Origin of the sequence: Melaminivora sp. (genome assembly GCF_032059615.1) — a bacterium.
Lineage (GTDB): Bacteria > Pseudomonadota > Gammaproteobacteria > Burkholderiales > Burkholderiaceae_C > Melaminivora.
Window position 1 is genome coordinate 1 of record NZ_DAMCAM010000010.1, and the last position, 55,643, is coordinate 55,643.

The window sequence follows — 55,643 nt, forward strand, 5'->3', positions numbered from 1 at the left end:
GCAGGTCGGCGGTGACGCGCTCGCCCAGCCAGCTCATGGCGTAGTAGCGCCCGGCGGAGAACACGCCCACGGCCACCGCCACGCCGAACAGCAGCGCGAAGTGCGCGCGCAGTGCCCCGGCGTCGCCGCCGCCAGGCAGGCCCTGGTCGATCAGCTGGCGCAGCGCCAGCGGAAAGGCCAGCGTGGACAGCGCCGCCAGCAGCAGCAGCGCCAGCGCGGCGGCGATGGGCCAGCGGTAGGGCCGCAGGAAGGGCAGCAGCGCACGCAGGGCGCGCGGCTGGCCGCGCGTGCCGGGCGCGGCAGCAGTGGGGGTGGGGGTGGAGACGGGCGCGCCCGGCGGGCGGGTTGACGTGTGGGCCATGCAGGTGCGGACGTTACCGGCAAAAACACAAGCCCGCGCGCCCGGGCGGCTTCAGTGCCCCGGCGGCTGCCGGTGCGACAGAAAGAAGCGCAGCATCTCCGCGCTCGCATCCACCCCGCCGGCCGTGAAGCTGCCGGCCGCGCTGCCCCCCGACCAGGCATGACCGGCCCCGTGCAGCTGCCAGTATTCGACCGGGGCGCCGCCGCCACTTGCGGCCACGATGGTGCGCGTGAAGCGCTGGCCGCCCGGGGCGCGGCCCTCGGTGGTCTGCGCCGGGTGGCCGCCGGGCGCGGCTCCCGCCACGGCCGCGCCGTTGGCGGGGTGAACGGTGGAGTCCGCGTCGCCATGCAAAACGATGAGCGGGCGCGGCGCCGGCGCGCCCGCCCCGGCCGCGGGCGCCGCGCCGCTGCGCATGGCGGCCAGGGCCGATGGCAGGTCGGTGGCCGCGCCGGCCACCAGGCCGGAATGCACGCCCACGGCGGCAAACAGTTCGGGGTAGGCCCGCCCCAGGATGTCGGCCATGGCCCCACCCGCCGACAGCCCGGCGACATAGACGCGCGCCGGGTCGGCGCCGTACTCGGCCAGGATCTTTTGCGTCAGGCTGGCCAGCAGCGCCGGCTCGCCACGGCCGCGCTGCTGGTGCTGCGGCTTGAACCAGTTCCAGCACCGCTGCGGGTTGGCGTGCGGGTTCTGCTCGGGGTAGAGCACCAGCATGCCCGCCTCGCGCGCCAGCGCGTTCATGCGCGTGCCGGCGGCAAAATCGTCCGCATCCTGGGTGCAGCCGTGCAGCATCAGGACCAGCGGGCGCGGCCCGGCCTGCCCCGGCTGGCCGGGCGGTACATACAGCCGGTAGGCGAGCTGGCGGCCCTGGTGGGAATAGCTGGCGCGCAGCCATTGCTCGGCGCCCGACGAGGGCGCGGGCTCGGCTGGGGCGGCGTCGGCCGGCGCCTGCCCTGCAGGTTGCCGAGGTTCGTCGATCACGCGGGACTCGACGTCCAGGACCCGGCCCGCGCCGGGGCGCTGCGGCGGCGGCGCGGAGCGGCCGGGCGCCGGGGCGCCCTCGCCGCCGCGCAGGGCGCGCTGTATCAGCTCGGTGGCCGCCATCAGGTTGCCGCCCTGCGTCAGGCGCGCAGCCTCGCCGAGCATGTCGTGGAAGGGATGGTTCATGGATGGTTTCTTGCAGCGCCTGATGCGCCAGTTCTGGAAGGAGATCGGGGGGCAGGGAGGGCCCCCGGCAACCCGCTGCGCCGAAGCGCGGACTTGCCATGTTCCCGTGGCGGGCCGCCCCCGGATGAGGTCGGCCGTCGCCAGGTGCTGTAGTCCCGGCGCCCTCATCATGGGGCACGCAAGGCCCCGGCGCAGCGCCGCGCGCCTTCGTCCCTTCATGGTGCCCCGATACCCTTTCCCTACGCCCAACCCCTGGTTTTTATGTAAGCAAAAACCACTATCATCCGCCGGTCATTCCCGATGGGCAGCCCTCGCCCCCTGCCCGCCCCTCAAAAAACACGCCCCCTTCAGCACCCATGACCCTCGACCAGGCGCACATCGCCATCATCGGCCTGGGCTATGTCGGCCTGCCCCTGGCCGTCGAGTTCGGCCAGCACCGCCCCGTGCTGGGCTTCGACATCAACCCGCGGCGCATCGCCGAGCTGCAGGCCGGCCAGGACCACACGCTGGAATGCACGCCCGAGCAGCTGCAGGCCGCCCGGCACTTGCGCTACAGCTGCGACACGCAGGAGCTGAAAGACTGCCAGGTCTTCATCGTCACCGTGCCCACGCCCGTGGACGGCGCCAACCGGCCGGACCTGACACCCCTGGTCAAGGCCAGCCAGACCGTGGGCGCGGCACTGAAACCCGGCGACGTGGTCATCTATGAATCCACCGTCTTCCCCGGCGCGACCGAGGAAGTGTGCGTGCCCGAGCTGGAACGCGCGAGCGGCCTCACGTTCAACCAGGACTTCTACTGCGGCTACAGCCCCGAGCGCATCAACCCCGGCGACAAGGAACACCGCCTGCCCACCATCAAGAAGGTGACCAGCGGCAGCACCCCCGAGGTGGCCGACGCGGTGGATGCGCTCTACGCGCAGATCATCACTGCCGGCACGCACAAGGCCAGCAGCATCAAGGTCGCCGAGGCCGCCAAGGTCATCGAGAACACCCAGCGCGACATCAACATCGCGCTGATGAACGAGCTGAGCCTGATCTTTGCCCGCTTAGGCATCGACACGCTGGAGGTGCTGCACGCCGCCGGCACCAAGTGGAACTTTCTGCCCTTCCGCCCCGGGCTGGTGGGCGGGCACTGCATCGGCGTGGACCCGTACTACCTGACCCACAAGGCGCAGGAAGTGGGCTACCACCCCGAAGTCATCCTGGCCGGCCGGCGCGTGAACGACAACATGGCCTGCCACGTGGCCGACGAAACCATCAAATGCATGCTGCGCAAGGGCCTGCCCGTGCTGCACAGCAAGGTGCTGGTGCTGGGCCTCACGTTCAAGGAAAACTGCCCCGACCTGCGCAACACCAAGGTGGTGGACATCGTGCGGGCGCTGCAGCGCTACAACGCCCAGGTGGACGTGTACGACCCCTGGATCGACGTGCAGGAGGCGCAGCAGGAATACGGCCTGCAGTGCCTGCCCGACATGCCCGCCCCCGGGCAGTACGCCGCCATCGTGCTGGCCGTGGGCCACCAGCAGTTCGTGGCGCTGGGCGCAGAAGGCATCAAGGCGCTGGGCCGCAGCGGCGCCGTGCTGTTCGACGTGAAATCCATCCTGCCCCTGGGCGCCGCCGACCTACGCCTGTAGGCAGGCCTGTCACCGGCGCACGGCGGGCTAACCGCCGGGCGCCGTCGCCAATGTGAATCAAATCGCCCTCTAGCCCTTGCTGGACAAGCGCCGGCAGCTACCAAAATGCAAGCAAACTCCGCCCCCGAAGCACCCCTGCCGCCCGCCTACCAGGCCGTGCAAAACCAGCTCAAGGCCCAGCCGCGCACCTGGCTGGTCACCGGCGTGGCCGGCTTCATCGGCAGCAACCTGCTGGAAACCCTGCTGCAGCTGGACCAGCGCGTCGTGGGACTGGACAACTTCGCCACCGGCCACCAGCGCAACCTGGACGAGGTGCAGACCCTGGTCACCCCCGCGCAGTGGGCGCGGTTCCACTTCATCGAAGGCGACATCCGCAACCTGGACGACTGCCGCCGCGCCCTGGTCTTCCCTGCCTCCCCGTCCCCTCACCCTCTCCCCCTGGGAGAGGGCCGGGGTGAGGGCCCGCCCGCCGAACCAACCCCCGTCGACTACGTCCTGCACCAAGCCGCCCTCGGCAGCGTCCCGCGCAGCATTGAAGACCCCATCACCACCAACGCCGCCAACATCACCGGTTTTCTGAACATGCTGGTGGCTGCGCGCGACGCGCAGGTCAAGAGCTTCACCTACGCCGCCAGCAGCAGCACCTACGGCGACCACCCCGGCCTGCCCAAGGTCGAGGACACCATCGGCAAGCCGCTGAGCCCCTACGCCGTCACCAAGTACGTCAACGAGCTGTATGCCGACGTGTTAGCCCGCTGCTACGGCTTCAACACCATCGGGCTGCGCTACTTCAACGTCTTCGGCCCGCGCCAGGACCCCAACGGCGCCTACGCCGCCGTCATCCCCAAATGGACGGCCGCCCTCATCCAGGGGCAAGACGTCTTCATCAATGGCGATGGCGAAACCAGCCGCGACTTCTGCTACGTAGCCAACGCCGTGCAGGCCAACCTGCTGGCCGCCGCCACGCAAGACGCCGAGGCGCGCAACCAGGTCTACAACGTGGCCGTCTCCGGGCGCACCACCCTCAACAGCCTGTTTGCCGCACTGCAGACCGCCCTGGCCACCCAGGGCGTGCACTACGCCAAAGCCCCCGTGTATCGCGACTTTCGCGCCGGCGATGTGCGCCACAGCCAGGCCGACATCGGCAAGGCCCAGCGCCTGCTGGGCTACGCGCCAGGGTTTGACCTGCATGCTGGCATCGCGCAAGCCATGCCTTGGTACATCAAAACGCTGGATGCCAAGCAACCAACAGCCCATCCTGAAACCGCAAAATTTCTATGACAAAAATGCCTCTATCGCTTGTCGCAACTGGGCAGGAAGCTATTGAAAAAGTAGCGGCAGATACAACCCCGCCCATCTACGTCACCCAGCCCGCCTTGCCCCCGCTGCAAGAGTTCATGCCGTACCTGGAAAAAATCTGGGCCAACAAAATCCTGACGAACGGTGGCCCGTTTCACCAGCAGCTGGAAAAAGCGCTGTGCGACTACCTGGGCGTGCAGCACCTGGCGCTGTTTTCCAACGGCACGCTGGGTTTGGTCACCGCCCTGCAGGCGTTGCGCGTGACCGGCGAAGTCATCACAACGCCCTACTCATTCGTGGCCACCGCCCACTCGCTGCTGTGGAACGGCATCAAGCCTGTGTTTGTGGACGTGCACCCCGACACGCTCAACTTGGACCCTGCCCGCATCGAGGCCGCCATCACCCCGCAAACCACGGCCATCATGCCAGTGCACTGCTATGGCCACCCGTGTGACGTGCAGGCCATCCAGAAGATTGCCGATAACTACAACCTCAAGGTCATCTACGACGCCGCCCACGCCTTTGGCGTGCAAGACGCGGGCGGCAGTGTGCTGCGCCATGGCGACCTGTCAGTGCTGAGCTTTCATGCCACCAAGGTCTTCAACACCTTCGAAGGCGGCGCCATCATCTGCCCCGATGCCAAGACCAAGCAACGCATCGACCACCTGAAGAACTTCGGCTTTGTCGATGAAACCACCGTGGTGGCCCCCGGCATCAACGGCAAGATGAGCGAAGTCAACGCCGCCTTTGGCATGCTGCAGCTGCAGCATGTGGACGGGGCAATGGCCAAGCGCCAAAGCATCGCCGCCGCCTACCGCGACGCGCTGCAGGGCGTGCCCGGCATTCGATGCCTGCAAAGTGCCGGCGAACAAGTGGCCAATTACTCGTACTTCCCCATTCTGGTCGAAGCCGATTACCCGCTGAGCCGCGACGCGCTGTACCAAAAGCTCAAAGACAACAACATCTTTGCCCGCCGGTATTTCTATCCGCTGATCACGGATTTTCCGATGTACCGGGGCATGCCATCGGCGCACCGCGAAAACCTGCCGGTGGCCACGGCTGCGGCGCAGAAGGTGCTTTGCTTGCCTATTTATCCGGCACTGACCCTGCAAGAACTTCAACGCATTACGCAATTGATCACTGAATAAAAAATGACTAAGAAAATTCTTTTTCTGGGCGCAGCCCCTACCCAGATGCCGCCGCTTCGCTATGCACGAGAGCAAGGTCATCACGTCATCACCTGCGACTATCTGCCAGAAAACCCCGGCCATGCACTGGCCCACGAGTCTTACAACGTCAGCACCACAGATAAAGATGCTGTGCTGGACTTGGCTCTACGCCTGAAAATCGATGCCATCGTTGCTTATGCATCAGACCCTGCTGCGCCAACCGCTGCTTACGTGGCAGAAAAAATGGGGTTACCCGGAAACCCCTATCAATCCGTTTTGACGCTGGCCCGCAAAGACTTATTTAGAGCATTTTTGAAAGAGCATGATTTTAACGTTCCTCGCTCGCAGTCTTTTTACGACCGCGAAAAAGCCCGCGCTTGGTTAGCTGAAATTGGAGTGCCCGCCTACATTAAGCCCGTGGACTCATCTGGCAGCAAAGGGGTCACCCGCTTGGCTGATCCCGCCAAATTTGACGAGGCTTTCGACCATGCGTTGACCTATTCACGCGAAAAAATGATCGTGGTCGAAGCACAAATAGTTCGTGCCCGCTACCAAGTAGCAGGTGATGGCTTTGTGGTGGACGGTCAACTGGTATTCCGATGCTGGGCCGACGAGCACTTCGACAAACTCTGTAACGGCTTGGTGCCCATTGGGCAGACCTTCCCCACCTCACATCCTGCGGCATGGCTGGAAATTGCCCATGCGGAAAGTCAGCGTTTGCTCACGCTGCTGGGCATGCAAACCGGTGCTTTGAACTTCGATTTTGTTTTTACCGAAGACGGCGATTTTTACTTTCTGGAGCTTGGCCCACGCAATGGCGGATGCCTTATTCCCGAAGTCATCTACTATGCGACCGATATTGACCTTATCAAATACACCGTTGATGCTGCCTTAGGTCTTAACTGCAGTGACCTCGCCATGAAACCCGCACGGGGCTACTGGTCGAGCTACATGGTCCATTCACTCGAAACGGGTACATTCAAAGAGCTATGGCTCTCAGACCGCATCAAGCCGAAAATCATCGAGCAAGACCTTTGGGTCAAACCCGGAGACAAGGTGGAAAAGTATTTAGGCTCAAACCACACCTTGGGTACCATGATTCTGAAGTATGAATCCATGGACGAGATGCTGGAGATGGTGGATAACATGGAAAACGATATTCGAGTGATTTGCAATGAATCTTCCTAAGAAAATTGTTGACCTTATTCATGGAGAGCAAGTTCGACAAAATGGAAATTTTGTTCCTGAGGGTGAGGGGTATTTGGAAAAGCTTGCGGATAAGGCCGAACTTTTATCTCACGATTCACTTGGGCAATGCTTAGGCTTTGTATTTTTTTATTGCAACGATCCCGCTAAATATTCGAGCTATATAACCTTGCTTATGGTCGCCCAGGCTTCAAGAAAATCAGGCATAGGTGCTGCACTCGTGCGATATGTGCTCACGTTGACCGCGCAGCGAGGTTTCAAGGTCTGCCGCCTGGAAGTTCGAAAAGAGAACGCAGCAGCAATAAAGCTCTACGAAACCATGGGTTTTTGCCAGCTTGAAGACCGGGGCGATAAATATTTAATGGAAGCTCAGGCGAGTTAATTTTGTCTCTCAAGAAAAACATCCTCGCCAGCTACGCCACCCAGATTTATGTCACGCTGGTAGGCATCCTCATCCTGCCCCTGTATTTGAAATACATGGGCGCAGAGGCTTATGGGTTGGTGGGTTTTTTCACCATGCTGCAGGCCTGGTTCAACCTGCTGGACATGGGGCTCACGCCCACCGTGGCGCGTGAGACGGCGCGCTTCCATGGCGGCGCGACCGATGCGTTGAGCTACCGACGCCTACTGCGCGCACTGCAACTCATCTTCTTTGCCTTTGCCTTGCTGGGCGGCGGCGCCATATTCGTGTTTTCGGGCGTGATTGCCGACCGCTGGCTCAACGTACAGACCTTGCCGCTGGCGCAGGTGCAATTGGCACTGCAGCTCATGGCCGTGGGTGTGGCACTGCGCTGGATGTCGGGCCTATATCGGGGCTGCATCTCGGGCTCGGAGCGTCTGGTCTGGCTCGGCGGGTTCAATGCATTTGTGGCAACGCTGCGCTTTGTCGGTGTATTGCCCGTATTGATCTGGATTGGCCATTCACCGACCGTATTCTTCACATATCAGCTATTGGTCGCAGTGGTGGAGCTGGCAGGATTGGCAACCAAGTCTTATCGGCTCTTTCCGGTCGTGCCCGGGGGGCAGTTGCTGGGCTGGTCGCCGGCCACGCTCTTCGCTCCCATCAAGCCGGTGCTCAAGTTCTCACTGAGCATCGCCTTTACCTCGTCCGTCTGGGCGCTGGTGACGCAGACTGACAAGCTGGTGTTGTCCAAAATCCTGCCACTGGCCGATTACGGCTACTTCACCGTCGCCGTGCTGGCGGCCAGCGGCATCATGCTTGTCAGCGGCCCTGTCAGCAGCGCACTTATGCCGCGCATGGCACGCCTGCAGGCCGACAGCCAACACGACGCCTTGATTGCGGTGTACCGCCAAGCCACGCAACTCGTCACCGTAACGGCCATACCCGCAGCACTGGTGTTGATTTTCTTTGCCCCCCAAGTGCTCTGGGCCTGGACAGGTGATGCCGCCTTGGTACAAGGTGCCGCACCCGCCTTACGCTTGTATGCCATCGGGTATGCCCTTCTAGCTGTAGGCGCGTTTCCTTATTACCTCCAATATGCCAAAGGCAATCTCCGCCTGCACCTGATTGGCAATGCATTATTTGCACTGCTGTTAATTCCGTCCGTTATCTGGGCAGCCACGCACAACGGCATGACCGGCGCTGGGTGGGCGTGGCTGGTTTCCAACGCCATTTATTTCTTTCTCTGGACGCCTCTGGTGCATCGCCGATTTGCGCCTGCGGTGCATATTGCTTGGCTATGGACCGATATTTTCCGACCCGCCTGTTTTCCAATGGTTGTTGCTGCGGTGGTCGCGTACCTTATGCCCTGGAGTGCTAGCCGGATCGGCTTGGCGCTGGAACTGGTAGCGGCTGGCGCCCTTTTGCTGCTGCTAGCGTATCCGCTAGCAGGGCGTATTCAAGTTTTCAATCGAGGAGTTCGTTTTGCCAGGTGAAGGGATGATAGCTGAGGAAGCGCTGCCTAAGTTGGGAGAAAAACCACCGAAGGTGTCTGTTTGTGTGGTTACTTATAACCAAGAAAAGTACATTACCCAGTGTCTACAAAGCATTGTTGACCAACAAACGGATTTCGAATTTGAAATCATTGTTGGCGACGATTGCTCCACCGACGGAACCAAAAAAATAATCCAACGGTTCGCAAAAGAATACCCTAATTTAATAAGACCGATTTTCAATTCAGAAAATTTAGGTGCTTTTCAAAATTACTTTTCCGTTCACCGTGCTGCCCGCGGGACATATGTCGCCCATGTGGACGGTGACGATTGGACGCGTCCTGAAAAGCTTCAGATTCAAAGCGATTATTTGGATGCACATGGCCAAGCCTCTTTGGCAGCTCATAGGATGCGAGTATGGGAAAAAGAAATGGAAGTGCGCTCCACGGCCGTTAACCCAGGCGTAATAAGTATTGATTATCTTCTGCGCCGACACCCGATATTTATGAATTCTTCAATAATGTATCGCCGTCTTCTCTTCCTTGACCTTTTTGAGAAAGGAAAGCCGATGATAGACTACTATCTTTATATCTACGCAGCCACCAAAGGCGCTATTGGCTTCTTAAACGACATACTGGGCGATTACAGATCCAACATAGGGATATCAAGCAAAAGAGATTTGATGCCATATATTCAAGAAGCAATAGATCTAGCAGAATGTGAGTTTGGAAATTCTCAAGCTGTTCGAAGAGCGCGTGCGAAAGCTTATCTTTCCTATGCAGTTGCAAATTTGCTTCAGGGAAACAATGCAAAATTTTATGAGCTTAACAAAGCGGCTTCAAGTGCAGATTTTTGGTGGATGCGCCCCAGGATTATTAGATTATTTGGCACCAATCCCCAAGCACTAAAGCGCATGGTGCATATGTATAAAAAGGCGAAATGGTGATTATGGTTAAGCAGCCACTAGCATCAAGCCTCTCGTGCTTCGTATTTTGCTCATTCCTGATATTTGGCCCTAAGATTGGCTATGCAGACTTGTCGTTGCTTGTACCAACTTTGGTGTTTTTATTGCTAGGTTTTTCAAGTCACCATCCAGCGCGTGTCGATGGTGATTTGTTGAAAATTGGCGGCTTTGTTTTTCTTCTGTTGACATATCAGTTGGTTATCCAGTCATTCACTGCTCAATTTGATGTTGAATCCTCACTGCGATTGGCGCGAGCCGGGGTGACCTGCTTACTGCTGGCATCCGCGATTGGCTCAAGGGTATTCTCTTCCGACGCTATCGTTGGCTCGACTTATTGCGCTTTGGCTGTCAATTCAACGTTGATAATTTTCGCTGCGTTGTTTGAGCCGATAAATATGTTGATGTCAGAGATAAGTGGGAACGATCGGATTCGACACCTCCGCGCTTCGGGGCTTCTCTCGGGTTTTGACATGGCCGGGTTGATTGCGCTGATCGGGCTTCTAATGACGATATGCGACGTCCCAAGAATTCCCTCTCGCCTGACGCGGGGCGTGATGATGACACTATTTGTCGTGAGCATCTACTTTACCTCGCGAGTTACGATGGCTATCGCTGCCGTTATAATCTCGATATATATATTGCGCCTTGCTTTATCTAGAAAAGTTGGAATTCTCAGCAAGATCCCTATGGTTGCGTCGTTTGTTGCGATTGGATTGTATGTATTGTATGACGCCCTGCTTCCTCTCTTGGAGGTTACCTTCAATCTTGGATTTTTTGATGTTTCGGATTCTGATCGACTAGATATATTAAGCAGACATGCTCAACAGGATGAAACGAGATTTCTTTGGTCTGATATGATATTCTTTCCCGATAATTTGACGGAAATCGTTTTTGGAACCGGCGCGGAGCAAGTGTTTAGTGATGTTGGATATGTAAAGGATGTTTATAGATATGGAATAATTGGGGTGATTTTTTCAATATTCATCTACGTGAAAATTTATTCTAAAGGACGTCAATACGTTAAAAAAAAATCGGAAAATAATTTCGCCGGCCTACTGTTAATAATATATGTGTTAATTTTTTCTTTGACTTGGAAGAATAATTATTTCTTTACCAGGAATATATTTCCACTAGTTCTCTTGCTGGGCTTCTCTCGGAAGATGGTAAGCTCTTTCGGCAAAACATAAAAAGTTGTTAAGCGTTATTTTCCGACATTTAATCGTTGGATCATGAGTTCGCTGATGCCGTTTGATTTTTCGTCCAACTTCGCCAATTTGTGAGGCACCACAAATTATTATTGATTAATTGTGGCGAAGCTATTTATGCAAAAAATTCGTGTTTTGCTCCTCTGTAGATATGGCGGCCTGGGCGCATCGTCGCGGCTAAGGACTTTACAATACGGACCATGGCTAGCGCGTGAAGGAATCGATATTGAAATAAGACCGCTGTTTTCCAGCGAAATGCTGTTTGCGAAGTATAAAAATCGCAGGTATTCGCTATCTTCACTGCTCTGTGCATATGCGTCCAGATTACATATACTCTTGACAAAGGGAAGCTTTGATCTTTTGTGGATAGAGAAGGAAGCGCTACCTTGGTGGCCGCGCTGGGTCGAATCGGCTTTGCTGGCCGGTGTGCCCTACGTGCTGGACTACGACGACGCGGTTTTTCACAACTACGACCGGCATTGGTTGGCAGCGGTGCGGTTCACGTACGGGAGGCGGCTGGATGGCCTGATGGCGAGGGCGGCGCTGGTCGTTGGTGGCAATGACTATCTAGTCCAGCGCGCACGCGACGCTGAGGCGCCGTGGGCCGAAGTGCTGCCCACTGTGATCGATCTCGATCGTTACCCTGCGCCAGCGGTCGAGTCGGTGCGGGCTGCGGAACGCTTGGCGCGCATTGTCTGGATTGGATCGCCCAGCACCGTGCACTATCTGCGGTTGCTGCAGGAGCCCTTGCAGCGGCTTGCACAGCGCGTGCCTTTTGTGTTGCGTGTAATTGGTGGAGACTTTGCGCTACCCGGGGTGCAGGTGGAGTGCCTGCCCTGGTCGGGAGATACTGAGGTGGCGTATATCACCGCCGCGGATGTGGGTGTCATGCCATTGCTGGATTCGCCGTGGGAGCGCGGCAAATGCGGCTACAAGCTGATTCAGTACATGGCTTGTGGATTGCCGGTGGTGGCGTCTGATGTAGGCGTTAATCCGGAGATCGTTCGTCACAAAGAAAACGGGTATCTGGCAAGCACCCCGGACGATTGGGTGGCTGCATTGGAAGCACTGTTGCAGTCCCCGTCACTGCGCGCGCAGTTGGGTGCACAGGGGCGACGCCGTGTTGAAGAGGCGTATTGCATTCAAAAAACGGGACCCTTGATGGCACAGTTGCTGCGCACCGCCGCAGGAAAGATATAAAAATGTGCGGATTTGCTGGTTTCTTCGGCAGCGCTTGGCCTGCCGATGCGGCGCCTGTGCACCTCAAGCCCATGACGGATGCCATTGCCCACCGTGGCCCCGACTCCGCAGGACAGTGGCTAGATGCTGACGCGGCTATTGCTCTAGGACACCGGCGCCTGTCCATCGTCGAGCTGTCTGCCGCCGGCGCACAGCCCATGCAGGCAGCCTCGGGCCGTTATGTGCTGGCCTTCAACGGCGAGGTCTACAACCACCTGGATTTGCGCGCCGAGCTGGAGCAGGCTGGGCGAGCCCCCGCATGGCGTGGGCATTCCGACACCGAGACGCTGCTGGCCGGCTTTGACGCCTGGGGCATTCGCTCCACGGCCCTGCGCGCGGTGGGCATGTTTGCCTTTGCCGTGTGGTGCCGGCAAACCCGCACGCTCACCCTGGCGCGCGATCGCTTGGGAGAAAAGCCGCTGTACTACGGCTGGCAGGGCCAAGGCAGGGACAGCTGCTTTCTGTTCGGCTCCGATCTGGCGGCCCTCAAGGCACACCCGGCCTTCGCGGCGGACATCAACCGCGATGCATTGGCGCTGTACATGCGCCACAACGCGATTGCGGCGCCGCACTCCATCTACCAGGGCATTCACAAGCTGGCGCCGGGCTGCTTGCTGACCGTATCCCTGGCCGCGCGCGAGCCAAAAATAGAGCCTTATTGGTCGCTGGCCCAGGTGGCGCAACGAGGGGTTGCTACCCCTTTTGCTGGCACGGACGCCGAGGCGGTGGATGCGCTGGAGGCATTGCTCAAGGACGCAGTGCGCCAGCAGATGGTGGCCGACGTGCCCCTGGGCGCTTTCCTGTCGGGCGGCATTGATTCGTCCACCGTGGTGGCGCTGATGCAGGCGCAGAGTTCGCGCCCGGTCAAGACCTTCACCATTGGCTTTGATGAAGCCGGCTACAACGAGGCCGTGCACGCCAAGGCCGTGGCGCAGCACCTGGGCACGGACCATACCGAGCTGTACGTCAGCCCCCGCCAGGCGCTGGAGGTGATTCCCCGGCTGCCGGCGCTGTACAGCGAGCCTTTTGCTGACTCGTCGCAGATTCCCACGTTTCTGGTCAGCCAGCTGGCTCGCCAGCAGGTGACGGTGTCCCTGTCGGGCGATGCGGGAGATGAATTGTTCGGCGGTTACAACCGCTATGTACTCACGCGCAGCCTGTGGCACCGCCTCGGGCGCCTGCCCTTGCCGCTGCGCAGGGCCGCCGCCGCAGGCATTGGCAGGCTGTCGCCCACGGCCTGGAGCGCCCTGCTGCAGCCGGCGCAGCGTTTTCTGCCGGCGTCGCTGCGACAGGCCAACCTGGGCGACAAGCTGCACAAGGGCGCGGGTGTGCTGGGCGCGCGCACGGTGGATGAGTTGTATCTGGGCCTGGTCACCCACTGGCAGCCTGAGGCAGTCGTGCTGGGCGCGCAGGAGCCTTTGACGCCGCTTCGCGGCAACTCGCCGCCCCTGGCGGGGCTGGATGCGGTTCAGCGCATGATGGCGCTGGACACCCTCACCTACCTGCCCGACGACATTCTGGTGAAGGTGGACCGCGCCGCCATGGGCGTGTCGCTGGAGACGCGCGTACCCTTTTTGGACCACCGCGTGGTGGAGTTTGCCTGGCAGCTGCCGCAGCATTTGAAGCTGCGCGGTGGCGTGGGCAAATGGGCGCTGCGCGAGGTGCTGTACCGCCACGTGCCCAAGGCGCTGATCGAACGCCCCAAGATGGGCTTTGGCGTGCCCATCGACAGCTGGCTGCGCGGCCCGCTGCGCGACTGGGCAGAGGATTTGCTAGGCGAATCGCGCCTGCGGAATGAGGGCTTCTTCAACCCTGCGCCCATTCGCCAGAAGTGGGCCGAGCATTTGAGCGGTCAGCGCAACTGGCAGCACCATTTGTGGGATGTATTGATGTTTCAGGCGTGGTTGCAGGAGCAGCGAGAACCAAAAGTCTAATTTGATGCTCTATTTCATACAATTTCGCATCAATTTTGATTCTCCCGGAGGTAGAAATGAGAACCACAGTCACGATAGATGATGTGTTGTATGAGGAAGCACTGGAACTCGCCGACCGAGATATGGACAAGGCCGATCTGTTCCGCGAGGCTGTCAAGACGTTCGTGCGCGTTCAGGCTGCCAAGCGTTTGGCGGCGCTGGGCGGCAGCGCCCCAGACATGGCGGACATTGCGCGCCGCCGACCGGAAGAGCCTTGATGACGGTAGTGTTGGTGGACACCTCGGTTTGGGTGAGCCACTTCAGGTATGCCAACGCGGCGCTGATGGAACTGCTGATGCGCGACCGAGTAGCGACGCACCCACTCGTGGCGGGAGAGATCGCCTGCGGCACACCGCCCGAGCGCCAGCGGACGCTGGCCAATTTGCAACGCTTGCAGCAGGCGCAGCAGGCCACCACGCATGAGGTGATGGCGTTTATCGACCGCGAGCAGCTGTTCGGGCACGGGTGCGGATGGATCGACCTTGCCCTGTTGGCTTCCACCCTGCTGACGCCCGCCGTACGGCTGTGGACCCTGGACCGGCGATTGGGCGCATTGGCAGCACGTTTTGGCGTCGTGTATGAGCCCCCTGTCGGCTGAAAACGGCTGCGCGCCCCGCATGATTTATCTGGTGATCGCCGGCTACGCTCCTTCCCTGGTGGGTTTCCGCGGCCCTTTGATTGCTGCCTTGCAGGCCCATGGTGTCAAGGTGCATGTGGCAGCACCGGGGTTGGCTACAGACGATGCGCTGCGCATACGGCTGGAAAGACAGGGCTTGGTGGCACACAATCTGCCGCTGGAGCGCACGGGCACCAGTCCACTGGCCGATTTGCGCGCCCTTTGGGCTTTGCTGCGGCTGATGGGCCATGTCCGGCCGCACGCTGTGCTGGCCTATACCATCAAGCCGGTCATCTATGGCTCTCTGGCGGCGTGGCTGACTGGCGTACCTCGGCGGTTTGCGCTCATCACGGGGCTGGGCTATTCGTTCCAGCAGCAAGGCCGGGGCGGGCGCTTGCAGGCACTGGTGCAGCGGCTGTATGCCCTTGCCCTGCGGCGAGTGGACTGTGTGTTTTTTCAGAACCCGGATGACGAGGCGCTGTTCCGCCAGCGGCGCTTGGTGCAGCCCTGTGGCCGTACTTGTGTGGTCAATGGCTCGGGGGTGGACATGGCGCAGTTTGCGGTGGTGCCGCAGTCATCGGCCCCCTGCTTTCTGCTGATCGCCCGGCTGCTGGGCGACAAGGGGGTTCGTGAATATGCGCAGGCGGCACAGCGCGTGCGGGCGCAGCATCCTGACGTGCGTTGCCTTCTGGTGGGCTGGATCGACACCAACCCTGACGCCATCGCGCAACATGAGCTGGATGCCTGGGTGGCCAACGGCACGCTGGAGTTTCTCGGCCGCCTGTCGGACGTGCGCCCGGCCATCGCGGAATGCAGCGTGTATGTGCTGCCCAGCTACCGGGAAGGCACGCCGCGCACCGTGCTGGAGGCCATGGCCATGGGCCGCGCTGTCATCACCACGGACGCACCCGGGTGCCGCGAGACGGTGGTGGATGGCGACAATGGCTTCTTGGTACCGGTGCAGTCGGTTGATGCACTGGAGCAGGCAATGCTGCGGTTTTTAGATGACCCAGCGCTGGCCGGGCGGATGGGCCGGCGCTCGCGGCAAGTCGCCGAGGAGAAGTACGACGTGCATAAGGTCAATGCGGTGATGTTGCGGGAGATGGGAATTTCGTGAGTTACGCCACATTTTTCAAACGCCTGTTCGACGTACTGGCCTCAGCCACCGGGCTGCTGCTGCTGTCACCCGCCCTGCTGGTGCTCATGGTGCTTGTGCGCCGCAAGCTGGGCCGCCCGGCCTTCTTCCGTCAGGTGCGCCCCGGCCTGCACAGCAGGCCTTTCGAGATGGTCAAGTTCCGCACCATGACCGATGCGCGCGGCCCAAACGGGCAGTTGCTGCCCGACGCCGAGCGCCTGACGCCCTTCGGCCGCTTTCTGCGCGCCAGCAGCCTGGACGAGCTGCCCGAGCTGTGGAACGTGCTCAAGGGCGACATGAGCCTGGTAGGCCCGCGCCCGCTGCTGATGGAGTATTTGCCGCTGTACTCGCCCGAGCAGGCGCGGCGCCACGAGGTGCGCCCTGGCGTGACGGGCTGGGCGCAGGTCAACGGGCGCAACGCCATCGGGTGGGACGAGAAGTTCCGCCTGGACGTGTGGTACGTGGAGAACCAGTCTCTGTGGCTGGACCTGCGCATCCTGTGGCTGACGGTGAAGAAGGTGCTGCTGCGCGACGGCATCAGCGCGGCGGGGGAGGCGACCATGGGGCGGTTTACCGGCAGCCAGACAAAAAACATTACTCAAAAGCAGCTCTAGCCCATATACGACGAGGGCAGGCAGCTATCTTTTTAGAAGCAGAAGGAATCCATGCACACCGATGACCTGTACGCCGTCTACGGCGCCAGTGGCTACGGCCGTGAAGTAATGCCGCTAGCGCGCCAGCAACTGGCGCAAGCGGGCGTGCCGGCCGAGCGCCTGGTGTTTGTGGACGACGCACCCGAAGCGCCCCTGGTCAACGGCCAGCGGGTGATGACCTATGCGCAGCTTCTTGCCGAGCCGGCAGCCCGCCGCCATGTGGTGCTGGCCATTGCTAACGGCACCGTGCGCGAAAGTCTGGCCAAGCGCTGTGCACGTGACGGCGTACAGACCTGGACAGTGTCTGCTTCCAACGTAGTACGCATGGACGAGGTGCAATTGGGCGAAGGCGCGGTACTCAGCCCCTTCGTCACGCTGACCAGCAACATCCGCATTGGCCGGCACTTCCACGCCAATCTGTACAGCTATGTGGCGCACGACTGCGTGGTAGGCGACTTCGTTACTTTCGCGCCGGGCGTGCAGTGCAACGGCAATGTGGTGATTGAGGACCATGCTTACATCGGTACTGGCGCCGTGCTCAAGCAGGGCCGGCCGGGTCAGCCGCTGGTGATCGGCCGCGGCGCAGTGGTGGGCATGGGCGCAGTGGTGACCAAGAGCGTGCCCGCCGGGGTGACAGTCGTAGGCAACCCGGCGAGGGCGATGGCTTGACGTGTTTTCTTGACACATCCTTTTTTGCAGTTCTTTTTCATGCTCAACACTTCTTTTTCTCCCTGGCCTGCTTTTACTGATGAAGAGGCTGCCGCCGTACAAGGCGTGCTGCTGTCCAACAAGGTCAACTACTGGACCGGCACCGAATGCCGCGAGTTCGAGGCTGAGTTTGCCGCCTGGGCCGGCACGCGCCATGCGGTGGCGCTGGCCAACGGCACGCTGGCGCTGGACGTGGCGCTGAAGGCCCTGGGCATTGGCCCGGGCGACGAGGTGGTGGTGACGCCGCGCACCTTTTTGGCGTCGGCCTCGTGCGTGGTAACGGCCGGGGCCACGCCGGTGTTTGCCGACGTGGACCCGGGCAGCGGCAACCTGACGGCCGAGACCATCGCCGCCGTGCTCACGCCGCGCACGCGCGCCGTCATCGTGGTGCACCTGGCGGGTTGGCCGTGCGACATGGGGCCCATCATGGCGCTGGCCGAGGCGCACGGCCTGAAGGTGATCGAGGACTGCGCCCAGGCGCACGGTGCACGCTACCAAGGCCGCAGCGTGGGCAGCATCGGGCACGTAGGCGCCTGGAGCTTTTGTCAGGACAAGATCATGACCACCGGGGGTGAGGGCGGCATGGTGACCACCAATGATGAGTCGCTGTGGCGCGCCATGTGGGCCTACAAGGACCATGGCAAGAGCTACGCCGCGGTGTACGAGCGCGAGCACCCGCCGGGCTTTCGCTGGCTGTGCGATTCGTTCGGCACCAATTGGCGCATGCTGGAGATGCAGGCCGCCATCGGCCGCATCCAGCTGCGGCGCATGGCCGACTGGTCGGCCCGGCGCGCGGCGCATGCGCAGGTCTTGCGCGACGCGCTGGCGCCGTTTGCCGGGCCGGGCGGCGCGCTGCGCCTGCCCGACGTGCCCGAGGGCAGCGAGCACGCCCACTACAAGTTTTATGCCTATGTGCGGCCCGAGCGGCTGGCGTCGGGCTGGGGGCGCGACCGCATCATCCACGAGGTGAACGCGCTGGGCGTGCCGTGCTTTCAGGGCAGCTGCTCCGAGGTGTACCTGGAGCGCGCGTTCGACGGCACGCCCTGGCGCCCGGCACGGCGCCTGCCGGTGGCGCGCGAGCTGGGCGACACCAGCCTGATGCTGCTGGTGCACCCGACGCTGACGGACGAAGAAATCGCCCGGACGGGTCAGGCGCTGGCGCAGGTGCTGGCGCAGGCGCAGGCCCAGGCAGCCGCATGCAGCACGGCCTGACCCGCCGGCCCGGCCGGGCGCCGGCCGGCCTTGCGCGGCCCCAACCGCTCCATTCGCCCCGCCCTGCCCGCACGCGGCCGCGCGGCCTGTGGTGGAAGACGCTTTTTGTGCTGGCGCTGCTCGTCACCCTGGTGCTGTTGCTCACGCCGGGCGATGCGCTGCTGGCGGTCAAGGTGTGGGTGGCGTCCTGGCTGCCCTACGCGCGCGAGATCGAGCAGGCCAGCTGGACGGACCATGGCGACAAGGCGGTGCATTTTTCGCTGTTCACTGTGCTGGGTGCCCTGGCCAGCTGGATCTGGGGCGGCACGCCCCGGCTGGCTTGGGTGCTGCTGGGGCTGGCCGGGCTGGGCATGGCAACCGAGGGGCTGCAGCACTTCATCCCCGGGCGCGGGGCCAGCCTGGGCGACCTGACGGCCGACTGGCTGGGTCTGGCGCTGGGCTGGGGTTTGCTCGGCGTGCTGGCCCGCAAAAGGGGGCCAAACTAGAAGAAGTGCCGCGTGGACGGGTGGCTATACTCGCGGCCAATTGCATGCGCGTTTTGCGCATGCGTTTTTTTACCGGGCCACCCATTAACCAGAGGAGAAGTCTATGAAGAAATTGGCGTTATTGGCGCTGGGCGTGGGGACGGCGTTTGCCGCCAGCGCCCAGGGCACCGTGGGTACGGTGCAGGATGTGAAAGGCTCCATCACGGTAGCCAGCCAGAAGGCCGTCAAGCGCGCCACCAGCGGCATGGCGGTGGCTGATGGCGCGTCCATCCTGGTGGCCAGCGACGGCGCCGGCACCCTGGTGCTGAACAACGGTTGCGTGGTCGCCTTGAAGGGCAGCCAGCACGTGACCGTGAACGCGGCGCTCAAGTGCACTGAGCAGCAGGCTTCGGTCAAGGACCTGTTCCAGGCCTACAAGGTGGCGCAGGCCCCGGTGGGCGGCGGTCTGGTCGCGCCCGGCGGCGCTGCTGGCTCCGCTGGCGCCGCCGCTGGTGCCGGCGCTGCTGGTGCCGGCGCTGCTGGTGCCGGCGCCGCTGGTGCGGGTTTGGCCGCCGGTGGTGGGATGATCGCCGGCGTCACTGCGGGCACCCTTGCAGCTGTTGGGGCAGTCGCTGCCGTTACCGTGGCCGCAGTGGCCGCCAACGAGAGCGAAACCAAACCCATCTCGGGCCAGTAAGCGCTAAGCGCTGCAGCCCGCCCGGGGCGCGCCTGTGCGCACCGGGCGGGCTTTCTTTTGTCTGGACCCAGGGGGTTTTGCTTGACTGCTCGTTCGCACTCGCGTTCACGTTCACGTTCAGCACGTTCGCGCCCGCCCTCGGTGGCGGGGTGGGGAGGCTGGCTGATTTTCTTGCTGATGGGCGCCCTGCTCTTTCTGGCGCCGCTGGTGCGCGGGGGCAACCGGGCGGTGGCCATGGCCGGGCTGCTGGCCCTGGCGCTGGTGGTGCTGGCGGCGCTGGCCGCCTTGGCCTTGCAGGGGCGGCGGGGGGCGGGCGCCGCGCCGGCGCTGGCGGATGGACTGGCGCCCGTGACCCGCTGGCAGTGGTTGGCGCTGGCGGTGCTGGTTGCCAGCCCCCTGTGGCTGGGCGTGCTGCAGCTGGTGCCCATCAGCGCGGCATGGTGGGGCTCGCTGGCGGGGCGGCAAGCGTATCTGGATGCGCTGCCCGCCCTGGGCCTGGCGGTACCGGGGGCGCTGCCGCTGTCGCTCAACCCGGCAGCCACCTGGGCCTCGGTCTGGGTGGGGGTGCCGATGGTGGCGGCCTTGCTGGCCGCGCTGCGGCTGCCGCGCGTGCTGCTGGACCGGCTGCTGCTGGTGCTGCTAGGCGCGGGGCTGATGCAGGTGCTGCTGGGGGTGGCGCAGTTCGCCAGCGGCCCTCGGTCGGCGCTTTACTTTGGCCTGCCCGGTTCGGGTTTCATCGGCAGTTTTGCCAACCGCAACCACCTGGCGGACTTTCTGGCCATGCTGCTGCCGGTGTGGCTGTATGTGTGGATGAAGCGCCAGCAACGCGGGAGCGAGCGCCACCACGGCGACGGGCGGCTGGCCGCCGTGGCGCGCGGGCCGGGCATGCTGCTGCTGGGCTTCAGCTTCGTGGTGGTGCTGCTGTCCACCCAGTCGCGCGGGGGCGTTTTGGCGGCTGCGCTGGTGCTGCTGCTGTGTGGGCTGCTCTACTTTTTTACGCTGCGCGGCCAGCTCAAGGCCTGGCAGCAGTGGCTGCTGGGCGGGGCGCTGGTGGCGTTCGTGGCGCTTGCGGCGGCGTCGGTGGACTTGCAGGCCATCCTCTCGCGCGTCGAGGCGCAGCGTCTGCAGGAGGACGCCGACCTGCGCCGCACCCTGGCGCAGGCCACCTGGACAGCCGCGGGCGCCTTCTGGCCCTGGGGCAGCGGGCTGGGCACGTTCGAGTCGGTCTTTCCGCGGTTTGCGCCGGCAGTCGCGCTGCAGGGTTTCGTCAACCACGCGCACAACGACTATGCCCAGCTGGCCATGGAGGCGGGCGCGGCCGGGGTGCTGCTGGCGCTGCTGGTGCTGGCGTTGGTGCTGTGGCAGCTGGTGGCCTTGGTGCGGGCCGCCCGCCGGGCGCTGCGCCTGACGGGCGAGCTGGCACTGCGTGTGTTCGCCGGCCTGGGGTGCCTGGCGCTACTGCTGCACAGCTGGGTGGAATACAACCTGCACATTCCGGCGCTGGCGATCACGGCCAGCTTCTTGCTGGGGGTGTTCTTGCGGCCGCTGCCGGCGGGCGGCGCGCCGGCGGGGGCGGCGCCGCGCGTCAGGCGCTGAGCAGTTCGGCGCCCGCGCCCTCCCGCGCCGCCAGCGCGGCCTGGCGGGCGCGGTGGGCGTGGTCCACCAGGTCGCCTCCGGGGCGGTAGCCCTCGACCAGCTGCAGGAGCGATGCGCGCACCAGGGCGTGCGAATGGGTCTGCATCTGCTGCTCCAGCAGCCTGAGGGCGGGCTCCAGCTCGCCCCAGGGCAAAAAGCGTTCGCTGGCTTTCAGGATGCGCGGGTGGCCGGTGGGGCTGGTGTTGTCGTCGATTAGCAGCTCTTCGTAGAGCTTTTCGCCGGGGCGCAGGCCGGTGATCTGGATGTCGATAGTGCCCCAGGGCGCTTCGGCGCTGCGCACGCGCTGGCCCGTCAGCTCCACCATGCGGCAGGCCAGGTCATGGATGCGCACGCTCTCGCCCATGTCGAGCACGAACACATCGCCCCCCTGCGCCATGGCCCCGGCCTGCACCACCAGCTGCGCCGCCTCGGGGATGGTCATGAAGTAGCGCGTGATGTCCGGGTGCGTGAGGGTGATGGGCCCGCCCGCCTCGATCTGGCGGCGAAACAGCGGCACCACCGAGCCCGACGAGCCCAGCACGTTGCCAAAGCGCACCATGGTGAAGCAGGTGCGCGGGCCCTGCCCGGCGGCGGCCAGGGCCTGCAGCACCATCTCGGCCAGGCGCTTGCTGGCGCCCATGACGTTGGTCGGGCGCACGGCCTTGTCGGTGCTGACCAGCACGAAGTGCCCCACCCCGTGCCGCGCGGCGGCGCGCGCGCAGGTCAGCGTGCCCCAGACGTTGTTGCGCAGGCCGTCGGCCACGTTGAACTCCACCAGTGGCACATGCTTGTAGGCCGCGGCGTGGTAGAGGATGTGCGGCTGCCACGCCGAGAGGATTTCATCGACCCGGGGGGCGTCCTGCACCGAGCCGAGCAGGGGCACGACCTCGGTGGTGGGCGCGCCCTCGGCGGCCAGCCGGTCGGCCTGGGCCTGCAGCTCGCGGTGGATCTCGTACAGAGCGTATTCGCTGGACTCCAGCAGCAGCAGCCGGGCGGGCCGCCACTGCAGCACCTGCCGGCACAGCTCGCTGCCGATGGAGCCGCCCGCGCCCGTCACCAGCACGGTCTTGCCGCCCAGGTGGCCGGCCATCAGGGCGTGGTCGGGCTGCACCGGGTCGCGGCCCAGCAGGTCTTCGATGTCGAGCTCCTGCAGGTCGCCCACGCTTACGCCGCGGCTGACCAGGTCGGCCAGGCCCGGCAGTGTGCGCACGTGCACGGGCAGCGGGCGCAGCTGCTCGACGATTTGCTTGCGCCGTGCCGTGGTGGCCGACGGGATGGCCAGCAGCACTTGGCGCACGCGGTGCCTGTCCACCAGCGGGGCCAGGTCGTCAGGGCCGTGCACGGGGATGCCGTCGAGCCTGCGGCCCTGCAGCGCCGGGTTGTCGTCGATGTAGGCCACCAGGCGCTGGTCGCCAATGCGCAGCACGCCCGCCGCCAGCTGCCGCCCGGCGGCGCCGGCGCCATAGACCATGACGCCGGGCGCGCGCGACTTGCGCAGCAGCTCGCGGTACAGGTCGCCCAGCCACAGGCGCACGCCCACGCGGCTCAGGCCCAGGGCGATGAACATCAAAAGGGGTTGCAGGATGCCCACCGAGCGCGGCACGCCCGGCACGCCGACGATGGTGAACACCAGCATGTACAGCAGGCCATAGGTGGCGGTGGCCTGGCCCAGCGCCAGCATGGCGTTCCAGCCGGCGTAGCGGAAGACGGCCGCATACAGCCCGAAATGCACGAACACTGGCAGCCCCAGCAGCACCGCGCCGCCCACGGCCCAGGGGTGGATGAGCGACAAGGGCAGCCATTCCTCCAGCCGCAGGCACCAGGCCAGCCAGACGGTGAGGGCGCACAGGGCGGTGTCCACCGCGACGGCCAGCAGGCGTTTGCCCATGCGGGGCAGGTGCAGCAGGCCCTGGGCCACCGAGGTGCGCGACACAGGCCGCATCATTTACCTTTTCCAATGAAAACGAATATGCCGATTGACAAAAAGAAAATACAACGGCAGAGAAACATTTTTGGCGGCCGATTCTACCGACCAGGGTCACAGGTTTTTCAGGCAATGCGGTGGGCGTGCGCTCCTACAATACCCGCCGGCATTGGCGCCTTGGCAATTTTTTTTGATGGATACGGTTCCATGCGATTCCCAGACCTGAACCAGCGCGCGAATGCGTGCCACCCCCGGCTCCACGCCTGGCGCAGGCGCGCTGCCGCCCTGGCGGGCGTGGCGTGCGCCGCCTGGGTGCTGTGGGCCACGCCTGCCGCTGCCATGGCGCAGCAGCCCCTGGGCCCGCAGCCCGGCACGGCGGCCGTGGCCGCCCAGCCCGGCACCGAGGGCGTGCAGGCCCTGCCCACCACCCTGCCGGGCGGCGGCACGCCTGGCGTGGCGGGCACGGCGGCGGCGCAGCCCCTGCCCACGGGGGGCTATGCCGCCCCTGCCCGCGCCGGCGCGGCGCCGGCTGCCCCCGGCGGCCGCCTGCAGCCGGCCCCCGCCACCATCGATGCCGACTACAAGATCGGCCCCAACGACCTGCTGGAGGTGGACGTCTTCGGCGTCACCGAACTCAAGCGCACGGTGCGCGTCAATTCCACGGGCCACATCTCCATGCCCCTGATCGGCCTGGTGCAGGTGGCGGGCCTGACCCCCTCCGACGCCGAGGCGCTGATCGCCCTGCAGTACAGCAAGAACTATCTGCAGGACCCGCAGGTGTCCATCTTCATCAAGGAATTCACCACGCAGCGCATCACGGTCGATGGCGCGGTGGTGCGCCCGGGCATCTACCCGCTGGTCGGGCAGATCACCCTGCTGCGCGCGCTGGCCATGGCCGGTGGCGGCGGGCAGCTGGCCAAGCTCGACGAGGTCATGCTGTTTCGCGTGACGCCCGAGGGCGACAGCCAGACGGAAAAGCACGACGTGATGAAGATCCGCGCGGGCGAGGCGCCCGACCCGACGCTGCGCGGCGACGACGTGGTGGTGGTCAACCGCGACAGCCAGCGCACGGCGCTGCGCGACTCGCTGTTCCGCGACATCATCGACACGATCAACCCCTTCTCGGCCTCGTACCGCAACGCGGTGGCGCCCTGAGCGCGCAGTGCCGGCCGCCTTCCTGCCCCTTCCTTTCTTTCCTGTTCTTCGCCTTCGACCCGGTGCCCTGCGGGCGCCGCGCCGGGGCCTTTTGACCGCTGACTTTTCATGTCCAACGACCAACTGCCGCCCCATCGCTACCTGCCGCCGCCCAGCAATGGCGGCCAGCCGCCCAACTATGCCCTGGGCGCCACGGCGCAGTACCAGCTGGGCCAGGCCATGCAGCTGCCGCAGCAGCAGGCCGCGCAGGAGGACGATGACGACGTCATCGACCTCAAGGACCTGTGGCGCATGGTCGTCAAGCACAAGTGGCTGCTGGTGTCCATGACCATCGCGGGTTTGCTGGCGGCGCTGCTGGTGAGCTTCATCCGCACGCCGCTGTACCAGGCGGTGACCACGCTGCAGGTGGACAAGCGCGCGGCGTCGGTGGTCAAGTTCGGGCAGGAGATGGATGCCCGCTCGGAGGTGGACGACCGCACGGCCATGGGCACGCAGCTGCAGCTGCTCAACAGCCGGGTGCTGGCCGAGCGGGTGATCGACGAATTGCGGCTGGACCGCGTGGGCTCGCCGTTCGCGGGCAAGGGCCGGCAGTCGGCCCTGGACGGGGCCGGTGACGGACAGGCAGGGGACGGGGACGAACACCCCGACTTGGCCGAGGCCGAGGCGCCGCCCGAGGGTCTGCAGCTGTGGCTGGGCCGCATCAAGGACAGCTGGACCAAGCTGCGCGAGCCGGCGCTGGCCGACGCGCAGAAGGTGGACCGCGAGGACGTGGTCAAGGCCTTCGGCAGGGCGGTCAAGTCCGAGGAGGTGCGCAACTCGCGCATGCTGAAAATCTCGGTGGACAACGCCGACCCGCAGCTGGCCGCGCGCATCGCCAACACCATGGCGCAGTCGTTCATCGCGCTGAACCTTGAGCGGCGCATGGAGGCATCGTCGTACGCCAAGACCTTCCTGGAGCAGCAGCTGGCGCAGACCAAGGCGAAGCTGGAAGAGTCCGAGCGGCGCCTGAACCAGTACGCGCGCGCACGCAACATCCTGACGCTGGACGAGAAAACCAACGTGGTGAACCAGACGTTCACCGAGTTTTCCACCGCGCTGGGCAAGGCCGAGCAGGAGCGCATCAAGTTCGAGTCGGAGTTCCAGGCCATCCAGACGGCGCCCGATACGTCCCGCCAGGTGCTGGAGAACCGCACCATCCAGGAATACAAGACCCAGCGCGCCAAGCTGGACGCGGAGTACCAGCAGAACGCCAAGATCTACAAAGACGACTTCCCGCGCATGGTGCAGATGCGCGCGCAGATCAAGGATCTGGACGACAAGATACGCACCGAGGTGACGAGCATCCTGCGCTCGGTGGAGAACCAGCTGGCCATGGCGCGCAAGCAGGAATCGCTGATCCAGGCGCGGCTGGCGCAGACGCGCGCCGAGATCGTGCAGGGCCAGGACCAGCGCGTGGACTACAACCTGCTCAAGCGCGAGGTGGACACCAACCGCGAGCTGTATGACGGCCTGCTGCAGCAGGTCAAGGAAGTGGGCGTGGCCGGCGGCGTGGAGACCAACAACATCCAAGTGGTGGACAAGGCCGAGACGCCGCTCTTCCCCTACAAGCCCAACATTGCGCTGAACGCGGCCATCGGCCTGCTGGCGGGCATGGTGCTGGGGCTGGGGCTGGTGTTCCTGATGGAGTCGCTGGACGATTCGATCAAGTTCGCCGACGAGGTCGAGAAGACCCTGGGCGTGCCGCTCTTGGGGGTGATCCCGAAGATCAAGGAAAAGACCAACCTGGCGAGCATCGGCCTGCTGACGCACACCGACCCGCGGGGGCACCTGGCCGAGGCGTACCGCTCGGTGCGCACGGCGCTGCAGTTTTCCACCGCCGAGGGCGCGCCGCGCCGCCTGGTGCTGACCAGCACGACCAAGAATGAGGGCAAATCGACCACGGCGCTGGCGCTGGCCATCAACTTTGCACAGCTGGGCGGGCGCGTGGCACTGGTGGACTCGGACATGCGCAACCCCACGGTGCACAAGCTGCTGGGCCTGCCGAACACGCACGGACTGTCGAGCTACCTGGCGGGGCACGAGGCCGACGACGCGCTGCTGCGCGACGTGGACATCCCCAACCTGTCGGTCATCACCGCCGGGCCCATTCCGCCCAGCCCCGTGGACCTGCTGATGGGCCCGCGCCTGGGCCAGCTGATGGACCGGCTGCACGACGAGGGCTACGAGTACATCATCATCGACGGCCCGCCGGTGCTGGGCCTGGCCGACGCCATCGTGCTGGGCAACCAGGTGCCGTCGATGCTGTACGTGGCGCAGGCCAGCCACACGCGCAAGAGCCATATGCGCGATGCCTTCCGGCGCCTGCGCATGGCGGGCATCGTGCCGCGCGGCGTGGTGCTGACCAAGACCACGGCGCAGAACACGGCTTACTACACCTACGAGAGCTACTACGGCTACGGGGCCGACCCGGCCGGGCCGGCGCCTGCGGCGCCCGCGCCCGCCGGCCGCTCGGAGCCGGCGCTGCAGCACGGCTGAAACCGGCACAGGGCGGCAGCACGGCCATGATCGATGTGGCGGGAAGCCCCGCAGACGAACGCCTGGGCGAGCTGGCGCAGCTGCTGCTGGATTTTGGCCGCGCGCCCGGCAGGTACGCCGTGCGCCGGGGCGAGCCGCAGGCGCTGCACGCGCAGATCGACACGCTGGCACAGTGGGCGCTGGCGCGGCTGCCGCAGGAGCTGGCGGACGCGCTGGACGCGCCGCAGCGCGCCGAGCTGGTGCAGGCGGCGGTGCTGTTCCTACAGCGCTGCTGCTTTGCGCCGGACAGCACGCATTACCAGGTGCTGGGCTTCACGCCCGAGATGTTCGCGCCCGCGCTCTTGCGCCAGCGCTACCGGGCGCTGATCCGCCTGACGCACCCGGACATGGGCGTGGCCGGGCTGCCGGCCAATGCGGCCGGGATGGTCAACCGGGCGCATGAGGTGCTGGGCAGCGCGCCGCTGCGCGAGCAGTACGACGAGCAGCTGGCCCGCCAGGCCAGCGCAGCAGCCGCGGCGGCCCAGGCCAGCGCGGCGGCAGCGGCAGCGCAGACGCAGCGGGCGGGGCCAGCGCCTGGGCCGGCCGGCGCGCCGCCCTGGCCCGCGGCGGGCGTGCGCCGGCCGGTACCGCTGGCTCGGGTGGCGGCGCCCCGGGGCCTGGGCGAGCGCTGGGCCAGCCTGGCAGCGCAGTACCCGGGGCTGGTCAAGGTGGCGCTGCTGTTCGGCACCGTGGCCCTGGTGGCGGCGGCGCTCATGGCCTGGATGGCGAGCGAATCGTCCGCCAGCCGCAGCGGCATGTTGGTGGCCGCGCGGCCGGCGGAAGGCGAGCAGCCGGCGCAGGCGGCGGCCCGCGAGGCGCCGGGGAATGTGGGGCGGGGCGATGCCGCGCCGGCGGGTGTTGCGACAAATGTCGCGGCGAACGCCACAGCGAACGCGCGGCCGGCCGGGGCCGAGACCCCGCGCTCTGCGCCGACACCGGGCACGCCACCGGTGCCCGCGGCGCCGTCCGTGCCGGCCGCCTTGGCCACGCCTGCCCTGTCTGCGCCTGCCATGCCGACGGCACCGGCGGCGCCGAGGGAGCGGGTGGCGGGTGCGCAGGCCCTGGCGGCAGTGCAGGCGGCGCCGGTAGCCACCCCGGCCGTGGCCACCGCCACGCCTGCGGGCGCCGCGCCCCCGTCCCTCCCACCCGCAGCAGCGGCGCAGGCACCCGCGGTGGCCGCCCCGGCGCCAGCGGCCCCGACCGCCGCCGCGCAGGCCGCGTCGCTGCACAACACACCCGTGCCCGCCGTCGCCGCTGCGCCCCGCCCCGCCCTGGCAACGCCCGCCATGGCCATGGCGCAGGAGGCGGGTGCCAGCGCCGTCACGGCCCCGGGCCCGGCAGCGGCTCCGCCCGCAGTGCCGCTCGCCCCCGCGGCGCCGGCCTGGAGCGTGGACGCGGCCGCCGCCCGGCAGTACCTGGAGGACATCATCGGCACCATGCGCCAGCCGGCGGAGACGCGGCGCATGCACACCTATCTGTCGGGCATGAAGGTCAAGGGCACGCTGCTGCACCCGGTGGTGGCGCTGCACGCGCGCATGCAGGACGTGCAGGTGCAGCGCACCGGATGGAGCGAGAACGCGCAGCCGGGCGCCCTGCTCGTGCGGGCGCTGCTGGTGTTCCAGCCGCGCCAGGGCGATGGGTCGGCCGAGGTGTACCGGCTGACGGCCGAGTTCCAGGGTTCGCGCGAGGGGACGCTGCTGGAGCGGCTGGATTTGCGGCCCGAGCTGTGAGAGGGCCGGGTAGCGGGTATTATTTTTGTAGCTGCATCTCTTTCCCTGGCAAGGGGTTGCGGCGTTTTTTTGCAGGCTGGACGGATGAGGGGCGCGACGGCCCTCACCCCTGCCCTCTCCCAGGGGGAGAGGGAGGAAGACAGGGGAAGAGCAGGACGGCTGATTTTTTTGTTGGGTGACGGCTGCGTGATGGCAACAAGCTCCATGGACTCTGCTTCTTTCCCCTCCCCGCGGCGTGGGGGCGTCGTGCCGTTTGTGCTGTGGCTTCTGCCGCTGCTGGCCCTTGCCACTGCGCTGTGGTGGTGGGCCTGGCCGCAGCAGATGCAGCGCGCCTGCTGGACGGGCGAATGGCCCTTCGAGGAGGGCTGCCCGGGCACGCCCCGGGGGTCGGACCCGGCCAACCCCTCGCAGGTGCTGACCGAATATTTGCAGCGCAACGTGGGCGACAGCCGGGCGCTGGCCTGGCTCACGCGCGCGCTGTGGAAGGAGGAAGACCCCCGCTTGGCGGAGCTGCTGCCGCATGCGCTGGCACTGGCGCCGCAGGAGCCGGCGGTGCTGGCCATCGAGGCCGAGGCGCGCCTGAAGGAGCAGGACTGGCCGGCGGCCGTCCCGGTGCTGATTGCGCTGCTCGAACGCGGCCAGACGCAGGTGCGGCCGGCGCTGGTGGCGCTGATGGCGGCACCCGGGACGCAGGACCTGGTGCTGGCCCGCGTCACGCGGCAGGCGCAGTGGCTGGACCCGCTGCTAGCGCAGCTGCCGGCCACGGTGAACGCGGCGGCGCTGCAACCTTTCATCACCACGGGGGCGGAGCTGGGCCTGCTCAAGCCGGCCACGGTGCTGGCGCTGGTGGACCGGCTCAAGCGCGACCGCGCCTGGATCGAGGCCTATGCCCTGTGGGTGGCCTGGCGCGGCGAGGTGGGCGCGGGGCTGTACAACGGCGGCTTCGAGCGCCCGTCGCTGCGCCGGGGTTTCGACTGGGAATGGACGACGCAGCCGGCCGCGCGGCAGGGCTACCGGGTCGAGCGGGTGTCGGCGTCGCCGCGCCCGGGCTGGATGCTGGAGCTGCAGCTGACCGGCCGCGCCGCCCTGCCCCAGCCGCTGCTGGCGCAGACCCTGCTGCTGCCCGCGCCGCGCTACCGGCTGCGGGGGCAGGTCATGACGGACCGGCTGTCCACCAGGGACGGCCTGGTGTGGGCGCTGCGCTGCGCCGACGGCGGCGAGCGCTGGGCGCAGACGGCGCCGCTGCGCGATACGCAAAAGCAGTGGCAGCCGTTCGAGCTGGAGTTCGAGCCGTCGCCCGAGTGCGGCGCGGCCGTGCGGCTGCAGCTGGAGACGGCCGCCGCGTGGGAGGCGCGCGCCGGCATGGCGGGCACGGTGTTTTTCAGCGGCCTGTCGGTGGCCGAGGCAGCCGCGCCGGCGGCGACGGAGGGCCAACCATGATCGATCTGCACACCCACATCCTGCCGGGCATCGACGATGGCGCCCGGTCGCTCGACATTTCGCTGGAGATGGCACGCATCGCGGTGAGCGACGGCACGACCACCCTGGCCTGCACGCCGCACATCTACCCGGGGCTGTACATGAACGACAGCGCCGGCATCCACGCCGCGCGCGATGCGCTGCAGCGGGCGCTGGACGAGGCGCAGATTGCGCTGAAACTGGTGGTGGGGGCGGACGCGCATCTGGTGCCCGAGCTGCTGTCGGGGTTGAAGTCGGGGCGGGTGCCGACGCTCAACGGCTCGCGCTACTTCTTGCTGGAGCCCTCGCACCACGTGGCGCCGCCGCAGTTCGAGGACTCGGTCTTCCAGATCATGGCGGCGGGCTATACGCCCGTGGTCACCCATCCGGAGCGGCTGGTGTGGATCGAGGAGAACTACGCCACCTTCGTGCGCCTGGCGCAGCGCGGCGCGTGGATGCAGCTGACGGCCGGCGCCGTGGTGGGCAAGTTCGGCAAGCGCGCGCGCTACTGGAGCGAGCGCCTGCTGGGCGACGGGCTGGTGCACCTGGTGGCCAGCGACGCGCACACGGTCTCGATGCGCAGCCCGCGCATGTCGGACGCACTGCCGCTGCTGGAGTCGCACGTGGGGGGGAAGGAGGCGGCACGGCTGCTCAACGACCGGCCTCAGGCCATTTTGGATGATGTGCCGCCGCACGAGGTGCTGGCGCCGCCCGGGCTGGGGCCGGAGCGCGAGGGCGCGGCGGGGCGGGCGGGGGGTGGGCGGTCATGGTTGAAGCGGTTGTTTGGGTAGGTGGGGTTGGGCGTCGCTGGCCCCACCAGCCGCCCATCCGCCGCGCCCATTGCCACCCAGCCCCGCACCCCACCCTCCACCAGCGGGGCAAGGAGCAGCGCCCCGTTGATTCCGGGACACAATCGCCCCGTTCCTTTCCACCCACCTTCCCACTGCCCACCATGAGCCAACAGCCCACCTTCGCCCCCATGCCCGACACCGCCGGCTTCTTCGGTCCCTACGGCGGCCAGCTTGTGCCGCCGCACCTGAAGGCAGCGATGGATGACATCAGCGCCGCCTACGCCGAGATCACCAAACGCCAGGACTTCCAGGACGAGCTGGCGCAGCTGTTTGCCGACTATGTGGGGCGCCCCAGCCCCATCTTCCATGCGCGGCGGCTGTCCGAGCGGTTGCGCGGCGCGCAGATCCATCTCAAGCGCGAGGACCTCAACCACACCGGCGCGCACAAGATCAACCACTGCCTGGGCGAGGCGCTGCTGGCCAAGTTCATGGGCAAGAAGAAGGTGATCGCCGAGACCGGCGCCGGCCAGCACGGCGTGGCCCTGGCCACCGCCTGCGCGCTGGTGGGCATCCCGTGCGAGATCCACATGGGCCAGGTGGACATCGAGAAGGAGCACCCCAACGTCACCAAGATGCGCATCCTGGGCACCGAGCTGGTGCCGGTGACGCGCGGCGCGGCGACGCTCAAGGAGGCCGTGGACAGCGCCTTCGAGGAATACCTGAAGAACCCCCAGGACTACCTGTACGCCATCGGCTCGGTGGTTGGGCCGCACCCCTTCCCCATGATGGTGCGCGACTTCCAGAGCATCGTCGGGCGCGAGGCGCGCGAGCAGTTCCAGGCGCGCCATGGGCGGCTGCCGGACTATGTCGCGGCCTGCGTGGGCGGGGGCTCGAACGCCATGGGCATCTTCACGGCGTTCCTGGACGACGCCGGCGTAAAGCTGGTGGGCGTCGAGCCGGCCGGCGAGGGCACCGACAAGCCGGGCCGCCACGCGGCAACGCTGACCATGGGCAAGCCCGGCGAGATCCACGGCATGAAGTGCTATGTGCTCGAAGACTCCGAAGGCCAGCCGGCGGCGGTGCACAGCATTGCCTCGGGCCTGGACTACCCCGGCATCGGCCCGCAACACAGCTACCTCAAGGACCTGGGCCGCGTGCAGTACGAGATGGCGAGCGACCAGGAGACGCTGGACGCCTTCATGCTCCTGTCGCGCGTGGAGGGCATCATCCCCGCGCTGGAGAGCGCCCATGCCGTGGCCTGGGCCCTGCGCACGGCGCCCAGCCTGGACCAGAACCAGCACATCCTGGTCAACCTGTCCGGGCGCGGCGACAAGGACGCCGACTACGTCGCCAAGCTGCTGGGGATCTGAGCCGCCGCCCATGAGCGCGCCCCTGCCCTGGCTCGCCCCCGACGAGCCCCTGCCCCCGCCCGGGCAGGCCTGGGGGCCGGATTCGCCCGCGCCGGGTCTGTTGGCGGCGGGCAGCGCCCTGAGCGTGCCGCGCCTCAAGCAGGCCTATCGGCAGGGCACCTTCCCCTGGTTCAGCGAGGGCCAGCCCATCCTGTGGTGGAGCCCCGACCCGCGCATGGTGCTGCCGGTGACCGAGTTCCGCCTGCACCGCTCGCTGAAGAAGACCCTGCAGCGCTTTCGGTCCACGCCCGGCTGCGAGGTGCGGGTGGACACGGCGTTTTCCGCCGTCATCCAGGCCTGCGCGGGCATGCCGCGCACGGGCCAGTCGGGCACCTGGATCGTGCCGGAGATGGTGGCCGCCTATGAGGCGCTGCATGCCGCCGGCCACGCGCACAGCGTGGAGGCCTGGGTGGACGGGCGCCTGGTGGGCGGCCTGTATTGCGTGGCGCTGGGGCGGGCGGTGTTCGGTGAATCCATGTTCGCCCATGCCGCCGACGCCTCCAAGATCGCCCTGGCCGCGCTGGTGTGCATGGCCCGGCGCGCTGGCGTGCAGCTGATCGACTGCCAGCAGAATACCGGGCACCTGGCCTCGCTGGGCGCGCGCGAGGTGCCGCGGGCGGAGTTTCTCGCGCACGTGGCGCGGGCATGCGCGCTGTCCGACTTCGAATGGCGGTTCGCCTCCCTATACTGGGACGAACTCCTGCCCCCGAAAGCCGCGTGACGCAACTCAACGACCTTCCGCTGCAGAGTCTGCAGTTCTATGCCACGGCGCCCTACCCCTGCAGCTACCTGCCGGCCCGCCAGGCCCGCTCGCAGGTGGCCACGCCCAGCCACCTGATACAGAACGCGGTCTATTCGGAGCTGGTGGCGCAGGGGTTCCGCCGCAGCGGCATGTTCACCTACCGCCCGCACTGCGACACCTGTCAGGCCTGCGTGCCGCTACGCGTGCTGGCCGCCGAGTTCCGCCCCGACCGCAGCCAGCGCCGCGCCTGGCTGCGCCACGCCACGCTGCAGGCACGCGTGCTGCGCCTGTGCTACGTGCCCGAGCACTACCAGCTCTACCTGCGCTACCAGATGGCGCGGCACGCCGGCGGCGGCATGGACCACGACAGCATCGACCAGTACACCCAGTTCCTGCTGCAGAGCCGGGTCAACTCGCGCCTGGTGGAGTTTCGCGAGCCGGGCGAGGGTGACCAGCCCGGCTCGCTCAGGATGGTCTCCATCCTCGACGTGCTCGACGACGGCCTGTCGGCCGTCTATACCTTCTACGAGCCCGAGCCGCGCGCCAGCTACGGCACCTACAACGTGCTGTGGCAGATCGAGCAGGCCCGCACGCTGGGCCTGGCGCACGTGTACCTGGGCTACTGGATCGGCGAGAGCCCGAAGATGGACTACAAGGCCCGCTTTCTGCCGCACGAGCGCCGCCTGGACGGGCAGTGGCAGCGCTTCGCCGCCAGCCCGCCCGTGTAGAGTACGAGGCAGCCCGCCCCTGGCGCGCCGCCCGCGGGCGCGCGCAGCCACCGCCCACCCGCCCGAAAGGCCCGTCATGACGACCGCACCCCGCCCCCGCGCGCGCCGCCCTTCCTCGCCCCAAGCCGTCCCTGCCGCCCCGGCGCCGATGCCGCGCCGCTTTGCCGTGGTGGGCGCCGGCATGGCCGGTATTGCCTGCGCGCGCACGCTGGCCCAGGCCGGGCACGACGTGGCCGTGTTCGACAAGCTGCCGCGCGCCGGCGGACGCACGGGCTCGCTGGACACAGGCTACGGCAGCTTCGACGCGGGCGCGCAGTATTTCACCGTGCGCGACGAGCGCTTCGAGCGCGCGCTGGCCACGGTGCCCGAGCTGGTGCGCCGCTGGAGCGTGAGCACCGTGCGCGTACTCGACGCCAGCGGCCGCGTGGCCGCCGCCGCGCCGCCACCGGGCGAGGCGCACTGGGTGGCCACGCCCACCATGGACGCGCTGGTGCAGGCCTGGGCCGAGCCGCTGGCGCAAGACGGCCGCCTGCTGCTGCAGACCGCCGTCACGCACATCGAGCCCGACCCCCTGCGCCCTGCGGCCTGGCAGCTGCGTACCAGCGGCCTGGATGGCGCCACGCGCACCTTTGCCGGCTTCGACGCGGTGGTGTTTGCCCTGCCGGCGCCGCTGACCCAGGCGCTGCTGGCGCAATGCGCCGTGGCGCCCGCCTGGGGCGAGGCGCTGGCCGACGTGCAGATCGCCCCCTGCTGGACGCTGATGCTGGCGTTTGCCCAGGCGGTGCGGCCCGGCCTCACCACACTGGGGCCGCAGTGGAACGCCGCGCGCAGCACGCACCACCGCGTGGCGTGGCTGGCACGCGAGTCCAGCAAGCCCGGACGCGCGCAGATCGAGCGCTGGACGGTGCAGGCCTCGCCCCAGTGGTCGAGCGAGCACCTGAACGACGACGCGGCGCGCATCCGCGCCAAGCTCACCCGGGCCTTTGCCGAGGTCACCGGCATCCACGCCGCGCCCACGCACAGCCAGGTGCGCTGCTGGCCGCACGCGCTCACGCAGGCGCCGCTGGGCCAGCCCTTCGTGTGGGACGCCGGCACCGGCTTGGGCGCCTGCGGCGACTGGTGCCTGGGGCACCGGCTGGAGGACGCCTTCGTCTCCGGGCTGTCGCTGGCCCTGGCCGCCGCCTGAGCTTGGGCTACGTCGGCCGCTTCGCCCCCTCCCCCACCGGGCCGCTGCACGCGGGCTCGCTGGTGGCCGCCCTGGCCAGCTGGCTGGACGCACGCGCGGCCGGTGGCCGCTGGCTGGTGCGCATCGAGGATGTGGACCCGCCGCGCTGCCCGCCCGGCGCGGCCGAGCGCATCCTGGCGCAGCTGGCCGCCTGCCAGCTGCTGCCCGACGAGCCACCGCTGTGGCAGTCCACGCGCGGCGCGCGCTACCAGCAGGCGCTGGACGCCTGCGTGGCGCGCGGCCTGGCCTACCCCTGCGCCTGCACGCGCCGCGACATCGACACGGCCCTGGCGGCCCTCGGCGTGGTGCACGAGCGGCATGTGGAGCGGCCCTACCCGGGCACCTGCCGCGCGGGGCTGGGCGGGCGGGCGGCGCGGGCGTGGCGGTTTCGGGTGCAGGAGTATCAGGCGGGGGTGGCGGGCCGGGATTCGGGCCCGCTTTCTTTGCTCCCTCTCCCGCAGGCGGGAGAGGGCGGGGGTGAGGGTGGCATGCGTGAAGCGCCCGCTGGCTGTGCGGCCCCCTCACCCCTGCCCTCTCCCCCACAGGGGAGAGGGAGTTGCGGTCGCGCTGTACCCCCCACCCTCTCCCCCCACGGCATCCACTGGCACGACCGCCGCCTGGGCCCGCAATTCCAGGACGTCGCCGTGCAGATCGGCGACTTCGTGCTGCGCCGCGCTGACGGACTGTGGTCCTACCAGCTGGCCGTGGTGGTGGACGACGCCGACCAGGGCATCACGCACGTCGTGCGCGGCGAGGACCTGGTGGACAACACGCCCCGGCAGATCCTGCTGCAGTCGGCCCTGGGCCTGCCCACGCCGCAGTACCTGCACACCCCCCTCGTGCGGGGCGCGGATGGCGAAAAGCTCTCCAAGCAGCACGGCGCGCCCGCCATGGACGAGAGCCGCCCGCGCGCCGCACTGGACGCCGCGGCCCGCGTGCTGGGCCTGCCGCAGGCAGCGCCAGACGAGGCCATCGGGGCCGCGCTTGCCCGGTGGGTGCGCGCCTGGGCGAGAATCTACAATTTTGCGCCGTGATGCACAGCCCGCCCCTGCCTTCCAACCCCCAGACCACCGAGGCCGCGCCGTCCGGCGCGCCCGCGGACGTCGCCCACCCCAAGACCATCCGCAGCTACGTGCGCCGCGCCGGCCGCACGACCAGCGGACAGTCGCGCGCGCTTGAAGACCTGGGGCCGCGCTATGTGCTGGACTATCAGAACGCGCCGCTGGACGCCGAGGCCGCCTTCGGGCGCCGCGCGCCGCTGATCCTGGAGATCGGCTTTGGCATGGGCGAGGCCACAGCGCACATCGCGCAGGTGCGCCCCGGCGACGACTTCCTGTGCTGCGAGGTGCACGAGCCCGGCGTGGGCGCGCTGCTCAAGCGCATCGGCGAGCACGACATCACCAACATCCGCATCCTGCAGCACGACGCCGTGGAGGTGATCGAGCACATGCTGCCTCCCGGCTCGCTGGACGGCGTGCACATCTTTTTTCCCGACCCGTGGCACAAGAAGCGGCACAACAAGCGCCGCCTGATCCAGCCGCCGCTGGTGGCGCGCCTGGCCCAGCGGCTGAAACCCGACGGCTACCTGCATTGCGCCACCGACTGGCAGCCCTATGCCGAGCAGATGCTCGAGGTGCTGTCGGCCGAGCCGCTGCTGGCCAACACGGCGGCCGACTACGCGCCCCGGCCCGGCTACCGGCCGCTGACCAAGTTCGAAAACCGCGGCCTGCGGCTGGGCCATGGCGTGTGGGACCTCGTGTTCACCCGCCGCCCGCAGACCTGAGACCGGCACCCGTGCCCCACGCTGCCCCGAGAGAGTCCATCGCCATGAAGCCCCTGCTGCAGAACCTGGCCGAGATGACCGCCCACCGGGACCACCTGCGGCTGGAGGTGTCGGTGCTGTCCACGCTGGCGCAGCAGGGCCGTAACGTGAACGTGCGTGCGCTGGAGATCTTCGTGCACCGAGGCGAGACGCTGCTGCGGCCGCGCAGCTGGAGCACGGCCGAAGGGCGCATCGTCTCCAGCGACTGCGACCCCATCGAGGACACGCAGGCCGTGGCGCTGGCGCAGCTGCCCGAGCTGGCGCAGTGCATCGCCCGCGAGGGCAAGAGCGCCGAGCGCATCGGGCCGGACGGCCGCCACACGCTGTGGCTGCCGGTGTGGCTGGGCGACCGCGCCCACGCCTGCCTGGAGATCACCCAGCCCAAGCGCCTGACGCGGCACCAGCGCGACGTGATCACCGGGGTCTTCCTGGTCTATCAGAACTACCAGAGCCTGCTGGACTACAGCGAGCGCGACGCGCTCACCGGCCTGCTCAACCGCAAGACGTTCGAGGAGCAGTTCACGCGCCAGCCGCCGGTCGCGGCCGAGGCGGTGGGCGAGGACACGCCGGGCAACTGGCTGGCCGCGGTGGACATCGACCATTTCAAGCGGGTCAACGACCGCTTCGGCCACCTGTACGGCGACGAGGTGCTGATCCTGGTGGCCAATCAGCTGCGCACGCTGTTTCGCTCGCAGGACCGGATCTTTCGCTTCGGCGGCGAGGAGTTCGTCGTGCTGCTGCGCGCGGCCACGCTGGCGCAGGCCCGCGGCGCGCTGGAGCGGCTGCGCGCGTCCGTCGAAGCGCACGCCTTTCCGCAGATCGGCGGCATCACGGTGAGCATCGGCTTTGCCGCGGCGCATGGCGGGGCGCCGGTGGAAATCCTCGGGCGGGCCGACCAGGCGCTCTACTACGCCAAGGAAAACGGCCGCAACCAGGTGCGCTTCTATGGCGACCTGGTGGAGAGCGGCCAGCTGCGCGCGCGGGTGGCGCACGACGAGGTCGAGCTGTTCTGAGGGGCGGGGCTGGCAACGCCTGCCGCCCTGCCCATGGGATGCGGCGCGCGGGCACCGGCCGGCCCCCATCCCTGCCTTCCCCCAATGGGGGAAGGAGCCATGGACGGGGGGCGGGTCAGATCCGGTCGCGCACCCAGCCGGCCACGGACGCCAGCGCCTGCGGCAGCGCCGCAGCATCGGTGCCGCCGGCCATGGCCATGTCGGGTTTGCCGCCGCCCTTGCCGCCCACCTGGCCGGCCACGAAATTCACCAGTTCGCCGGCCTTCACCCGGCCCGTGCTGTCGGCCGTAACGCCGGCAGCCAGTTGCACCCTGTCGCCATCGACGGCGGCCAGCACGATGGCGGCGGTCTTGAGCTTGTCCTTGAGCTTGTCCATGGTCTCGCGCAAGGCCCTGGCGTCGGCGCCGGGCAGCTCGGCGGCCAGCACCTTGAGGCCGCCCACGTCCACGGCCTGGCCGACCAGCTCGTCGCCCTGCGACGCCGCCAAGCGGCCCTTGAGCGCGGCCAGCTCCTTCTCGAGGCCGCGCACCTGCTCGAGCACCTGCGCCAGGCGCGGCTGCACCTCGGCCAGCGGCGCCTTCAGGGTGGCAGCGGCGGACTCGAGCGTGGCCTCCAGCTGCTGCACATAGGCCAGTGCATGGGTGCCGGTAAGAGCCTCGACGCGACGCACCCCGGCGGCCACGCCGCCTTCGGCGACGATCTTGAACAGGCCGATGTCGCCGGTGCGCGAGACGTGGGTGCCTCCGCACAGCTCGCGGCTGGAGCCGATGTCCAGCACGCGCACGGTCTCGCCGTACTTCTCGCCGAACAGCATCACGGCGCCGGTCTTCTGGGCGCTTTCGATGTCCATCACGCGCGCCTGCGTGCCGTGGTTGGCCAGAATCTCCTCGTTGACCAGGCGCTCGATCTCGGTGATCTGCGCGTCGGTCAGGGGCGCGTTGTGCGTGAAATCGAAGCGCGTGCGCTCGTCGTTGACTAGCGATCCCTTTTGCTGCACGTGGCTACCCAGCACCTCGCGCAGCGCCTTGTGCATCAGGTGCGTGGCGCTGTGGTTGCGCACGGTGGCGGCGCGCAGGCCGGCGTCCACGCGCGCGGTCACAGCGTCACCCACCTTGAGCGTGCCCTGGGTCTGCGTGCCATGGTGGCCGAACACGTCGGCGCGGATCTTCTGCGTATCGACGACGCCGAACTGCACGCCCTCGGCCGCCAGCACACCTTGGTCGCCCACCTGGCCGCCGGACTCGGCATAAAACGGCGTGGACGACAGCACCACCACGCCGCTCTGGCCCTCGGCGAGCTGCTGCACCGGGCTGCCGTCGTGGTAGAGCGCCACCACCTGCGCGCCTTCTTCCAGGCAGTCGTAGCCGGTGAAGGCGTGGCCCGCGCCGCTGTATTCGAGCGCGCGGTCCATCTTGAACTTGCCGGCGGCGCGCGCCTGGGTCTTCTGGCGCTGCATGGCGGCGTCGAACCCTTCTGTATCCACGGCCACGTCGCGCTCGCGCGCCACGTCCTGGGTCAGGTCCAGAGGAAAGCCGTAGGTGTCGTGCAGCTTGAAGGCCACGTCGCCGGGCAGCACCGTGGCCCCGCCGGCCAGGGCGGCGTCCAGGATCTCCATGCCGTGGGCCAGCGTCTCGAAGAAACGCTCCTCCTCGACGCGCAGCACCTCGGTGATGCGCTCCTGCTGCTCGCGCAGCTTCGGGTAGGCATCGCCCATCTGCGCCACCAGGTCAGCCACCAGCTTGTGGAAGAACGGCGTCTTCTGGCCCAACTTGTAGCCATGGCGGATGGCCCGGCGGACGATGCGCCGCTGCACGTAGCCGCGCCCTTCGTTGCTGGGGATGATGCCGTCGGCCACCAGAAACGCCGTGGCGCGGATGTGGTCGGCGATCACTTTCAAAGACGGGTTGGCCAGGTCGGCCGTGCCGGTCTCGCGGCCGGCGGCGCGGATCAGCGCCTCGAACAGGTCGATCTCGTAGTTGCTGTGCACATGCTGCAGGATGGCGGCCAGGCGCTCCAGGCCCATGCCGGTGTCCACGCAGGGGGCTGGCAGCGGCACCACGCTGCCGTCTTCCTTCATGTCGAACTGCATGAACACGTGGTTCCAGATCTCGATGAAGCGGTCGCCGTCCTCCTCGGGGCTGCCCGGGGGGCCGCCGGGGATGTGCGGGCCGTGGTCGTAGAAGATCTCCGAGCACGGGCCGCAGGGGCCGGTGTCGGCCATCATCCAGAAGTTGTCGCTCTTGTACTTGCCGCCCTTGTTGTCGCCGATGCGAATCACGCGCTCGGCCGGCAGGCCGATTTCCTTGGTCCAGATGTCGTAGGCCTCGTCGTCCTCATGGTAGACCGTGGCCAGCAGCTTCTCGGCCGGCAGGCCGTAGACCTGGGTCAGCAGCTCCCAGCCCCAGTGGATGGATTCGCGCTTGAAGTAGTCGCCGAACGACCAGTTGCCCAGCATCTCGAAGAAGGTGTGGTGGCGCGCGGTGTAGCCCACGTTCTCCAGGTCGTTGTGTTTGCCGCCGGCGCGCAGGCAGGTCTGCACCGAGGCTGCACGCACATACGGACGCTTGTCCGTGCCCAGGAACACGTCCTTGAACTGCACCATGCCGGAGTTGGTGAACATCAGCGTCGGGTCGTTGCCCGGCACCAGGGGGCTGGACGCCACCACCGTGTGCCCCTTGGCGGCGAAGAAGTCCAGGAAGGTCTTGCGGATGTCGGCAACGGAGAAACGGGTGGTGGACATGGTGGTTCAGCAATGGGGGCGCACAGGCCGCACGGCGCCCGGATCGGGCAAACCGGCAATTCTAGTTTTTCTCGGCGAGGGCGGCGGCGGGCCGGCGCGGTGCCGCTACAATCGCGCCGCTGCCTGGCGGGCGTCGTTCAATGGCAGGACCTGAGCTTCCCAAGCTCAAGACGTGGGTTCGATTCCCATCGCCCGCTCCAGCCACCTGATCTGAGGCCCCCTCCAGGGCTTGCCAAGAACCCGCCTTTTCTTCAGGAAGGCGGGTTTTTTGTTGGGCTCTCGTAACGCTGTCGATGTAGTAAGGGATCCGCCTAGCAATTCAGGTATTGCATCCAAATATGATTCTTTAATGCAAAGATAAATTCATATTTGAGGTTTTAGAAATGTCCTCTTCCGAACAGAAACGCTCTGGCGCGCAGGCGGCCATGCCGCAGCCGGTCGCACGCGCGCTGCGCCGCCTGGGGCAGGATATTTCGGCGGCGCGGCGCATGCGCCGCCTGAGCCAGGAAGATCTGGCGCAACGCATTGGCACGTCACTGAGTACCGTCAGGCGGATGGAGGATGGCTACCCCGGCACCGCGCTGCACACATTCCTGCGCGCGCTGCACGTGCTGGGCAGGCTTGATGACCTGGTCAAGGCGACGGCCCTGGAGAACGACGCGCTCGGCATGGAACTGGTGCGGGAGCAGTTGCCGCAGCGGGTACGTACTTCATCTGGCAAGAAGCGTCTGGCGGCTCGCCCAGAGACAGCGGTGGGCATTGGCGACGCGCACACACAGGGGAACTCCGATGAACTGGAGGGCTTCTGATGGCAGCGCCTCGACCTTACCGGCGCCCGGACCTTGAAGTCCACCTGGGGGCAGGTGGCCAAGTCGTGGGGCGGCTGCACCTGGGTAGCGGCAGACGCAGCGCGTTCAGTTACGACGAAGGCTGGTTGCGGGATGCCCGCTTCTTTGCGCTGTCGCCCGACCTCCAGCCGGTGGTCGGTGTGCAGCATCCCAGGCAGGTGTTCTTCCTCGCGCTGGAGGACACCGCACCCGATGCCTGGGGCGAACGCGTGATCCGGCGCGCTCATGCCAGGCTGCGGCAGGCAGACCGCGACACGCCTGCACTGGACCCGGTGGACTTTGTGATGTGGGTGGACGATGAGGCGCGTGTCGGTGCGCTGCGCCTGTTCGATCCACCTATCTGCGCGCCGCAGGGCCGCACCGGCATGTGCCGCCGCTGGTGGAACTGGACAAGGTGCTGCACGCGGCGCGCGCCCTGGAGCAAGGCACGGAGAGCACTCAGGACCTGCGCTATCTGCTCGGGCAAGGCACGTCGCTGGGCGGGGCAAGGCCCAAGTCCACGGTACGGGACACCGATGGCCGGCTGGCAGTGGGGAAATTTCCCAGTCAGGCGGACCGCCGCGACGTGATCCGGGGCGAGGTGCTGGCCATGCAACTGGCGGCCCAGGCCGGCATCCGCACGGCATCCGCCCGCGTGGAAATGATCGGCGGCACGGCGGTGGCCGTCATCCGGCGTTTCGATCGCGCCAGCGACGGCGGCCTTCGACCTGAACCCGATGCCGGGTGACCGACGCGAAATCAAGACTTGGCTGACCGAGGATGCGGGCGTCGTTGACAACCCGGACATGCTGATGAGCGCCGCGCCGTATTTCAGGCTGGCCGTGGCCCAGGCCAAGGCGATCTGGAGCGAGGTGGCGCAGGCGGTAGAGGGCTGGCGCGCCGTGGCCCGCACGTTGGGCATGCAGAGTACTGATCTGCTGGACTTCGAGCCGGCGTTCGTCGAATCGGCCAGGCCCTGGCGGCCTCGCTAGGAAATGCCGCTACCGCTGAAATCCACCCCGGACGGTTCCGACCGAAGCTTCGTATAGCCAGCGAGAGCCGATGCGTTACTGTTCCAGCTGAATCACTCCAGCTCCTCCAGCGACCGCAGGCTCCTGCGGCTGGAAAACCGCCGCTCCTGCCCCGTCACTGGGTCCTCGAACGCCAGGGCGCGTGCCAGCAGCTGAAGCGGGCTGGAGTAATCGCCCGGCGCGGGGTCGTTGACCACCGGGTAGAGCGTATCTCCCACCAGCGGCAGGCCCAGCGCGGCCATCTGCACGCGCAGCTGGTGGCGGCGGCCGGTGGCCGGCTGCAGGCGCCAGCGGGCCCAGGGGCCATGGCGCTCGATCAGGTCGATCAGCACGCTGGCGTTGGGCTCGCCCGGCACCTCGTGCATGCGAAAGAAGTCGCCGCACTCCTGCAGCCGGCTCTCGCGCAAGAGCGGCAAGGACAGCCCTTCGCGCCATGGGGCAACGGCCTCGTAGACCTTGTGCACGGCGCGGTCGCGAAACAGCGCCTGGTAGCGTCCGCGCGTGGCGCGCTGCACCGAAAACAGCACCAGACCGGCCGTGTCCCGGTCGATGCGATGGACGGGCGAGAGCTCGTCCAGGCCAAGCTTGCGCTTGAGGCGTACCAGCAGCGTCTCCTGCAGGTAGCGACCTGCGGGCATGACGGGCAGGAAGTGCGGCTTGTCGGCTACCAGGATGTGCTCGTCCTGGTAGAGCACTTCTTCCTGAAAGGGCACGGGCGCTTCGTGCGGCAGTTCGCGGTAGTAGTAATAGCGCAGGCCGGGCGTGAACGGCGTGGCAGGCGTGGCGGGCTGGGCGTGCTCGTCCACCACCTCGGCGCGGGCCATGCGTGCCAGCCAGTCGGCACGCGCCACGGCGGGCAGCCGCTCACACAGGAAGTCGAGCAGCAGCCCGCCGCCGCGCGAGGGCAACACCACGCAGCTGGGGCGCACGCCGTCGCGCGTGGGCAGGACGCCCGGGTCGTGGGGGTTGTGCATGGCGCGGCATTCTAGAGGCCGTGCAGGGGCTGCACTCCGCGCGTTTTTGATAGCTGCACATCCAGCACAGACAACGGCTTGAGCCAGATTTCAGCGCAAATCAGGCTCGAACACCCCGGGCAGGGGCGGCTGGTGCTCCAGGCCGTCCAGGGCCACGTCGATGGCGTGCTTGATATGCGCCAGGGTGTGCAGGTCGCCCTCGGACTGGCGCACCGCATCCCACTGCACGGCATCGAAGTGGGCCGCGGCCTGCTCGGTCATGGCGGTGACGGTGGCCTGCACCGGCTGGGGCAGGATGCGCCCGTCCTGCTCAGGCACGGGGATGCGGATGAGAAAGCCGCGGTAGCCTTCCTCCAGGATGTGGCTGTCCGTGCGTGGGGGCGCGTTGTCGGGCATGGGCTTCGCTCCTGCAGACATCATTCCTGGGCGGTGGCGCGGCGCGCGCCGGATGCTGCCGTGGCCAGGCCGCGCAGCGCGTCCTCGCGCGAGGCGAAATGCTCGCTGGGCAGCGACACGGGCTGCCCGTCCACCTGGGCCTGGGAGAAAAAATAGCGCTTGCCGTCCCCACCGAGGCACAGCATGCCCGAATACGTGGCCCCGTCGGCCATGCCGAAGATGGTCTCCTGCGTCAGTGCATTTGCGGTGTACATGTGTCTGGCTGCCTTGGATGGTGAAAAGGGTCGAGGCCTGCGGGAGGCCATACGAAATGTTGCGAATCTTGTTGCAACAACTGCGCCCCATACGTAGGTCGACGACGCGTGTCCCTGCCCGCACCGGCTGGCATGGCCATGGCCTGTAGGACAAGCGCGGGACCAGCTGCACACCGCCTTGTGCCCGCACAGGCGGGCGCCCTAGCATGCCGCGCATGCCCTCCCCTACCCCACCCGACTCTGCCGGCACACCAGCGGCCCGCCCCGACGCCGCGGCGCAGGCACCGCGCAGGCACCGCGCACTGCGCGGCCTGGGTGTCGCCGCGGCAGTACTGCTGGGCGCGCTGCTGCTGCTCATCGTCCTGGTAGCGACCTTCGACTGGAACCGCGTCAAGCCCTGGGTGAACGACAAGGTCAGCCAGGCCACGGGCCGACGCTTCGCCATCGAGGGCGATCTGTCGGCGCGCTGGCACTGGCCGCAGCCGCTGGAGACTGGCTGGCGCCGCTGGGTGCCGGGCGTGACGGTGCAGGCCGAGCAGATACACATGGACAACCCCGACGGCTTCCTGGTGCCTGAGGCGCCGGCCCAGCCAGCGCCCGACCTGCCCGCCCTGCCGCGCCGGCCCGCGCCCGAGGCAGCGCAGGCCGCCGACGCCGCCCCGGCCGGCAAGGACGCACCGCCCCGCCCGCCCGAAGGCATGGGCACCATTGCCCGCGCCAGCGCCACCATGCGGCTGCTGCCCCTGCTGTCGCGCAGCCTGGTGCTCGACACCGTGGTGCTGGACGGGCCCGACATCGCGCTGGCGCGCCGCGCCGACGGCAGCAACAACTGGACCTTCACCACCCGCCACCAGGGCGAGGAGCGCCCGGGCCACGACAACCCGTGGGACCTGCGCGTGGACCAGCTCGTGGTGCAGGGCGGCTGGCTGGGCTATGCCGATGGCCTGAAACAGCTGGCGCTGCGTGCCCGCGTGGACACGCTCGAGCGCGGCGCCAAGGAGGCCGCCGACGGCCGCTACGGCATGCGCTTCGTCTTCGATGGGCACTACGGCAAGGGCCAGGTGCACGGCGAGGGCCTGGGCGGCCCGGTGCTCACGCTGCGCGAGAAGGTGGTGGACTACCCGCTGCGGCTCGACCTGCGCTCGGGCGACGTGCAGTCGCGCGCCGAGGGCATCGTGCGCAACCCGGCGGCGCTGGCGGGGGTGGACTTCCAGCTGTGGCTCAAGGGCCGCAGCATGGCCGACCTGTATCCGCTCACCGGCGTGGTGCTGCCCAACACCCCGCCCTTCGAGGTCGAGGGCCGCCTGCTGGGCAACCTGACGCCCGACCGCGCCGTGTGGGAGTACCGCAATTTCGACGGCACCGTGGGCGACAGCGACCTGCACGGCCGGGTCAGCTACACATCCGGCCAGCCACGGCCCAAGCTGGAGGGGCACATGACCTCCAAGCTGCTGCGCCTGGCCGACCTGGGCCCGGTGCTGGGCGCGCCCAGCGGCAAGCGCCCGCCCGAGAAAGGCACGCACCAGCGCGCCGGCAAGGTGCTGCCCGACGTGCGCTTTGCCACCGAGCGCTGGGGCGCCATGGACCTGGACCTGGCGTTCTCCGGCCAGAAGGTGGTGCGCCCCGAGGCCCTGCCGCTCGACCACCTGAGCGTGCGCGCCGTGCTGCAGGACCGGCAGCTGCACCTCACGCCCCTGCGCTTTGGCATGGCGCGCGGGCGCATCGACACCGACGTGCTGCTCGATGCGCGCACCCAGCCGCTGCAGGCGCGGCTCAAGGGCTCGGTCGAGGGGCTGCAGCTATCGGCGCTGTTCCCCAAGGTGGAGCTGATGAAGAAAAGCTTCGGCCGGCTCGACGGCGCGCTGGCCCTGCGCGGCCAGGGCAATTCCGTGGCCGCCATGCTGGGCAGCAGCAACGGCGACGTGCGCCTCTACATCCGCGACGGCACGTTCAGCAAGGAGCTGCTCGACCTGGCCGCGCTGAACCTGGGCAGCGTCATCGTTGCCAAGCTGTTCGGCGAGCACCAGGAGGTGAAACTGCGCTGCGCCGTGGCCGACCTGCGCGTCAAGGGCGGCATGGCCGACACGCGCAGCGTCCGGCTCAACACCGAGGAGGCCATCGTCGATGTCAACGGCCTGATCGACCTGGGCGAGGAGGAGATGAGCCTGCGCATCAAGCCCGCCTCGCTCAAGTGGAAGTTCTTCTCGCTGCGCACGCCACTGCACGTGGACGGCAGCTTCGCCCACCCGCGTGTGGGTGTCGAGCCCGGCCCGCTGCTGCTGCGCGCCGGCGCTGCCGTGGCCGCCGCCGCCGTGGCGCCCGCAGCGCTGGCGCTGGTGCCCATCACCGTGCCGGCGGCCGAAGACGATGCCAGCTGCGCCCGGCTGCTGGCGCCGGTGCAGGGCAAGCCAGGCAAGCAGGGCAAGTAAGCCGGCCCGCGGGCGGTCAGCGCCGCAGCGTGCGCAGCCGCAGCGCCCCGTCGAGCACCAGCACGGCCACGGCCACGAAAATGGGGCCGTAGGTCGGCCACTGCGCGGGCTGGATGGTCTCGCCCAGCAGCAGTGCCGCCAGCGCCAGCAGCACCGGCTCCACATAGCTCAGCAGCCCGAACAGGACCAGCGGCAGCCAGCGGCTGGCCGCCATGTACAGTGCCAGCGCCACCGCGCTGACCACGCCCAGCACCGGCACCATCAGCCACAGGTGCCGGCTCTCCAGCACCAGCGGCAGCGACGAGGGCGCGCGCAGCGCGAACCACAGTGCGGCCGGGGCCAGCAGCAGCATGTCCAGCCAGTGCCCGCCCAGGTGGTCGGTGGCCAGCTTGCGGCGCATGACGAAGTACACGGTGTAGCCCAGCGCCACCAGCCAGGTCTCCCAGGACATGCCGCCCGCGCGCAACACCTCATGCGCCACGCCCAGCCCCGCCAGCAGCGTGGCCAGCCACTGCAGGGGCGTCAGCCGCTCGCGAAACAGCACCCGCCCGGCCAGCACCATGACCAGCGGCAGCAAAAAATAGCCCAGCGACACCGGCAGCGCCCGCCCGTGCAGCGGCGCCCAGAGGAACACCCACAGCTGCACGCCCAGCATGGCGCTGCTGGCCAGCAGTCCCAGCGCCAGCACGGGCTGGCGCCGCACGCGCAGCGCCAGCAGCCGCACCCGGCCCCACTGCCCGAGCGCGATAAGCAGCACCGTGGTGAACGGCAGTGTGCACAGCACCCGCCAGCCGAAGATCTGCTCGCCGTCCAGCGGCGCAAGAAAAGGCGCCATGTAGTACATGGCGCCAAACATGACGGACGCCGCAACGGATGCGGCCAAGCCTTTGATCACGGGATGGAGAGGGAAGGAAGGGAGAAGAGGGAAAGAAAGGAAGGGGCGCGGCGCCGCGCCGGCGGGGATTGTCGGGCATACGTATAGTTGCGCCCTTTTTTCGCCCTGCCGCCCGCCACCGTGTCCCTCGTCACCGCCGCCGTCCTTGCCTGCCTCGTCACCGCCGTCAGCGACGGCGACACCCTGTCCGTGCGCTGCGGCGCGCACCGCCCCGAGCGGGTGCGCATCGTCGCCATCGACGCGCCCGAGATCCGCCAGGCCTTTGGCCGGCAGTCGCGCGAGCACCTCAGGCGCCTGTGCTTTCGCCAGCGCGCCGAGCTGTATCGCCTGGGCCGCGATGTGTATGGCCGCACGCTGGCACACGTGCGCTGCTCGGGTCAGGACGTGGCAGCCGCCCAGGTGGCCGCCGGCCTGGCCTGGGTCTCCACGCGCGACAGCCGGCTCGAGCGCCAGCTCGGCGCGCTGCAGCGCCAGGCCCAGGCCAGCCGCAGCGGTCTGTGGTCGCAAAAGCGCCCGCAGGCGCCCTGGGACTACCGCAAGCGCCAGCAGCGCAGGAAGACGGCCCAGGAGGCGCGCTAGCCGCGCCCTGCGGGCGCGACTGGAGGCGTCAGAGCAGGTCGGCGCGCAACTCGGCCGCGCTGCGCGGCGACAGCAGGCCGGGCGCCACGTCGAACACGGTCTTGCAACCGTGCTGGCCGCCGGCCTGCAGGCGGTGCACGGCGCGCGCATAGGCCACCAGCACGCTGGCGGTGAATTCGGGGTTGCTGTCGAGCTTGAGACGGTACTCGATGACCTGCTGCACGCCCTCGCTGCTGCTGCCGCTGCGGATCACGAAGCCGCCGTGCGGCATGGCGCCGTGGTCGCGCGCCAGCTCCTCGGCGCTGATGAAGTGCACCGTGGTGTCGTACTGGTCGAAGTAGTGCGGCATGCCGGCGATGGCTCGGCGCACGGCCTCGGGGTCTGCCCCGTCCTGCAGGACCACGTGGCACTCGCGGCGGTGCTTCTGGCGGGTGGACAGCTCGGGCCGCGAGCCGCTGCGCACGCGCTCCACGGCCTCGTCGATGGGAATGGTGTACTGCACGCCACCAGCCACGCCCGGCACGCGGCGGATGGCGTCCGAGTGACCCTGGCTCAGGCCCTTGCCCCAGAAAGTGTAGGTCTCGCCCTCGGGCAGCAGGGCCTCGCCCATCAGGCGGTTGATGGAGAACATGCCCGGGTCCCAGCCGGCCGAGATCAGCGCCGTGGTGCCGGCCGCGCGCGCGGCCGCGTCCACCGCGTCGAAGTGCTCGGGGATGCGCGCATGGGTGTCGAAGCTGTCCACCAGGCTGAAATGCGCCGCCAGCTGCGGGCTCTGCTCGGGCAGGTCGTCCTTGGAGCCGCCGCACAGGATCAGCACGTCCAGCCGGCCCTTGTGCGCCAGCAGGTCGTCCATGCGGTGCACGGCGGCGCCCGCGGTCAGGGGCCGGACCTGCGCCGGGTCGCGCCGGGTGTAGATGCCGGCCAGGACCATGTCCGGATTGCGGGCCAGGGCGGCTTCGACGCCGCGCCCCAGGTTGCCGTGTCCGACGATGCCCACGCGCAGGCGTGCAGCCGAAGTAGCTTCTTGCTCGGTCATGAGTAAAAGGTGATGCGTTGGCGGCAGGGGGAACATGAATGGCCGGCGCTGCCCTGCCAGCGCCGTCATGACTATTGCAACATCAACTCATGCGCATTATGCATGAGTAGCCGAAGCCGTTCAGGGCGCCTGCAATCGCCCTGCCAGCAACTCGGGCAGCCGCACCGGGTCGAGGCGGAAGCCGCAGGCCTGGGCGTGGCCGCCCCCTCCCATGCTGACGGCCAGCACCGAACAGTCGTAGCCGCGCTGCGAGCGCAGGCCGACCTTGACCTGGCCGTCCTCGGCCACCGACCACAGCAGCGCGAAGGTGCCGCTCCTGCGCGACACCAGATCGCCCACCAGGCTGTGGAAGGCCCCGGGCGCGTTCACCGCCAGCCCATCCTCGCCGTTGAAGCACAGGGGCCGGGCGGCGCGGGCGATGTCCTCGGCCAGGTGCTGGAATTTCTCGTCCATGGCCTGCCCGCGCGCGACGAAGTCCCGCACTTCGGCGGCCGAGAAGTCGGCGATGCGGCTCCAGCGCTCGAACTCCTGCGGCTCCAGGTCGAGCGCGGCAACGAAGCCGGCCGTCTCGGGGTAGCGCCAGTTCCACAGGTCGCGGTCTTCGACGAAGCGCACCAGGTCGGGCAGGGGCGCGCCGGGGTGGAAGAACTCCCAGCCCAGGCGCGCGCCCGACTTGTGCATATCAAAGTGCACCACGCCGCTGCGGCTGACGAAGCCGGCCAGCTCCTGGGCGGCGCTCTTGTGGTGGTCCAGCAGCACCAGGCGGGCGGCGGCCGCGTCGATCTCGGCCAGCAGCGCCGGGCCGAAGGCGAAATCCAGCACATACACGGTGCGGCCGGCAAGCGCGGGCAGATCCTGCAGGCCGCCCACTTTGCCGTGCTGCAGGGGCACGCATTCCACCTCGCCGCCGTAAAAGCGCCAGGCGGCCAGGGCCGCGGTGAAGCCGTCGGCACAGCGGCCGTGATAGAGGACGAGCGGAGCCACGTCGCGCTCGCGCGAAGGCGCCAGGACGGGGGGCAGCCCCAGCGGGGCAGGAGAGGAATTCATCATGGCCGGCATTGTCGGCGAGGCCGGGTAGCGGGGCACAGACCGGGCCGCATCGCTTTTGATAGCTGAAACCCCTCGCCAGTCAATGGCTAAAAGCGTTTTTCATCCATTTTCCAGGCGGGCCGGCGGTGCGGGCGATGCGCCGCCTTCCTACAGGCCGCTCCGCCCGGCCCTTCCATGATGGGCGGGCGCAGGCGCGCGGCTTTCGTCCTGCCGCTCAGGGCGTCATCAGGATGCGGCTGCGCGGCTGGGTCTCGTGCGGCTCGCGTACCCATTTGCGCATGCCGTCACGCCCGCTGGTGGCGCGCATCAGGAGTGCACCGGCCACCATGGCGTGCACCACGGCGCGCGTGCGCGACGGCGTGAGGAAAGCGCAGGTCAGCAGTCCAAGGCCCGCCAGCAGGGTGAATTCGTGCTCGTACGGAGCGCTCTCGCGCGCATCGTCATAGGCGATCACGTTGCGGACGGTTTCACGGAGGTCGGAGGTATTCATGCTTGGGGTCCTCATCGAAGCGTTGCGCCGCACACCCCGTGTGCGCGGCGGGGCGTCCTGCCCGGCGCACCACCCTAGGGCGCCCACACCCGCAGCCGCGCCATCGGGCAGGCCATGGTGTTGTAGGAATGCCGCCTGCGCGCCATCACTGTACGGATCAACAGGTAACATCACCCTCCCGTCGCCCACGGGTCCGTGAAACGCACATCCCCGTCCCACCATGCACATCGACCAGATCGCCATTGCCTTGCTGGGCGCCGCCGCGGCCTGGCTGTCCCAGGCGCGCTCGCCGGCGTCGCGCCGCTGGGCCTGCATCTTCGGCCTGCTCGGCCAGCCCTTCTGGTTCTACGCCTCCTGGCAGGCGGGGCAGTGGGGCATCTTCACCGTCTCGATCATCTACCTGGCCGCTTGGCTGCGCGGCGTGTGGGTGTACTGGGTGGTGCGCCGCGACGAGCCCGAGGGGCGGCGCCTGGGCACCATCCAGCTCACGCCCGGCCGCGGGCTGTGATGGACGCCGCCGCCGCGGCCCTGCCGCTGCTGTGGCGCGACGCGCACCTGGTGGCCGTGTACAAGCCCGCCGGCTGGCTGGTGCACCGCACCGGCCTGGACGCCGGCGAGACACGCTTCGTCCTGCAGGCGCTGCGCGACCAGCTCGGCCAGCGCGTCTATCCCGTGCACCGGCTCGACAAGGGCACCTGCGGGGTGCTGGTCATGGCGCTGGACGCCGCCTCGGCCGCCCGCATGGCCGAGGCCTTTGCGGCGCAGGCCGTGGCCAAGCGCTACCTGGCGCTGGTGCGCGGCTGGGCGCCCGCGGCCTGCACCATCGATCACCCCTTGCGCCCGGACGACGCCCCGCCCGACGCGCCGGTGCAAAGCGCCCTGACCCGCACCACCTGCCTGGCCCGGCTGGAGCTGCCCGAGGCCAGCGATGCCCGCCACGCGACCACGCGCGCCTCGCTCGTGCTGGCCGAGCCCGCCACCGGCCGGCGCCACCAGATCCGGCGCCACCTCAAGCACATCGCCCACCCCCTGATCGGCGACGCCACGCACGGCAAGGGCCCGCTCAACCGCTGGTGGGCCGCACGCCTGGGCCTGGGCCGGCTGTGGCTGCACGCCTGGCAGCTCAGCCTGCGGCACCCGGCCGACGGGCGCCTGCTGCACCTGCACAGCGGCCTGCGCTGGCCCGCCCAGGGGGCGACGCCGGATGCGACAGCGCCCTGGCGCGACTGGCACGAGCGCGTGTTCCCCCTGCCCTGGGTTCAGCCTGCCGCTGCCTCCGCCCCCTCCCCCGCTGGGGGAGGGCCGGGGTGGGGGCCAGCCCCGGCCGGATAGCCGACCGCAGCGTCCACCGCCAGCCGGTCCCATCCCCGCCTTCCCCCAGCGGGGGAAGGAGCCGGGACGACACTGGCGGCAGCGTCCTACCCGCGTGATCGGCCGGCGCCGCTGCCCGCACGCGCCCTGGGCGACAGACTGTTCGGGCAGACCGGCCCCGGCGCCCCGCCACGGGCCGTGCCCCCACCACCGAGGACACACCCCATGCCAGAGCAGAACGCAGAACAGAACGCCACCATCCGCGGCACCGTGCACTACCGCGAGGGCGACGGCCCCGAGCTGAAGATCCCCGAAGGCCGCGTGAAGATGCACCCCGCCGGCGACAGCATGGCGCTGAGCTGGACCACCCCCGACGGCTCGGCCGGCCAGGCCGCGCTGACCCCCGAGCAGTACCGCCAGTACGTCGAGGACGGCCGCATCGTGCCCGACGAGGGCACGGGCCAGGCGCCGCGCACCTGACCCGAAGCATGGCGCCAGGCCCTACCATGGGCCCGCCATGACCCAGCCCGGCCCCGCCCCTTCCGCCCGCCCTGCCCTGGACCTGCCCGCCCTGGATTCGGCTCCCAGCGCCGAAGGGCTGCGCCAGCTGCTGCGCGCCGCGTTGCCGGGCAAGGGCCACCAGAAGACCGCCGGCTGGTGGGAGCAGATGGATTTTTTGCTCACGCGCAGTCACGTGGACGAGGATGGCGACGCCTACCACGACGGGCTGTTCCTGACGCTGTGGAAGCGCTGGGACTTCTGGCTGGCCCTGCCGGGCACCGAGCCCGTGCAGACCGGCCACTGGGCCGCCCGCGCCTGGGCGCGCGTGACCCGGCCTGCCGCCCGGCCAGCCACCGGCGCTGCGGGCCTGCTCGGCCGCCAGCGCGGCTATGACGCGGCGGGCGAGCCCGAAGCATGGGCGCCCCTGCCCCCTGCCAGCCAGCAGCCGAGCGACGACGACGCGGACCCAGCCTCGCAGGCCCTGCGCCATGCCTGGCACCTGCTGCTGCGCTACTGGCATGCCGCCGAGCACGAGCGCCGCGGCGGCTGGCCCCTGCGGACGCGGCTGCACGCGGCCCTGTCTCGCGAGCGCGTCGCTGCGCTCATCGCCCTGCCGGTGTTCACCGAGCGCTACGACGACTGGAGCGACCCCGAACGCAGCGGCTGGTGGGACGGCGACGTCTGGCTCGGGGCCCGGCAGCGGCAGGCGTCGGGCCTGGCCCTTGCGGGCGGGCGCGGCGCGGCCCTGAAACTGGGCTGGCGCAACGGCACCGAAGGCCCCGGCGACCCTGATGACGACGCGCACGCCAGCTACCAGCTGGAGCTGCTCGGCCCCGACGCCCCGCCCGCCCCAGGCACCCTGCACCCGCCGGGCCTGCTCATCAGCTACCGCCAGCGCCAGAGCGCACCGCGCGCCCCTCTGCCCGGGCACGCCGCGCTGCATGCGGGCCGGTTGCTGCAGTTGTTCGGGCCGGCCCGGGCCCGGCTGCTGGCCGGGCACGCCCGCGACGAGGCCGCGCGCGCAGAGGCGCTGCAGGACCTGGGCGCGCCCGCCGCCGCGCCCGCCCTGGCGCGGCTGCCGCCCTATGACGCAGCGAGCAGTGACGAGGCCGTGTTCGGTGCCGAGGTCATGGCCCTGTCGCGCCGCTGGCAGGCCGCGGCGCGCGCGCACGCGGCCGAGGTGCGCGGACGCTGGGCGGGCGAAGGCGGCTGCGGCCAGGAGCCCGCCCACGCCGTGCGCGATGCCCGGGCGCTGCACGCGGCCGAAGTGCTGCAGCTGGTGCGCCAGCTCAACGCGCTGGGCGATGCCGGCGCGCTGCAGCGCCTGCACCACCGCTTCGCCTTCGCCCCGGTGGTCTTCGCCGCGCATGCCGCGCGCCATGGCTGCCCGGTGCTGGCCCTGCACTGGCGGGAGGACGGCAGCCTGCACGCCCGGGTGCGGCCGGCCGCTGGCAACGCGCCCGCCGGCTGGCGCCTGCACTGGGAGGGGCCGGACCTGGCCAGGGTTGCGCCCGTGCCGGAGGCGCCCGATGCGGCACGGCCATGCTCAGCGCCCGAAATCTCTGGAGAGCCCGGCCCTGCCGGCGCCACGGCCGCCCTGCCCGGGCTGCAGCTGCTGGGCGACGCGGGCGGCGATCTGCGCGCCCTGGCGCCGGATGGCCACTGCCTGTGGCGCCACCACGTGGGCGGGGCGGTGACGTGCATCGCCGTGCAGCCTGGTGCCAGCGGCCTGCTGGCGGTGGGCACGGCGGCGGGCTCTGTGGTGCTGCTGCGCAAGGCGGCCGGGCCCGACCCGCTGCACGCCGGCACCTCGCGCCTGCACGAGCTGCGCCGCGTGCTCTTCTGGGCGCGCGAAGCCGGACCGCTGCTGTGGTGAGCCTTCAGCCGCCCTCGTCCTGCGCCCGGTTGCGCGCACGCCGGTCGTCGCGCTTGCGCTGCTCGGACTTGCGCTCGGCGCGCTCGGCCTCGCGCTGGTCGGCTGCGGCCTGCCAGACGCGCCAGTCCTCGGGCGTCTCCAGCGTGATGGGGCCGATGGCGCCCGCGCGAAAGTCCACCAGCACCAGCTCGGCGGCCTTCTGCAGGTTCAGCCGGCCGCCGCTCATGACGGCGCCGCGCTTGCGGGCGATGCGTTCGAGCAGCTCATCGTCGTGCAGCGCGGCCAGCGCCTCGGGCGCCAGGCCCAGGCGAAAGCGCGCGTCCAGCTGGGCGCCATAGTGCTGCTTGAGGTAGCCCAGGAGCGCCATCGCCACCTCCTCGTCGTCGTAGGCATTGCGGCCGATGGCGCCGCTGGCCGCCAGGCGCTCGCCACTCTCGGGCACGACGATGCGCGGCCACAGCATGCCGGGCGTGTCCCAGAGGTAGAAGTCGTCCTCCAGCACGATGCGCTGCTCCTGCTTGGTGATGCCCGCTTCGTCGCCGGTCTTTGCCTCGCGCCTGGCCGACAGGGTGTTGATCAGCGTGGACTTGCCCACGTTGGGCACGCCCACGATCAGCACCCGCATGGGCCGCGCCATGCCGCGCCGGTTGGGCGCCAGCTGCCGGCAGCCGTCGGCCAGCCGGCGCGCGGGCGCGCGCTCGGAGGCGTCCAGGGCAATGGCGCGCGTCCCCTCGCGGGCGTTGTACCAGTCCAGCCAGACGGGCGTGCGCGCGGGGTCGGCCAGGTCCTGCTTGTTGAGCACCTTGAGCGTCGGGCGATTGCCCGTGAGCTCGGCCAGCAGCGGGTTGGCGCTGGAGGCCGGCAGGCGCGCATCCAGCAGCTCAATGACCACGTCGATGTCCTTGATGCGCTCGGCGATCGCCTTGCGGGTCAGGTGCATGTGGCCGGGGAACCACTGGATGGTGGACATGGGTGCTCTCTGGGTCGTGGGAAAGGGCCGAAAGCTTAACGGCTGGCGACCGCCGGTTCAGGCGCCGCGCAGCGCGGCGCGCAGCTGCTCGCCCACCTGGGGCCGCTCGGCAAAGGCGTCGGGCGGATTGGTGCCGGCCACGATGGCTTCCATGCGGGTCTGCACGTTGCCCAGCGCCTGCGGGTGGCTGTAGATATAGAACTGCCCCGCGCGCACGGCGTCGAACACCTTCTGCGCCACCTCGGGCGCGCTCACCCGGCCGCTCTCCACCGCCTTGGCGATCATGGCCTGGCCGATGGCCTGGCTGCGCGTGGGCTGGGCGGGCGCCCCACCCTGCGGGCGGTTGCGCTCGCTGGCGGTGATGCCGGTGGGCACGAAGTAGGGGCACAGCACGCTGGCGCCCACCTGCCCGGTGACCAGGGACAGGTCGTGGTACAGCGTCTCGCTCAAGCTCACCACGGCGTGCTTGCTGACGTTGTAGAT

General features: G+C 68.0%; 52 protein-coding genes, 1 tRNA gene and 2 pseudogenes (1 of these 55 running past the window's edge). 42 read left to right on the forward strand and 13 right to left on the reverse strand.

Features of this window, described 5'->3' with window-relative positions:
• A pseudogene (locus tag RT051_RS03535) lies at window positions 1-361 on the reverse strand (ABC transporter); the annotation flags it as partial.
• Window positions 362-412: 51 nt separating this feature from the next.
• A complete protein-coding gene (locus tag RT051_RS03540) occupies window positions 413-1,528 on the reverse strand; it encodes a PHB depolymerase family esterase (RefSeq protein WP_313071844.1) in 1,116 nt (371 codons plus the stop codon).
• A gap of 356 nt (window positions 1,529-1,884) precedes the next feature.
• On the opposite strand from RT051_RS03540, the gene tviB reads away from it, so the two are divergent.
• From tviB to RT051_RS03635, 19 genes are all read left to right on the forward strand, one after another.
• Window positions 1,885-3,162: a Vi polysaccharide biosynthesis UDP-N-acetylglucosamine C-6 dehydrogenase TviB gene (tviB, locus tag RT051_RS03545; protein WP_313071847.1), complete on the forward strand. Its 1,278-nt coding sequence runs from the start codon at window positions 1,885-1,887 to the stop codon at window positions 3,160-3,162.
• Between the two features lie 105 nt (window positions 3,163-3,267).
• Window positions 3,268-4,443 (forward strand): NAD-dependent epimerase/dehydratase family protein, encoded by a 1,176-nt coding sequence (locus RT051_RS03550; protein WP_313071851.1) that lies wholly within the window; start codon window positions 3,268-3,270, stop codon window positions 4,441-4,443.
• A 116-nt stretch (window positions 4,444-4,559) separates the two neighbouring features.
• A complete protein-coding gene (gene vioA, locus RT051_RS03555) occupies window positions 4,560-5,609 on the forward strand; it encodes a dTDP-4-amino-4,6-dideoxy-D-glucose aminotransferase VioA (RefSeq protein ID WP_313072020.1) in 1,050 nt (349 codons plus the stop codon).
• Window positions 5,610-5,612: 3 nt separating this feature from the next.
• A complete protein-coding gene (locus RT051_RS03560; protein WP_313071853.1) occupies window positions 5,613-6,818 on the forward strand; it encodes a hypothetical protein in 1,206 nt (401 codons plus the stop codon).
• The gene (locus RT051_RS03565; protein WP_313071854.1) at window positions 6,805-7,218 is read left to right on the forward strand and encodes a GNAT family N-acetyltransferase; all 414 of its coding nucleotides are present in this window, start codon (window positions 6,805-6,807) and stop codon (window positions 7,216-7,218) included. The genes RT051_RS03560 and RT051_RS03565 overlap by 14 nt, the downstream gene beginning before the upstream one ends.
• A gap of 2 nt (window positions 7,219-7,220) precedes the next feature.
• Window positions 7,221-8,732, forward strand: coding sequence for an oligosaccharide flippase family protein (locus RT051_RS03570; protein WP_313071855.1), 1,512 nt, complete (start codon window positions 7,221-7,223; stop codon window positions 8,730-8,732).
• Between the two features lie 4 nt (window positions 8,733-8,736).
• Complete coding sequence (locus RT051_RS03575) at window positions 8,737-9,675, forward strand: glycosyltransferase (RefSeq protein WP_313071858.1); 939 nt, start codon at window positions 8,737-8,739, stop codon at window positions 9,673-9,675.
• Entirely contained in the window at window positions 9,669-10,880 is a 1,212-nt protein-coding gene (locus tag RT051_RS03580; protein WP_313071862.1) for a hypothetical protein, read from the forward strand. Before RT051_RS03575 ends, RT051_RS03580 begins: the two co-directional genes overlap by 7 nt.
• A 135-nt stretch (window positions 10,881-11,015) precedes the next feature.
• Window positions 11,016-12,098, forward strand: coding sequence for a glycosyltransferase family 4 protein (locus RT051_RS03585; RefSeq protein WP_313071865.1), 1,083 nt, complete (start codon window positions 11,016-11,018; stop codon window positions 12,096-12,098).
• 2 nt (window positions 12,099-12,100) lie between these two features.
• Window positions 12,101-14,071 (forward strand): asparagine synthase (glutamine-hydrolyzing), encoded by a 1,971-nt coding sequence (gene asnB / locus RT051_RS03590; protein ID WP_313071868.1) that lies wholly within the window; start codon window positions 12,101-12,103, stop codon window positions 14,069-14,071.
• Between the two features lie 56 nt (window positions 14,072-14,127).
• A complete protein-coding gene (locus RT051_RS03595) occupies window positions 14,128-14,328 on the forward strand; it encodes a type II toxin-antitoxin system VapB family antitoxin (protein WP_313071872.1) in 201 nt (66 codons plus the stop codon).
• Window positions 14,328-14,708 carry a PIN domain-containing protein gene (locus RT051_RS03600; RefSeq protein WP_313071874.1) on the forward strand — a complete coding sequence of 127 codons (381 nt, stop codon included), beginning with the start codon at window positions 14,328-14,330 and terminating at the stop codon, window positions 14,706-14,708. Before RT051_RS03595 ends, RT051_RS03600 begins: the two co-directional genes overlap by 1 nt.
• Window positions 14,689-15,843, forward strand: coding sequence for a glycosyltransferase family 4 protein (locus tag RT051_RS03605; RefSeq protein WP_313071877.1), 1,155 nt, complete (start codon window positions 14,689-14,691; stop codon window positions 15,841-15,843). Before RT051_RS03600 ends, RT051_RS03605 begins: the two co-directional genes overlap by 20 nt.
• Window positions 15,840-16,475: a sugar transferase gene (locus RT051_RS03610; protein WP_313071879.1), complete on the forward strand. Its 636-nt coding sequence runs from the start codon at window positions 15,840-15,842 to the stop codon at window positions 16,473-16,475. Before RT051_RS03605 ends, RT051_RS03610 begins: the two co-directional genes overlap by 4 nt.
• A 51-nt stretch (window positions 16,476-16,526) precedes the next feature.
• A complete protein-coding gene (locus tag RT051_RS03615; RefSeq protein ID WP_313071882.1) occupies window positions 16,527-17,183 on the forward strand; it encodes an acetyltransferase in 657 nt (218 codons plus the stop codon).
• A gap of 39 nt (window positions 17,184-17,222) precedes the next feature.
• On the forward strand, window positions 17,223-18,434 hold the full coding sequence (locus RT051_RS03620) for a DegT/DnrJ/EryC1/StrS aminotransferase family protein (protein WP_313071884.1): 1,212 nt from the start codon (window positions 17,223-17,225) through the stop codon (window positions 18,432-18,434).
• A gap of 107 nt (window positions 18,435-18,541) precedes the next feature.
• Window positions 18,542-18,919 carry a VanZ family protein gene (locus RT051_RS03625; RefSeq protein WP_313071887.1) on the forward strand — a complete coding sequence of 126 codons (378 nt, stop codon included), beginning with the start codon at window positions 18,542-18,544 and terminating at the stop codon, window positions 18,917-18,919.
• A 103-nt stretch (window positions 18,920-19,022) separates the two neighbouring features.
• The gene (locus RT051_RS03630) at window positions 19,023-19,595 is read left to right on the forward strand and encodes a hypothetical protein (RefSeq protein WP_313071890.1); all 573 of its coding nucleotides are present in this window, start codon (window positions 19,023-19,025) and stop codon (window positions 19,593-19,595) included.
• A gap of 177 nt (window positions 19,596-19,772) precedes the next feature.
• Window positions 19,773-21,191 (forward strand): O-antigen ligase family protein, encoded by a 1,419-nt coding sequence (locus tag RT051_RS03635; RefSeq protein WP_313071892.1) that lies wholly within the window; start codon window positions 19,773-19,775, stop codon window positions 21,189-21,191.
• Here the strand turns inward: RT051_RS03635 and RT051_RS03640 are convergent.
• Window positions 21,181-23,175, reverse strand: coding sequence for a nucleoside-diphosphate sugar epimerase/dehydratase (locus tag RT051_RS03640; protein ID WP_313071895.1), 1,995 nt, complete (start codon window positions 23,173-23,175; stop codon window positions 21,181-21,183). The genes RT051_RS03635 and RT051_RS03640 overlap by 11 nt on opposite strands.
• Before the next feature lie 186 nt (window positions 23,176-23,361).
• On the opposite strand from RT051_RS03640, the gene RT051_RS03645 reads away from it, so the two are divergent.
• From RT051_RS03645 to RT051_RS03700, 12 genes are all read left to right on the forward strand, one after another.
• Window positions 23,362-24,309, forward strand: coding sequence for a polysaccharide biosynthesis/export family protein (locus tag RT051_RS03645; RefSeq protein ID WP_313071899.1), 948 nt, complete (start codon window positions 23,362-23,364; stop codon window positions 24,307-24,309).
• A 108-nt stretch (window positions 24,310-24,417) separates the two neighbouring features.
• Entirely contained in the window at window positions 24,418-26,844 is a 2,427-nt protein-coding gene (locus RT051_RS03650; protein WP_313071902.1) for a polysaccharide biosynthesis tyrosine autokinase, read from the forward strand.
• Between the two features lie 26 nt (window positions 26,845-26,870).
• The gene (locus RT051_RS03655) at window positions 26,871-28,613 is read left to right on the forward strand and encodes a hypothetical protein (RefSeq protein WP_313071904.1); all 1,743 of its coding nucleotides are present in this window, start codon (window positions 26,871-26,873) and stop codon (window positions 28,611-28,613) included.
• Between the two features lie 204 nt (window positions 28,614-28,817).
• On the forward strand, window positions 28,818-30,053 hold the full coding sequence (locus tag RT051_RS03660; RefSeq protein WP_313071907.1) for a hypothetical protein: 1,236 nt from the start codon (window positions 28,818-28,820) through the stop codon (window positions 30,051-30,053).
• Window positions 30,050-30,862 (forward strand): tyrosine-protein phosphatase, encoded by an 813-nt coding sequence (locus RT051_RS03665; RefSeq protein ID WP_313071910.1) that lies wholly within the window; start codon window positions 30,050-30,052, stop codon window positions 30,860-30,862. Before RT051_RS03660 ends, RT051_RS03665 begins: the two co-directional genes overlap by 4 nt.
• 161 nt (window positions 30,863-31,023) lie before the next feature.
• Window positions 31,024-32,232, forward strand: coding sequence for a tryptophan synthase subunit beta (trpB, locus tag RT051_RS03670; protein ID WP_313071915.1), 1,209 nt, complete (start codon window positions 31,024-31,026; stop codon window positions 32,230-32,232).
• Window positions 32,233-32,242: 10 nt separating this feature from the next.
• Window positions 32,243-32,992 (forward strand): leucyl/phenylalanyl-tRNA--protein transferase, encoded by a 750-nt coding sequence (gene aat, locus RT051_RS03675; RefSeq protein WP_313071919.1) that lies wholly within the window; start codon window positions 32,243-32,245, stop codon window positions 32,990-32,992.
• Window positions 32,989-33,741 (forward strand): arginyltransferase, encoded by a 753-nt coding sequence (locus RT051_RS03680; protein ID WP_313071924.1) that lies wholly within the window; start codon window positions 32,989-32,991, stop codon window positions 33,739-33,741. The genes aat and RT051_RS03680 overlap by 4 nt, the downstream gene beginning before the upstream one ends.
• Before the next feature lie 76 nt (window positions 33,742-33,817).
• Complete coding sequence (locus RT051_RS03685) at window positions 33,818-34,927, forward strand: NAD(P)/FAD-dependent oxidoreductase (protein WP_409520531.1); 1,110 nt, start codon at window positions 33,818-33,820, stop codon at window positions 34,925-34,927.
• Window positions 34,928-34,929: 2 nt separating this feature from the next.
• The gene (gene gluQRS, locus RT051_RS03690) at window positions 34,930-36,000 is read left to right on the forward strand and encodes a tRNA glutamyl-Q(34) synthetase GluQRS (protein WP_313071927.1); all 1,071 of its coding nucleotides are present in this window, start codon (window positions 34,930-34,932) and stop codon (window positions 35,998-36,000) included.
• Entirely contained in the window at window positions 36,000-36,749 is a 750-nt protein-coding gene (trmB, locus tag RT051_RS03695) for a tRNA (guanosine(46)-N7)-methyltransferase TrmB (protein WP_313071931.1), read from the forward strand. The genes gluQRS and trmB overlap by 1 nt, the downstream gene beginning before the upstream one ends.
• A gap of 44 nt (window positions 36,750-36,793) precedes the next feature.
• Window positions 36,794-37,801: a GGDEF domain-containing protein gene (locus tag RT051_RS03700; protein WP_313071933.1), complete on the forward strand. Its 1,008-nt coding sequence runs from the start codon at window positions 36,794-36,796 to the stop codon at window positions 37,799-37,801.
• A gap of 115 nt (window positions 37,802-37,916) precedes the next feature.
• Here the strand turns inward: RT051_RS03700 and alaS are convergent, their stop codons facing one another.
• Window positions 37,917-40,541 (reverse strand): alanine--tRNA ligase, encoded by a 2,625-nt coding sequence (alaS, locus tag RT051_RS03705; protein ID WP_313071935.1) that lies wholly within the window; start codon window positions 40,539-40,541, stop codon window positions 37,917-37,919.
• Between the two features lie 126 nt (window positions 40,542-40,667).
• Between alaS and RT051_RS03710 the strand changes: the two genes are divergently transcribed.
• The 5 genes and pseudogenes from RT051_RS03710 (at window position 40,668) to RT051_RS03730 (ending at window position 42,360) form a co-directional block, all read left to right on the forward strand.
• Window positions 40,668-40,741: transfer RNA gene (locus RT051_RS03710), tRNA-Gly, on the forward strand.
• A gap of 183 nt (window positions 40,742-40,924) precedes the next feature.
• The gene (locus RT051_RS03715; protein ID WP_313071939.1) at window positions 40,925-41,350 is read left to right on the forward strand and encodes a helix-turn-helix domain-containing protein; all 426 of its coding nucleotides are present in this window, start codon (window positions 40,925-40,927) and stop codon (window positions 41,348-41,350) included.
• A pseudogene (locus RT051_RS03720) lies at window positions 41,350-41,625 on the forward strand (HipA N-terminal domain-containing protein); the annotation flags it as partial. The gene RT051_RS03715 and the pseudogene RT051_RS03720, both read left to right, overlap by 1 nt.
• A 143-nt stretch (window positions 41,626-41,768) precedes the next feature.
• Window positions 41,769-42,116 (forward strand): HipA domain-containing protein, encoded by a 348-nt coding sequence (locus tag RT051_RS03725; RefSeq protein ID WP_313071942.1) that lies wholly within the window; start codon window positions 41,769-41,771, stop codon window positions 42,114-42,116.
• Window positions 42,106-42,360: a hypothetical protein gene (locus tag RT051_RS03730; RefSeq protein WP_313071945.1), complete on the forward strand. Its 255-nt coding sequence runs from the start codon at window positions 42,106-42,108 to the stop codon at window positions 42,358-42,360. The genes RT051_RS03725 and RT051_RS03730 overlap by 11 nt, the downstream gene beginning before the upstream one ends.
• Before the next feature lie 92 nt (window positions 42,361-42,452).
• Here RT051_RS03730 and RT051_RS03735 read toward each other — a convergent pair whose 3' ends face one another.
• From RT051_RS03735 to RT051_RS03745, 3 genes are all read right to left on the reverse strand, one after another.
• Window positions 42,453-43,373 (reverse strand): pseudouridine synthase, encoded by a 921-nt coding sequence (locus tag RT051_RS03735; protein WP_313071949.1) that lies wholly within the window; start codon window positions 43,371-43,373, stop codon window positions 42,453-42,455.
• A 90-nt stretch (window positions 43,374-43,463) separates the two neighbouring features.
• Window positions 43,464-43,769, reverse strand: a complete 306-nt coding sequence (locus RT051_RS03740; protein WP_313071953.1) for a hypothetical protein — start codon at window positions 43,767-43,769, stop codon at window positions 43,464-43,466.
• A 20-nt stretch (window positions 43,770-43,789) separates the two neighbouring features.
• Window positions 43,790-44,023 (reverse strand): hypothetical protein, encoded by a 234-nt coding sequence (locus tag RT051_RS03745; protein ID WP_313071957.1) that lies wholly within the window; start codon window positions 44,021-44,023, stop codon window positions 43,790-43,792.
• A gap of 215 nt (window positions 44,024-44,238) precedes the next feature.
• On the opposite strand from RT051_RS03745, the gene RT051_RS03750 reads away from it, so the two are divergent.
• Window positions 44,239-46,452 carry an AsmA family protein gene (locus RT051_RS03750; protein WP_313071960.1) on the forward strand — a complete coding sequence of 738 codons (2,214 nt, stop codon included), beginning with the start codon at window positions 44,239-44,241 and terminating at the stop codon, window positions 46,450-46,452.
• Between the two features lie 16 nt (window positions 46,453-46,468).
• On the opposite strand, the gene rarD is transcribed toward RT051_RS03750, so the two are convergent.
• On the reverse strand, window positions 46,469-47,347 hold the full coding sequence (gene rarD / locus RT051_RS03755; RefSeq protein ID WP_313071965.1) for an EamA family transporter RarD: 879 nt from the start codon (window positions 47,345-47,347) through the stop codon (window positions 46,469-46,471).
• 120 nt (window positions 47,348-47,467) lie between these two features.
• On the opposite strand from rarD, the gene RT051_RS03760 reads away from it, so the two are divergent.
• Window positions 47,468-47,926: a thermonuclease family protein gene (locus tag RT051_RS03760; protein ID WP_313071970.1), complete on the forward strand. Its 459-nt coding sequence runs from the start codon at window positions 47,468-47,470 to the stop codon at window positions 47,924-47,926.
• A 28-nt stretch (window positions 47,927-47,954) separates the two neighbouring features.
• Here the strand turns inward: RT051_RS03760 and RT051_RS03765 are convergent, their stop codons facing one another.
• From RT051_RS03765 to RT051_RS03775, 3 genes are all read right to left on the reverse strand, one after another.
• A complete protein-coding gene (locus tag RT051_RS03765) occupies window positions 47,955-48,962 on the reverse strand; it encodes a diaminopimelate dehydrogenase (RefSeq protein ID WP_313071975.1) in 1,008 nt (335 codons plus the stop codon).
• A gap of 120 nt (window positions 48,963-49,082) precedes the next feature.
• On the reverse strand, window positions 49,083-50,009 hold the full coding sequence (locus RT051_RS03770) for a DHH family phosphoesterase (RefSeq protein WP_409520532.1): 927 nt from the start codon (window positions 50,007-50,009) through the stop codon (window positions 49,083-49,085).
• Window positions 50,010-50,226: 217 nt separating this feature from the next.
• Window positions 50,227-50,502, reverse strand: a complete 276-nt coding sequence (locus RT051_RS03775) for a hypothetical protein (RefSeq protein WP_313071982.1) — start codon at window positions 50,500-50,502, stop codon at window positions 50,227-50,229.
• A 220-nt stretch (window positions 50,503-50,722) separates the two neighbouring features.
• Here RT051_RS03775 and RT051_RS03780 point away from each other — a divergent pair, with 220 nt between their 5' ends.
• The 4 genes from RT051_RS03780 to RT051_RS03795 all read left to right on the forward strand — a co-directional run bounded on the left by RT051_RS03780 (window position 50,723) and on the right by RT051_RS03795 (window position 54,190).
• Complete coding sequence (locus tag RT051_RS03780; protein WP_313071986.1) at window positions 50,723-51,010, forward strand: hypothetical protein; 288 nt, start codon at window positions 50,723-50,725, stop codon at window positions 51,008-51,010.
• Entirely contained in the window at window positions 51,010-51,834 is an 825-nt protein-coding gene (locus RT051_RS03785; protein WP_313071988.1) for a pseudouridine synthase, read from the forward strand. Before RT051_RS03780 ends, RT051_RS03785 begins: the two co-directional genes overlap by 1 nt.
• Before the next feature lie 204 nt (window positions 51,835-52,038).
• A complete protein-coding gene (locus tag RT051_RS03790; RefSeq protein WP_313071992.1) occupies window positions 52,039-52,293 on the forward strand; it encodes a hypothetical protein in 255 nt (84 codons plus the stop codon).
• A 37-nt stretch (window positions 52,294-52,330) separates the two neighbouring features.
• Window positions 52,331-54,190 carry a hypothetical protein gene (locus RT051_RS03795; protein WP_313071995.1) on the forward strand — a complete coding sequence of 620 codons (1,860 nt, stop codon included), beginning with the start codon at window positions 52,331-52,333 and terminating at the stop codon, window positions 54,188-54,190.
• A gap of 4 nt (window positions 54,191-54,194) precedes the next feature.
• Here the strand turns inward: RT051_RS03795 and ylqF are convergent, their stop codons facing one another.
• Together ylqF and RT051_RS03805 are read right to left on the reverse strand one after the other, a co-directional pair.
• Entirely contained in the window at window positions 54,195-55,160 is a 966-nt protein-coding gene (gene ylqF, locus RT051_RS03800; protein WP_313071999.1) for a ribosome biogenesis GTPase YlqF, read from the reverse strand.
• Window positions 55,161-55,217: 57 nt separating this feature from the next.
• Window positions 55,218-55,643, reverse strand: partial view of an SDR family oxidoreductase gene (locus RT051_RS03805; protein WP_313072004.1) — the final stretch only. Its footprint extends 480 nt past the window's final position; only the last 426 of its 906 coding nucleotides appear in the window; the start codon falls outside the window, past its right edge; the stop codon is at window positions 55,218-55,220.

What these genes read in the sequence shown, in the direction of transcription:
- RT051_RS03540 (WP_313071844.1), bottom strand. Translation starts at nt 1,528, where the DNA reads ATGAACCATCCCTTCCACGACATGCTCGGCGAGGCTGCGCGCCTGACG.
- tviB (WP_313071847.1), top strand. Translation starts at nt 1,885, where the DNA reads ATGACCCTCGACCAGGCGCACATCGCCATCATCGGCCTGGGCTATGTC.
- RT051_RS03550 (WP_313071851.1), top strand. Translation starts at nt 3,268, where the DNA reads ATGCAAGCAAACTCCGCCCCCGAAGCACCCCTGCCGCCCGCCTACCAG.
- vioA (WP_313072020.1), top strand. Translation starts at nt 4,560, where the DNA reads ATGCCGTACCTGGAAAAAATCTGGGCCAACAAAATCCTGACGAACGGT.
- RT051_RS03560 (WP_313071853.1), top strand. Translation starts at nt 5,613, where the DNA reads ATGACTAAGAAAATTCTTTTTCTGGGCGCAGCCCCTACCCAGATGCCG.
- RT051_RS03565 (WP_313071854.1), top strand. Translation starts at nt 6,805, where the DNA reads ATGAATCTTCCTAAGAAAATTGTTGACCTTATTCATGGAGAGCAAGTT.
- RT051_RS03575 (WP_313071858.1), top strand. Translation starts at nt 8,737, where the DNA reads ATGATAGCTGAGGAAGCGCTGCCTAAGTTGGGAGAAAAACCACCGAAG.
- RT051_RS03580 (WP_313071862.1), top strand. Translation starts at nt 9,669, where the DNA reads ATGGTGATTATGGTTAAGCAGCCACTAGCATCAAGCCTCTCGTGCTTC.
- RT051_RS03585 (WP_313071865.1), top strand. Translation starts at nt 11,016, where the DNA reads ATGCAAAAAATTCGTGTTTTGCTCCTCTGTAGATATGGCGGCCTGGGC.
- asnB (WP_313071868.1), top strand. Translation starts at nt 12,101, where the DNA reads ATGTGCGGATTTGCTGGTTTCTTCGGCAGCGCTTGGCCTGCCGATGCG.
- RT051_RS03595 (WP_313071872.1), top strand. Translation starts at nt 14,128, where the DNA reads ATGAGAACCACAGTCACGATAGATGATGTGTTGTATGAGGAAGCACTG.
- RT051_RS03600 (WP_313071874.1), top strand. Translation starts at nt 14,328, where the DNA reads ATGACGGTAGTGTTGGTGGACACCTCGGTTTGGGTGAGCCACTTCAGG.
- RT051_RS03605 (WP_313071877.1), top strand. Translation starts at nt 14,689, where the DNA reads ATGAGCCCCCTGTCGGCTGAAAACGGCTGCGCGCCCCGCATGATTTAT.
- RT051_RS03615 (WP_313071882.1), top strand. Translation starts at nt 16,527, where the DNA reads ATGCACACCGATGACCTGTACGCCGTCTACGGCGCCAGTGGCTACGGC.
- RT051_RS03620 (WP_313071884.1), top strand. Translation starts at nt 17,223, where the DNA reads ATGCTCAACACTTCTTTTTCTCCCTGGCCTGCTTTTACTGATGAAGAG.
- RT051_RS03630 (WP_313071890.1), top strand. Translation starts at nt 19,023, where the DNA reads ATGAAGAAATTGGCGTTATTGGCGCTGGGCGTGGGGACGGCGTTTGCC.
- RT051_RS03635 (WP_313071892.1), top strand. Translation starts at nt 19,773, where the DNA reads ATGGGCGCCCTGCTCTTTCTGGCGCCGCTGGTGCGCGGGGGCAACCGG.
- RT051_RS03640 (WP_313071895.1), bottom strand. Translation starts at nt 23,175, where the DNA reads ATGATGCGGCCTGTGTCGCGCACCTCGGTGGCCCAGGGCCTGCTGCAC.
- RT051_RS03645 (WP_313071899.1), top strand. Translation starts at nt 23,362, where the DNA reads ATGCGATTCCCAGACCTGAACCAGCGCGCGAATGCGTGCCACCCCCGG.
- RT051_RS03650 (WP_313071902.1), top strand. Translation starts at nt 24,418, where the DNA reads ATGTCCAACGACCAACTGCCGCCCCATCGCTACCTGCCGCCGCCCAGC.
- RT051_RS03655 (WP_313071904.1), top strand. Translation starts at nt 26,871, where the DNA reads ATGATCGATGTGGCGGGAAGCCCCGCAGACGAACGCCTGGGCGAGCTG.
- RT051_RS03660 (WP_313071907.1), top strand. Translation starts at nt 28,818, where the DNA reads ATGGACTCTGCTTCTTTCCCCTCCCCGCGGCGTGGGGGCGTCGTGCCG.
- RT051_RS03665 (WP_313071910.1), top strand. Translation starts at nt 30,050, where the DNA reads ATGATCGATCTGCACACCCACATCCTGCCGGGCATCGACGATGGCGCC.
- trpB (WP_313071915.1), top strand. Translation starts at nt 31,024, where the DNA reads ATGAGCCAACAGCCCACCTTCGCCCCCATGCCCGACACCGCCGGCTTC.
- aat (WP_313071919.1), top strand. Translation starts at nt 32,243, where the DNA reads ATGAGCGCGCCCCTGCCCTGGCTCGCCCCCGACGAGCCCCTGCCCCCG.
- RT051_RS03685 (WP_409520531.1), top strand. Translation starts at nt 33,818, where the DNA reads ATGACGACCGCACCCCGCCCCCGCGCGCGCCGCCCTTCCTCGCCCCAA.
- trmB (WP_313071931.1), top strand. Translation starts at nt 36,000, where the DNA reads ATGCACAGCCCGCCCCTGCCTTCCAACCCCCAGACCACCGAGGCCGCG.
- RT051_RS03700 (WP_313071933.1), top strand. Translation starts at nt 36,794, where the DNA reads ATGAAGCCCCTGCTGCAGAACCTGGCCGAGATGACCGCCCACCGGGAC.
- alaS (WP_313071935.1), bottom strand. Translation starts at nt 40,541, where the DNA reads ATGTCCACCACCCGTTTCTCCGTTGCCGACATCCGCAAGACCTTCCTG.
- RT051_RS03715 (WP_313071939.1), top strand. Translation starts at nt 40,925, where the DNA reads ATGTCCTCTTCCGAACAGAAACGCTCTGGCGCGCAGGCGGCCATGCCG.
- RT051_RS03730 (WP_313071945.1), top strand. Translation starts at nt 42,106, where the DNA reads ATGCCGGGTGACCGACGCGAAATCAAGACTTGGCTGACCGAGGATGCG.
- RT051_RS03735 (WP_313071949.1), bottom strand. Translation starts at nt 43,373, where the DNA reads ATGCACAACCCCCACGACCCGGGCGTCCTGCCCACGCGCGACGGCGTG.
- RT051_RS03740 (WP_313071953.1), bottom strand. Translation starts at nt 43,769, where the DNA reads ATGCCCGACAACGCGCCCCCACGCACGGACAGCCACATCCTGGAGGAA.
- RT051_RS03745 (WP_313071957.1), bottom strand. Translation starts at nt 44,023, where the DNA reads ATGTACACCGCAAATGCACTGACGCAGGAGACCATCTTCGGCATGGCC.
- RT051_RS03750 (WP_313071960.1), top strand. Translation starts at nt 44,239, where the DNA reads ATGCCCTCCCCTACCCCACCCGACTCTGCCGGCACACCAGCGGCCCGC.
- RT051_RS03765 (WP_313071975.1), bottom strand. Translation starts at nt 48,962, where the DNA reads ATGACCGAGCAAGAAGCTACTTCGGCTGCACGCCTGCGCGTGGGCATC.
- RT051_RS03770 (WP_409520532.1), bottom strand. Translation starts at nt 50,009, where the DNA reads ATGAATTCCTCTCCTGCCCCGCTGGGGCTGCCCCCCGTCCTGGCGCCT.
- RT051_RS03775 (WP_313071982.1), bottom strand. Translation starts at nt 50,502, where the DNA reads ATGAATACCTCCGACCTCCGTGAAACCGTCCGCAACGTGATCGCCTAT.
- RT051_RS03780 (WP_313071986.1), top strand. Translation starts at nt 50,723, where the DNA reads ATGCACATCGACCAGATCGCCATTGCCTTGCTGGGCGCCGCCGCGGCC.
- RT051_RS03785 (WP_313071988.1), top strand. Translation starts at nt 51,010, where the DNA reads ATGGACGCCGCCGCCGCGGCCCTGCCGCTGCTGTGGCGCGACGCGCAC.
- RT051_RS03790 (WP_313071992.1), top strand. Translation starts at nt 52,039, where the DNA reads ATGCCAGAGCAGAACGCAGAACAGAACGCCACCATCCGCGGCACCGTG.
- RT051_RS03795 (WP_313071995.1), top strand. Translation starts at nt 52,331, where the DNA reads ATGACCCAGCCCGGCCCCGCCCCTTCCGCCCGCCCTGCCCTGGACCTG.
- ylqF (WP_313071999.1), bottom strand. Translation starts at nt 55,160, where the DNA reads ATGTCCACCATCCAGTGGTTCCCCGGCCACATGCACCTGACCCGCAAG.